Below are 57,671 nucleotides of genomic sequence, written 5' to 3' on the forward strand. Positions count from 1 at the left end.
CAACAAATTCGTTGGTATTTGGGTTACTGTAACGGCTGTAAATATTTCTCTCTTTTTCTTCGGCAAAAGAGGCTCTCATATCTTCGGCATCTTCAAAAACAAAGCTGGAGGTTAAATATAAAGGCACTGAATGTTCCAAATATTGTGTTCTTTCTAATTGATTGCGTATTGCTTGGGTTTCAAACCCGAATTCTTGATCGTTCATAAAAGTTCTATTATCCCCACCCCAGCCCTTCCGCCGCGGCGGAGAGGGAGCCTGGCTAGAGCATTATTATTTAAAAAATCAGCAATTATTTATAAGTTGCTTGTTCCCCCTTCGGGGGTTAGGGGGATTCCATTCAAAACTACTTTGTAATTTACTGTAGCTGTTGGCTCTAATGTTTTAGAAACGGAACAATACTTCTCAAAAGAAAGTTGTGCGGCTCTCGCTGCTTTTTCTGGATTAATTTCGCCTTCTAAATAAAAAACAACATGAATATCTTTAAAAGGTTTTGCCTCTCCTATTTGAACTCTTTCGCCATCAACCTCTGCTTTGAAAGAAGTAATTTCTTGACGTTGCTTTTTTAGAATCGAAATCATATCAATGGCGCTACATCCAGCTACTCCCATTAACACTAATTCCATAGGACTTGCTCCCATATCATTTCCTCCAAACTCAGGACGACTGTCTACGTTTACTATGTGTCCACGTTCGTTTTTTAATTCGAAATGGAAATTGTCATTTACTCTATTTAATGTTACTTTCATAATATCCCCTCCCCAACCCTCCCCGAAGGGGAGGGAGCCAAGACCGGAGGTATGTCCTTTTTATATTATTTATATTTTCTTTATTCCCCCTTCGGGGGTAAGGGGGATTTTACCCTTTATCCGACAATCTCAAAATATCTCCAAAAACTCCTCTTGCTGTTACCGCTGATCCAGCGCCCGCTCCTTGAATTACTATTGGTCGATCTCCGTAGGACTCTGTGTAAATCTCGAAGAAAGAATCAGAACCTTTCAATCCTCCTAGCGCAGTATCTGAAGGAACTGAAACTAATTTCACTTCTAGTATTCCTTTATCATGCTGCAAATCTCCAGACAATTCGCCTATATATCTTAAGACATGATTCGGTTTTTGGTCTGCTTTTATTTTGTCATAAATAGGATCAAATTCCTTAAGCTTTGTTAAAAAATCAGCAACATCACCTTCACGTAAATGTTCTGGAATAAGATTTTGAATCTTAATTTCTTCAAATTCATTTTGCAAATCTAGTTCTCTTGCTAAAATCAATAATTTTCTTCCTACGTCATTACCGCACAAATCTTCTCTTGGATCTGGCTCCGTGTAACCGTTGTCAATTGCTTCTTTTAGAATTTCGCTAAAAGGCGCATCTTTTGCAGAGAAATTATTGAATAAATAGCTCAAAGTTCCAGAGAAAACCCCTTTAATTTTAGTAATATTTTCTCCTGAAAGATGCAGTAATTTTATCGTATCAATCAATGGTAATCCAGCACCTACATTGGTTTCATACAAATAGTTCTTTTGGTTATCTGCTAATGATTTTCTTAAGTCTTTATAAAAACCATAACTTAATGTGTTTGCTACTTTATTTGAAGAAATTAAATCGAAGCTGCTTTCCACCAGCGGAATATAGTTTTCAACAAATGCAGCACTCGCTGTATTATCGATGGCAATTAAATTTTCTAAATGATGTTCGTTTGCATAAGCAATAACGTCTTCCATCGTATAAGGAATTCCTTGATCTTGAATTTGATTTTTCCACTGTAAAGAAACTCCGTTTTTATCTAAAAGAATTTTTTTAGAATTGGCAATGGCAAAAACATTTAGTTTAATATGTTTTCTTTTATCAATTGCTTCAGCAGACTCTAAAATTTGATTAATCAAAGTTCCTCCCACTAGCCCATGTCCAAAAACAGCAATGTTGATTTTTTTTGAAACTCCAAAAATCTCACCGTGAATGACATTTAAGGCTTTATAAAGTTCGGTTTTTTTAACCACTAAACTCACGTTTTTACCCGTAACCGTATTATTAAAAAGTATAGGAATAATTTTATTTTTAATTAAAGCAGTATACGGTTTATGAAACGTACTTAAATCTTGGCCAATAATTGAAATTACCGAAACATTATCAGTCACCGTAATTTTATTCACATCTTTAGAATAGAAATCATTTTCAAATTCTTTTTCTAATTCGATCATTGCTCTTGTGGCTTTATCAGCTGCAACCACTAATCCAATTCCTCTTTCTGATGAACCTTGTGAAATGATACTTACACTGATATCATTATCGCCCATTACTTTAAAAATACGAGCATCTACACCTGTTTTTCCTAACAGTCCTCTTCCTTCAAGATTCACTAAAGCTACATTCTCTAAAACGGAAAGTGTTTTTATTCCCGCTCCTGCAGCATTAGCCGTAATGAGTGTTCCTTTATTTTCGTGATTAAACGTATTTAATATACGAAGCGGAATATTTTTTTCTAATAAAGGAATGATAGTTTTAGCATGCAGAATAGTTGCGCCAAAATTAGCCAACTCATTTGCTTCATTAAAAGTCAAGTGATCTATTTTTTTGGCATCCAGTACTAAATCTGGATTGGCAGTGTATATTCCGTCAACATGTGTGAAGTTCTGAAGTTCTTCCGCATTAATGAAATTTGCTATTAGTGAAGCTGTGTAATTACTTCCATTTCTACCTAAAGTAGTAGTTTCATTTTTGGTGTTCGCACCAATAAAACCTGTAATTACTAAAACGGCGTCTTCATTTTCTTTAAAAATCTGGATGATATTCTTTTTCGATGCCCCTTCTATAGGTTGAGCATCGCCAAAATTCGAGTCTGTAACTATCAATTCACGGGTATCGGCAAATTTTGCAAGAATACCTCTTTCGTTTAGTAAGAAGACGAGTAATTTAGCCGAAAGCACTTCACCTTGTGCCAAAATTTGATCTTGAATTTTAGTACTGTAATCGCCTATCAAACTCACTCCTTCAAAAAGTTTGTCTAATTTTTCAAATTCAACAGAGAAATCAATTGATTCAAATCCATCTTTTTGATATTTTTTAAAACTCTCTAAAAGTGGTTTGTAATTACCATTTTTCACCGCAATTGTTAAAATATCATCGAGTTCATCAGTGGCTTTTCCTCTTGCGGATACAACAACAGCAACTTTTTCTTCTTGCTTTATTTTACTTTCAATAATATTTAGAACCGTATTAATCCCTTCACCATTTGCTAAAGATTTTCCGCCAAATTTCAGTACTTTCATTTGTTTTTTATTTTTGAAGACTACTTCTAATAAATTGTCTAATTGTTCATATTCTATCAAGAAAGCATCATGTCCGTGATGCGAGTCAATCTCGCTATAGAATACATTGTTTTTAAATTTTTTGATATCGTTGTATGTTTCTTTATTCTCCTTTGCCGTAAAAAACAAGTCAGAGTTGATTCCTACTATATAAATATTGGCATCAACTTTAGAAATAAGAGATTCAAAAGATTCTCTATTCCGAGTGATATCAATGGTTTTTAATAATTGATTCATCATCTTGTAGGCCGATAACTGAAATCTTTTTTCCAATTTTTCTCCGTGATAATTCAACCAACTCTCCACTTGAAAAGTTTCGAGTTGCACATTGATATCTCGATTAAATTTTTCCTTAAAGGATTCAGGAGTTCGGTAACACAACATTGCGTGAATGCGTGCATCTTCTATAGGTTTTTTAGAATTATTTAAGATTTGCTCTTGCAAATAACAGTTAGCAATCAACCAATCGGTAGCCTTCCAATCGGTAGCAATGGGAATGAAATTTTGAGTTAATTTAGGCTCTAAGGCCAAAATTTCCCAACCTATTCCTCCACCTATTGATCCACCGATAAGCGCAAAAAGTTGATCAACTTTTAGCACACGAAGTCCTTCCAGAAAAATTTTAGCAATATCTCTTGCAATAAAATCCTTGTAATTGTCGATGGTAGCTGAATTAAAACCATTGCCTGGAACATCAAAAGCGATGATGGTATATTTTCGGGTATCAATTGTTTTATCAACGCCTACTATTTCGTTCCACCAACCAGCTTCACCAATAACTTGTGAGTTTCCAGTTAAAGCATGATTAATTAAAATTATGGGAGCAGAATGCAAATCGGCGCCAAAAATCTGATAGCTTAAATTTAGGGTAGCATAGAAAGCACCATTATGAGTGGTGAAATCTTGTAATTTAATTAATGAAGGTTTATTTTCCAATTTCAAATCTTTTATGATTTTTGATTTGTGTCTGGAAATATTAGAAAGAAAGCTAGAATATTGGGTATCTAGACGAATTCTTAGTGTTATCTTTCCTAGCAACTGAAACAAATTCAGTTCAAGGTAGAATGCAGCACCTTCTCCGATAAATCGAAGGGTTGCTAAGGCTTCATCGGGTCTAATCCCTCTGCCTTTCTTTATAACATTTCAATACAAGTGTGAACTTAAAGCAGCAAATTAACTGCTATTATTTTTAAAAACCAAATTTTCGTGTCTTTTGATTTTTATAAGAAAAATAAAAGCAAAGTGTTAAACTTATAAATTAAAAGTAAAACTATACTATATCAGAGTAACACTTTGCATTTTTTTGTATCATCAGATAATGGAAATTACTTTCCCATTTCCTAAATAAACAACGCTTCATTCTCTTTTGAATACATTAAAAAAAGTAATGAATCTGTCACTTTATTTTGTGGCAAAGCATCATTTTTTGAAAATTCAAATCTCGAATCGATTAGTTCATTGATAAAGTCGTTCCCCTTTACTGTTTTATTTCTGAAATTAATACTTTTTAATAACTGAAATGTTTTTGCAAAATACTTAGTTGCACTCATAATTTAATAATTGTTTAGGTTTATAAAATTCTTTTTTGTTCTTATTGTTGTTATACTATCTTAGTTTTCAAATACTACTAAAAAAACAAAAACCCTTTTAGATGACTATCCAAAAGGGTTTTAAGTTATATATCAAACTTATACTTTTGGAATCAACAGTCATGCATGCATAAAATGGTAAACACCACAACTACATTGGTGACTTTTACGGTATTTATTGTCTTGATTATTAGTTTTTTCATCTATTTCCGATTCTATTATAAATCAATTTAATTTTGGATGCTCATAAAAAAAGCCTCCCTATCATGGGAAGCTTATTTCTTATAATTTTAATTTAAAATTATGCAATAAACTACCCTCAGGAAATATCCTGACCGACTTTAAACATAGTGTAAATTGTATATTTCATCTTTATTTTTTTCAAAATCAAATATGCAACTTTTAATTCATATTTCCAAATAAAAAGACTGGATTTCTAATATTAAATAATCGTTAACAACCTTCTATTGTTTTCATATTCATCAGTCTTTCAATTTGTTGATCATTCAAACGATTGTATTTGTAGGCCCTGCTGATTTGCTTTTTAAAAAATTGCCATTTCTGCTGCATATAAGGATATAATGATAATGAATTCATATTCCCCTCGTTTGACTTTTTGTAATGCTTTTTATATTCTTTAAAATAATTACAATAATCATCTAAATATTTATCCCATTTTAAATCTCCTGTTTTGTTACTTGTTTTCGATGCTTTTTGCTCCGCTACTAGTATTTCTCGTGACTCCATAATGAGATTGTTATTTTATTTTAATTTGATTTCTACTTCCAGCTAAAAAACACATCAACATATTGCTTTTCTTTGTTTTTAACTCGAAGCAAATCTACTGCGTTAATCTGCTAATTATCTTACACAATAAGGATTAATACTTATATAACTTTTTTGTATTCTCACTTCAAAAAATATAAAAGCTTTATAGAAACTTCGATTTTTTTCATTGAAACAAAATCTTACTAGAACTCTATCGTTATTCTTCAAAAAAAGATTTAGTTAGAAATATAATTTTTCACAATTAAAAAACCAAATTTTAATAAAGTTCTTTAATTGTGAAATTACTATTGAATTATGATCATTTTTTAAACTGATTAAAATCATAATCTTTAAACCAATTCGGATTGTTTTATACTTTTGAAAGCCACTTTTAAATCGGTAATTAAATCCTGAATATCTTCTAATCCTACAGACAATCGTATTAAGTCATTAGGAACTCCTGCTGCAGCTTTTTGTTCATCGGATAATTGCTGATGAGTAGTACTAGCAGGATGAATTATTAATGATTTAGTGTCGCCAATATTAGCTAATAGCGAAAATAATTTAGTTTGATCTGCTACTGTTTTTGCTGCTTCAAATCCTCCTTTTAACCCAAAAGTCACTACTCCACTTTGCCCTTTTGGTAAATACTGCTGAGCTAAATTATAGTATTTACTGGATTTCAACCCTGGATAATTTACCCAAGCCACTTCTGGTTGCTCTTCTAACCATTGCGCTAATGCCAAAGCATTTTCACTGTGGCGTTGTACACGAATAGGCAAAGTCTCCAATCCTTGTATAATCTGGAAGGCATTAAACGGACTCAAAGCGGCTCCAAAATCACGCAGACCTTCAATTCTAACCTTAGCAATAAAAGCTGCTTTTCCTAAAGCTTGATTGTAAATTAATCCGTGATAACCTGCTGAAGGCTCTGTGAATTCAGGAAATTTCCCATTAGTCCAATCAAAGTTTCCAGCATCAATAATCACACCTCCAAGAGAAGTTCCGTTTCCACTGATGTATTTTGTTAAAGAATGCACTACGATATCCGCTCCAAAATCTATAGGATTCAACAAATAAGGGGATGCAACTGTATTATCAACTATAAAAGGGACTTTTGCGGCTCTTGCTTCTTTAGAAATACCTTCCAAATCTAAAACATCTAATTTTGGATTCCCAAAGGATTCTACAAAAAAGGCTCTCGTATTTTCTTGAACAGCGTTCTTAAAGTTTTTTATATCCGATGGATCTACAAATGTTGTGGTGATACCAAGTCTTGGTAATGTCACATTAAATAAATTGAAAGTGCCACCGTATAAACTATTGGAAGCTACAATGTGATCTCCCGCTTTTAGCAAAACTAACAATGCAGTAGTAATGGCAGCTGTACCAGAGGCTGTAACTACCGCTCCTATTCCCTTTTCTAGAATAGCCAATCGCTGCTCTAGAATATCGTTTGTTGGATTATTAAGTCGTGTATAAATAAATCCTGGCTCTTCTAATCCAAAAACTTTGGCGGCGTGTTCCGAATCATTAAAAACGTACGAACTTGTTTGATAAATTGGAACCGCTCTTGTTCCTGCAGTTTTAGTAACATCATGTCCTGCATGTAATGCATTTGTCTCAAATTTTTGTGTACTCATAATCTTCAAATTTAAATTAGTTGGTTTGTTATTAATTGCTTCTTTTTTTTATTTCTGATCTTAAAAAATAATACTCATTTACTGGTTTTCTTGATTTAATTCCAAAAAAAAAGACCCCTGCTTTTCGCAGAGGTCTTAATTATATATTTTAAATTTTTAAAACTATACAATAGCGTGCTCTGCGGAAGGCTCCGGCATCATAACACACATATTGAAAGTTTTAATTGTCATTTTTCTTTATTTTATTTTACAAATCTGCAAACTATATTTGAATAAAACAAATAAAAAATAAATTATTTACTAATCCTATAGATTTAATAGGTTTTGTTAAATTGTCTTAAATTATATTAAAAAAACAAAAGATTAATTTACAATTCAAAATGGTTTCATACATTTGCACCCTAATACAAGAGGAAAAATTTGAACTGATTGCAACCTCTTCATAATGAAACAAATTCATTGTGAATACTGAAAATTTTTCAGTAGAAAAAATGCTAAAGCAGAAACGCTCCTTTAGTCCTTTTCAGCAATTATTTTTTCTCATTTAATTTTAAAAATAATAATTATTATGGCCTATTTATTTACGTCAGAATCTGTAAGCGAGGGACACCCAGACAAAGTTGCAGATCAAATTTCAGATGCATTAATCGATAATTTTTTAGCATTTGATGCTGATTCAAAAGTAGCTTGTGAAACTTTAGTAACTACTGGTCAAGTAATACTTGCTGGTGAAGTAAAATCAAACACTTATTTAGACGTTCAACAAATTGCTCGTGATGTAATCAGAAAAATTGGTTATACGAAAAGCGAATACATGTTCGAAGCTAATTCTTGCGGTATTCTTTCTGCTATACACGAACAATCTGCTGATATTAATCAAGGTGTTGATAGAGCAAATCCTGAAGAGCAAGGTGCTGGTGACCAAGGAATGATGTTTGGTTACGCAACTAACGAAACAGAAAATTACATGCCATTGGCGCTTGACTTATCTCATAAATTATTGCAAGAATTAGCAATTTTAAGAAGAGAGAATAAAGAAATTACCTACTTGCGCCCTGATGCAAAATCTCAGGTAACATTAGAATATAGCGATGACAATAAACCAACTCGTATTGATGCAATTGTAATCTCTACACAACACGATGATTTTGATGAAGAAGCAGTTATGCTTGCAAAAATCAAAAAAGACATTGTGGAGATATTAATTCCAAGAATTATTGCAAAAAACCCAACGCACGCACATTTATTTAATGATACAATCCAATACCATATCAATCCAACTGGGAAATTCGTAATTGGAGGACCACACGGAGATACTGGACTTACTGGAAGAAAAATTATTGTAGATACTTACGGTGGAAAAGGGGCTCACGGTGGTGGAGCATTTTCTGGAAAAGATCCAAGTAAAGTAGATAGAAGTGCTGCTTATGCAACGCGTCATATCGCTAAAAACTTGGTTGCTGCGGGAATTGCTGATGAAATTTTAGTTCAGGTTTCTTACGCAATTGGTGTTGCAAAGCCAATGGGTATTTTTATTGATACTTACGGAACGTCAAAAGTAAACTTGACCAATGGTGAAATCGCAAAGAAGGTAGAAGCTATTTTTGACATGCGTCCTTACTTTATTGAGCAACGCTTAAAATTGAGAAATCCTATTTATAGCGAAACGGCTGCATACGGACACATGGGACGTACACCTGAAACTGTCACAAAGACTTTTACAGCTCCCGGAGGTTTAACAAAAACGGTAGAAGTAGAATTATTCACTTGGGAAAAATTAGATTTTGTTGACCAAGTTAAAACAGCATTTGGACTATAAATCATTTTCTTATCTACTATTATAATTAGAAACAGAAAAAAACGGTCTTCTATACAAAAAAACCGCAATTAAAAAGAATTGCGGTTTTTTTATTTTAATTCTTTTAGCAAAATTGTAAATAATTCTTTCAAAGAAAATTATTTACAGTACATCAAAAAGCAATTAATAATAAAAAAAACCGTTGCTTTATAGAAACGACGGTTTTTTTTTATTTTCAAGAATCTAAAATTAGAATTTGTATGTAATTCCAAGTTTAGCACCACTTACTACATTACCACCACCTAACTGAAGATTTACTCCAAAGTTATCACTGAAGAAATAACGACCACCTACTTGTAGACCGATACCAAAATTTTCAGCACCATTATAACCACTAAGTTTTTCTCCGTCATATTTTGTAGTCCAACTATAGTAATTTAAGTTAGCTCCAGCATAAAAATCCCATTCACTAGGAATACTCAACAATTCATTAAAATGATAGTTTCCGTTTCCTTGAATCCCTAAGATAGAACTTTTTACTTTACCATTTCCATAACCATAATTTTCATTGTAAGATTGGTAAGAAAGTTCTGCTCCAAGAGTCCAGTTTGTTGCAATACCGTAATCAAGACCTACATAAACAGGTGTTCCCCATCCAGATGTTCCAACTCCAGCATTTAATTGAACTCCTCCTTCTTCTAAAGGAGCCTGAGCATTTGCAAAACTAAAAGCGAATACAGCTAATAAAAGAGCGATTTTTTTCATGTTTAAATTTTTAAATTAATTTGATTATTGTGTAAATAACATCTGTAAAAGTAGTATTTTTCTATTGAATAAACAAAAAATCCGAATTTCGTTGGTGATTTTATTACAAAAAACAAACGATTATTCTATTTCTTAAGGGTCTAGAATGTATTGTAGGAATAAAATTAAAATCATATTCAGGTATTTTTAATAGATTCTATTTCTTGATCCTTTTTAATTTTGAAAAAAATATAGTTTTATTCAATACCATTAAAGTTCCTGAAAAATCTAATTAGGTAAAAAATTTTTTTCATCAAGTTATTTAAATTAATAAAAAAGCGATCGTTTTTTGTAATGGTTAAATCGTAAATTCGTCTTCATGAAAAAAATTATATTTTTATTTATCATCACCTTTTATACCGCTGTTTCCAGTCAAAACATTGAAATAATAGGCTCTAAAACGAATACGCTTGTTTTTGATGGAGATGATTTTTTGGGATATGACAATTTGGGTTTTTATTATTTTATAAAAAATAATGTTTTTTATAAACAGAACAATCAAAACAATCTCGAGTATAAAAACATTAGTCTTGGAAAAATTACGAAAATCGACATACAAAACCCTTTTAAAATAATTGTGTTTTATGAAAACTTCAATACAATAATTCTGCTAGACAATCAATTGAATGAAATTCAAAGCATTAATTTTTCAGAGGACAACACCCCTATTATAGCTACAGCTGTTGGTCTTGCATCTCAGAATCAGTTCTGGATTTACAACACTATGAATCAGCAAATAGGTCTTTACGATTATTTAAAAAAAGAATACCGAGCGATCGCTGTTCCATTTATTGACACAATAAAATACTACCAATCCGACTTTAATTCCTTTTCCTGGATAGATCAAAAAAATAATTGGTACAGTTGCGATATTTTCGGAAAAATAGTTTTGAGAGGAATATTGACAAATTCAGATTACACATTGATTATAAATAAAAATCAAATTATGTACGCTAAGTCTGGAATTATAACTCTTGAAGATGCCGAGAAACAGAAAAAATATGAAATAAAAATTCCCGAAAAAACCTTTAATAAATTCTATTACAAGGACCAAATTTTATCTATTTTTACATCAGAAGGAATTACAAATTATAAAATCATAATACCGTAATGCACATAGCAATAGCAGGAAATATAGGTTCAGGAAAAACTACTCTAACGCGTTTATTAGCCAAACACTTTAAATGGGAACCCCATTTTGAGAATGTAGTTGACAATCCATACTTAGATGATTTTTACCATCAAATGGAACGTTGGTCTTTTAATTTACAAATTTATTTTCTCAACAGTCGTTTTCGACAAGTGATGCAAATTAGAGAAAGTGGCAAAAAGATCATACAAGACCGAACTATTTATGAAGATGCACATATTTTTGCTCCCAATCTTTATGCAATGGGATTAATGACAAGTCGTGATTTTCAGAATTACTCCTCTCTTTTTGAATTAATGGAATCAACTGTGAAACCACCAGATTTGTTAATCTATTTGAGAAGTTCGATTCCGAATCTAGTAGGACAAATTCACAAAAGAGGAAGAGAGTATGAGAACTCTATTTCGATTGATTATTTAAGCCGATTAAATGAACGTTATGAGGGTTGGATACAAACCTATGATAAAGGAAAATTAATGATCATAGATGTTGATAATATTAATTTTGTTGACAGTCAGGAAGATTTAGGAAATATTATCAATAGAATAGATGCCGAACTAAACGGATTATTCTAAAATACGCTCCAATATTCTCACCATAAGAAAGGGAGAAACAATAAAATTAATAAAAACTAAATATAAAAATGCCTCACTCCTAATTTTTAGAGTGAGGCATTTTTTGTAAAACTTTGTCAAATTTTTAAGCTTTCACAAAGATGATTCAATCTTTATTTCAAAGCATCTATTTTAGCTTGAACTTCGGCGTCGGTTCCTTCAAATTTTTGAATTTCTTCTTTTCCGTCTATCGTTGTTTTAATGATCGCAGTTACTTTTCCATCAATGTTTGACTTTTCGATAGACACTTCTTTTGAAGAAGAGAAATGCGTAGCGACTGATTTCGCATTCATAAATTTACAACTTGAACTTGTACAACCCTTAGCTAAACACTCTTCTTTAGACATTGAAGTACACATTTCTGAAGTAGCGCAACATGCTGGTTTATCCAGAACAGTATGACTACCGTTGCCTAAAATTGGAGCGATTACTAAACCAATCAAACAAGTCAATTTAATTAAAATATTCATCGATGGTCCAGATGTATCTTTAAACGGATCTCCAACAGTATCACCAGTTACCGCTGCTTTATGAGCATCAGAACCTTTATAAGTCATCTCACCATTTATCAAAACTCCGGCTTCAAAAGATTTTTTAGCATTATCCCAAGCTCCACCAGCATTATTTTGAAAAACTGCCCAAAGCACACCAGAAACAGTAACTCCAGCCATATAACCACCGAGCATTTCGGCTACTAATTGGTTATTACTACTATAAACTAACTTACCCAAAAGTACAATTGCAATAGGGAAACCAATAGTAAGAATTCCTGGCAACATCATTTCACGTAGTGCTGCTTTCGTAGAAATATCAACACATTTTGCGTATTCTGGTTTCCCAGTTCCTTCCATAATTCCAGGAATTTCTCTAAACTGACGACGTACTTCGTACACCATATCCATCGCTGCTTTTCCAACAGAGTTCATTGCCAAAGCAGAGAAAACTACAGGAATCATTCCGCCCACAAATAGCATAGCTAAAACAGGAGCTTTAAAAATATTAATTCCGTCAATTCCTGTAAAAGTAACATAGGCTGCAAATAAAGCCAATGAAGTTAATGCTGCCGAAGCAATTGCAAATCCCTTTCCAGTTGCTGCTGTTGTATTTCCTACAGAATCTAATATATCAGTTCTCGTACGTACTTCTTTAGGCAACTCGCTCATTTCAGCAATTCCACCTGCATTGTCTGATATTGGTCCAAAAGCATCAATAGCCAATTGCATTGCCGTAGTTGCCATCATCGCTGAGGCGGCTAAAGCAACTCCATAAAATCCTGCCAAAGCATAGGTTGACCATATAGCTGCTGCAAATAATAAAACAGTCGGAAAAGTAGAAATCATTCCAGTTGCCAATCCAGCAATTACATTAGTTCCTGCACCCGTTGATGATTTTTGTACAATGGCCATAACTGGTTTTGTACCTAATCCAGTATAATATTCTGTAACTGATGAAATAGCACCACCAACAAATAAGCCAATTAGTGATGCATAGAAAACTCTCATGGAAGAAATATCTTGTAAGCCTTCGCCAAAGAAATTCATTTTCATAGTTTGAGGTAACATCCACTGAATTAAAAAGAAACAAGCGATAGCTGTAAGTACAATAGAAACCCAGTTTCCAATGTTTAGTGCTTTTTGAACTTGTGGCTCTTTAGCGTTATCGTCTGTAATTTTGACTAATAGAGTTCCGACGATAGAAAATAAGATTCCGAAACCAGCAATTGCCATAGGTAATAGTATTGGACCAATTCCGCCAAAACCATTTTCTACTATATTCCCTCCCATATCTTTGATTACATAGTTTCCTAATACCATTGCTGCTAAAACGGTAGCAACATAAGAACCAAATAAATCCGCACCCATGCCCGCAACATCACCAACATTGTCCCCAACATTATCAGCAATAGTCGCTGGATTACGTGGATCATCCTCTGGAATACCCGCTTCTACCTTACCAACTAAATCAGCTCCTACATCAGCGGCTTTGGTATAGATACCACCTCCAACTCGAGCAAATAATGCAATAGATTCAGCTCCTAACGAGAAACCAGCCAATGTTTCTAGTACAATTGTCATTGTCTCTGTGTCTTTCCAAACACCTCCAGAAAGTATCTGAAATAAAATTATAAAGAAAGTTGTTAATCCTAAAACTGCTAGACCTGCAACTCCCAAACCCATAACAGTACCACCACCAAAAGAAACTTTTAGTGCTTGTGGTAAACTCGTACGTGCAGCTTGGGTGGTTCGAACATTGGTTTTAGTAGCGATTTTCATTCCCATATTTCCTGCCCAAGCTGAAAATATAGCTCCAAAAATAAAAGCAACTACTATTAGCAAATGTGTTTTTACACCTGGAATAAAAGTAATTCCGGCTAAAACAATGCTTGCTCCTATAACAAAGAAAGTCAACAACCTATATTCTGCTTTTAAAAAAGCTAAAGCTCCTTCATAGATGTAGTCTGAAATCTCTTTCATTTTTCCATCTCCTGGATCTTGTTTTAAAACCCAGGCTCTTTTATACATCATAAAAAGAAGGCCAACTATTGCCATAATTATTGGCACATAAATCATTATTGAATCCATAATTTTTGTTTGGTTTTTGGTTAAATTAACAATGTAACTTAACGAAAATAAACAAAAAAGCAATACTCTTAACGGAGTATTGCTTTTTTTATAAAAATCACAAATTAATTATTTAATGCTAAATAATCCTTTTGGTTTGTTTTCAATCTGATTGAAACGGTCTGTACATTGTTTGATGATAGAATAAGCTTCCTTAACATCTCCCCAACCACCTACATCAACACTTTTGTTTTCAAGATCTTTATATACTTGAAAAAAGTGCTCGATTTCTTTTAATAAGTGTGGATTCATATCTGATAAATCATTCAATGAATTCCAAATTGGATCTGAAACAGGAACGCAAATTACTTTTTCATCTGGTCCTTTATCGTCTGCCATATGGAAAACACCGATTGGTTTTACTTCCATAACACATCCAGGAAAAGTTGGCTCATTTACTAATACCAAAACATCTAATGGATCTCCGTCTAAAGCTAAAGTTTCAGGAATAAATCCGTAATCAGCAGGATACATCATTGAAGAAAATAACATTCTGTCAAAACGCATTCTTTTTATTTCGAAATCATATTCGTATTTATTTCTACTTCCTCTTGGTATTTCGATTAATACATCGAAAGTTGTTAATTTGTCTGCAGTCATTTTAATTTTTCTTATCTATAATTATGGGTGCAAAAGTAAGGAATCTAACTCTTTTTTACAATAAAAATAAATACACTTTCAATTGATTGTGTTTTAAAAGTGAACACGTTAATAAACAACTCTTCGATTTCGCTTTTTTAAATAATGATGCCATAAAAGATACGTCGCAAAGGAGCGATAAGGACTCCATTTTTCAGCGTACTTTTCCATAGCCTCTTTATCGTGAATATCCAGTAATTCTTTTATAGTATTTACAACCGCAATATCTCCTAATGGTAATAAATCAGGCACTTGCAAACAAAACATCAGGTAAATATCAATAGTCCAATTGCCTATTCCTTTAATTTTTATAAGTTCCTGCCGAACTTCTTGCGCAGTTTTGTTTGGCAAACTTTCTAAATCAATTTCTTTATTTAAAATAGCTAACGCTAAAGCTTTTATATAACTCGTTTTTTGACGACTTACTCCAAAATTCCTAAAAACTTCATCCGAAACAACCGATAAAACTTCTGGAGTTATTGTTTTTTGACTGTCTTTTATTTTTAGAAATGTAGCTTTGGCCGAATCAATAGAAACTTGTTGCTCTAAAATTAGCAACACTAAAGTTTCAAATCCTTGCGGTCTTTTTGGAATTAAAGGCAATCCAAATTGATCAATAATTATCCTGAAAATCCGATCTTTTTCTGCGAGATAATCAAATGCTTCTTGCATAATCTGATTTTTTTTTTAAAATCATCTTAAATTTAAATAGCCTACATCCAATTCTTTTAGGTTTGGATGTAAGGCTAAAAATATCTGTATTAAAAATTAAATCCAAATGCGGCTTTAACTGTAAATCGATTGGTATCGGGAGTGTTGAGATAATTACCTCGCCAAGAAAAATCAACTCGGAATAATTTAAAAATATTCCCAACTCCAGCACTATATTCCCAATATCCCTTTTCTGGTGCATTATAGGATAATCCAGAAGCATTTATGGCTCTATTATCATCAGAAATACTACCATATACTCCTTTTACCGAAATTATTTCTCTCCAATTCAATTTACGCATAAACGGAATTCTAGAAAAAATCCTCCCTCCAAAATTATGGTTCCATTGTACAGTAGCATATTGATCTGAAATAAATTCATAATAATTTAAATTACTGAACGTATTTTCGATACTGAAAAAAGTTTGATTTCCTGGAATAACACTCATTAATCCTAAAGGAACAGTTCCAAAAGTTTTACCCAATTCCATAATAATATTAGAGCGTCCTAATGGACCAATAATAATTGGTTGTTTAAAATACAATTGCAATTTATCATATTGAAAGTCACTATCTAGCAAGCCTTTAAAACCATGACTGTAATTTACAAAAAATCGGCTGTAAGGACTATCTACAATTTCACGTTCTACCGCGTATCCAATGGTTCTCCTTTTGGGAGTATATTCAATTTGAAAACTAACTTCTGATTGTTTTACATCACTTTTAACAACACCATTAACTCTATCGGTATAATAATCTAAACTAAATGTAGGAGAAGCAGACTCCAAGGTACGGTACGAAAAACCTGTTTGAAAAGTTAAGTTTTTCACAGGCTCCATTTCTACTGCTATATTACTTAAATTAATATTGGTTAGTTTTCCATTATTTCCTGATGAGAATACAGAGGAAGAAGCACCGCTCCTACCCAAAATATCATAAGTCGCAGTCAAACTCGCACCGATTTGCTCGATGTCACGTCTATTTCCTCCTGATAAAATAAATCTATTTTTCTTATCGACCATCCATTTTCCAGAAAATCCGTATTTAAATTTATCATCTTTAAAACCATAAGCCGTATATCCTTGTATACGCCAAGTGTCATTAGTTCCAAAATAGGTTCTTCCTCCTGCTCGCAATCTTGCTCCTTCTACTTCATTGTAGCCAAATGTGGAAAAAATAGGACCGTAATCGAAATTACCAAATTGTACAAATCCGCTAGCAAGTACTTGAACAGAACTGTAAATTTGTTTGAATTTTTTAACGGTCTGCAAAGTATCAAGCATTTTATAGACCCCTAATTCATCTTTATTTAAATTTTCGAAACGATTTTCCTCCCAGTATTCATCCGACTTATTATAGACTTCAGGATCCTTATAATTTACCTCCTCTTTATAAAAAGCAATTGGTTTGACATTATTGAATTTATGATCTCTGAAATAGGTTGTTCTTTTTCCGTAAATCCCTTTAGACTTTTCTTTTTTGTTTAAAGCAAAGTCGGACATTAAATAATCTTTGGTTAACAAGAAAACTGAATCACTAACAACCTCAAATTCCTGCTCTAGATAGATATCTTTTACCCAGTTGATGTTGGCACTTTTGGTAACAGCCATATTGATTTTCTTGATCGCAAAAGTGGTATCGTTTACCCAAAAATCACCTTTAAAAGTTAATTCATTTTTACGTCTTGGATAAAATATAATATTATAACACCATTTGTTATCAATATAAGTACTGTCTTTTAGGATATAATTATAAACATCGATACCTGTTTTAGAAAGCGGGCTTGTAAAACTTTTGTCAAAAAAAGTTAAATAGTTATTATAGATATTATAATCAGAATACAAATCTTTTACAAAATTTAAAATTTGCTGATTTCCATTAAAACCTGATGTCTTGCTGGCTTTTAGTTTTTCTTTTATTTTTTTTAATTTTAAATCACCATAAACATCAGACAAGGCCTCGTTTACAAAAATGGGTAAATAGGTTTTTCCTGTAACTTTTGAAGTATCCATTTGATTAAAAATAAACTCCATTCCTTTAAAAAGCTTATTTTTCATAAAAGCACTGTCTATAGAATTCATATCAAATTCTATTTTTTCGTACTTCTCCATTTGATACTGATTGAACATGTACAATCCGTTTTGGCGTTTCTTTTCCCAAATTTTACGCAGTATATCAAGAGCAGGATTATTCTTTTTAGAAGTTTTACCAGTAAAAACAACTACTTCATTTAAACTCTCCGCTTCATTGAGCTGAATTCTCATATTATAATTAACCGCTTTAGGCAACACAATTTCCTTTTCAGAAAAACCTACAGAGGAAATCACTAAAGCCGAATACGTTTTTGGAGATTCTAAATAAAACAACCCATCTTCATTAGCAACAATTCCTTCACTAGAATTCTTAAATACTATATTAGCAAAGGGTATGGGCTGATTCATCTTGTCTAAAACAACGCCACCAGCTTTGGTCTGTGCAAAAACAGCACTTACCGAAACAAATAAAAACAACAGTATTACAATATTTTTTTTCATAATCGTTCCAAAAAAAAACTTCATCAAATAAATAATTGATGAAGTTTCAAATATAGTGAATTACAGCACTTAAATAATCAGAATTTAATGTTTCAATTATTAAATTTCAATCAAATTCAAATCTTTCAGTAGCTGTTATTTTTTATACATTACTTTCTTAACTGCTTTTATAACATCTTCTGAATTAGGCAACCATTCTTTCAATAATACTGGAGAATATGGCGCTGGAGTATCTGCAGTTGTGATACGTTGTATTGGTGCGTCAAGAAAGTCGAAAGCACGCTCTTGAACAATATAAGTAATCTCTGAAGCGACACTTGCAAAAGGCCAAGCTTCTTCAAGAACTACCAATCTATTTGTTTTTCTTACTGATGTTAAAATCGTTTCATAATCCATAGGACGAACCGTTCTTAAATCAATTATTTCACATGAAATTCCTTCTTTAGCCAATTCATCAGCAGCAATATGAGCTTCTTTTATAATTTTTCCAAAAGAAACGATTGTTACATCTGTTCCTTCACGCTTAATATCAGCAACCCCTAGAGGAATTGTATATTCGCCATCAGGAACTTCCCCTTTATCACCATACATTTGTTCCGATTCCATGAAAATTACTGGATCGTTATCACGAATAGCAGCTTTTAATAATCCTTTAGCATCATAAACCGTAGATGGAACTACAACTTTAAGCCCAGGAGTATTGGCAAACCAATTTTCTAAAGCTTGAGAGTGTGTTGCTCCCAATTGTCCTGCAGAAGCAGTTGGACCACGAAAAACAATAGGAACATTAAATTGACCACCTGTCATTTGACGCATTTTGGCAGCATTATTAATAATTTGATCAATACCAACCAAACAAAAGTTAAAAGTCATGTATTCTACGATAGGACGACATCCATTCATAGCAGATCCAACTGCAATACCGGTAAAACCTAGCTCAGCAATTGGAGTATCAATAACTCTTTTTGCACCAAATTCAGCAAGCATTCCTTTAGAAGCTTTGTAAGCACCATTATATTCTGCAACTTCTTCACCCATTAAGTATATGGACTCATCGTGACGCATTTCCTCACTCATCGCTTCGCAAATAGCCTCTCTAAATTGTATCGTTCTCATATTATTATGTTGTATGTGTCTATATTTTTCGAACAGCAAAAATAAATATTTTATATCACTTTAATGCATAAAAAATCCTAAATTAATTTTAGAACATTAGTTCTCCTTTTAAGATCTAATTGAAAACTCATAAAGCCTATAAACTACTTAAATTAAGAGGCACATTTAGCTCATTATAACCAACTGTCTAACATACAATAATAAGCCTACAAAGACTCTTTCAATATTAATGCTCCGAAAACGTAATAGTTAACAAAAAATATTATGCACGCATAGTATATTATTCAAATTAATATTTTAAATTTGTAAAAGAAATTAAAGAATAACTAAATATATACTTATGAAAATATTAGTTTGCATCAGTCACGTTCCTGATACTACTTCAAAAATTAACTTTGTCAATGGTGATTCTGAATTTGACACTAATGGAGTTCAATATGTAATTAATCCTAATGATGAATTTGGATTAACACGTGCCATTTGGTTTCAAGAACAACAAGGAGCAACGGTAACAGTTGTAAATGTAGGAGGACCAGACACGGAACCAACTTTAAGAAAAGCTTTAGCAATTGGCGCAAACGAAGCAATTCGTATAAACGCTACTCCTACGGATGGTTTTTTTGTGGCTAAGCAGTTAGCCGAAGTAATTAAAAACGGAGGATATGACATCGTAATTGCAGGAAAAGAATCTTTAGATTACAATGGAGGAATGGTTCCAGGTATGATAGCAGGAATTCTTGGATATAACTTCCTAAATTCATGTACAAACTTAACAGTTGACGGAACTAACGTAAAAGCAGTTCGTGAAATTGATGGTGGTAAAGAAACTGTAGCTACAACTTTGCCATTAATTATTGGTGGTCAAAAAGGATTAGTAGAGGAAAAAGACTTGCGTATTCCGAACATGAGAGGAATTATGACAGCAAGAACTAAAGCCTTAACAATACTTGAGCCAGTAGAGGCTACTGTAAATACTAAAGCGGTGAAATTTGAAAAACCAGCTCCAAAATCTGCGGTAAAATTAATTGCTGCTGATAATTTAGACGAATTAATCAATCTATTACACAACGAAGCAAAAGTGATCTAGATATTGGATTACAGAATTAGGACAAACGATTTTTGATTGCTAATGGCAAAAAAAATGTAAATTCCTTATTCAAATTCCTGAAATCTAAAATTACAATTCAAAAATCTAAAATCTAAAATCATCATGTCTATATTAATATATGCAGAATATGCAGAAGGAAAATTCAAGAAAGTAGCTTTCGAATTAGCCTCATATGCAAAAAAAGTAGCTGAAACATTAGGAACAACTGTTACAGCAGTAACTGTTAATGCTGGAGATGTTTCGGAATTATCAAAATACGGTGTGGATAAAGTTTTAAAAGTAAACAATGATAAATTATCTGGATTTACTGCAAAGGCATATGCTGATGTAATTAAACAAGCCGCACAAAAAGAAAATGTAAAGCTAGTATTACTATCTTCAACAACTGATAGTGTTTATTTATCTTCTCTTGTTTCCGTAGCGCTAGAAGCAGGTTACGCTTCAAACGTTGTTGGATTACCTGTATCAACTTCACCATTTCAAGTAAAAAGAAATGCTTTTTCTAATAAAGCGTTTATGATTACTGACATCACAACTGATGTTAAAGTTCTTGGATTAGCTAAAAATTCTTATGGGATTTTTGAAAATGCATCTACTTTGACAGAAGAAGATTTCAACCCAACCATTGGAGAAAATGATTTTGGTGTAAAAGTAGAATCTGTTGAAAAAGTTACTGGAAAAGTATCTATCGCAGATGCAGAAGTTGTAGTTTCAGCAGGACGTGGATTAAAAGGTCCTGAGAACTGGGGAATGATAGAAGAATTAGCTACTGTTCTTGGAGCAGCAACAGCTTGTTCTAAACCAGTATCTGATTTGGGTTGGAGACCTCACGGAGAACACGTAGGACAAACAGGAAAGCCTGTTGCAGCAAACTTATATATAGCGATTGGTATTTCAGGAGCTATTCAACACATTGCAGGAATCAACTCTTCTAAAGTAAAAGTTGTTATCAATAGCGACCCAGAAGCACCTTTCTTTAAAGTTGCAGACTACGGAATTGTAGGAGATGCATTTGAAATCGTACCTCAATTAATTGAAAAATTAAAGGCTTTTAAAGCGCATAACTAGTCGTTACAATAAAACAGTTTTAATGCTATCTAAAAATAAGATATTTGTATCTTTGCGTTTAGATAGCATTTTTTTTGCAATCTGTTTTTTTAAAGTATTCGGTAATTACCATTACAACATCTATGAGCTTAGTTAAATTATCTATAAAAGGAATTTCTTACAGTCAGACTCAAAACGGAGCCTATGCTTTGATATTGAATGAAGTTGACGGCGAACGTAAGTTACCAATCGTTATCGGCGCTTTTGAAGCACAATCTATTGCAATTGCCTTAGAAAAAGAGATAAAGCCACCACGCCCACTAACGCATGATCTTTTTAAAAATTTTGCAGAGCGGTTTGATATTGTTGTAAAACAAGTGATCATTCATAAATTAGTTGATGGAGTTTTTTACTCGAGTATAATTTGCGAAAGAGATAAAATAGAAGAGATCATTGATGCTCGTACATCCGATGCGATAGCTTTAGCATTACGCTTTAACGCTCCTATTTTTACCTACAAAAACATTCTTGACAAAGCTGGGATTTACTTAAAAACTAATCCTTTAGACCCAAACAAAGACACTCAAGAATTAGATGATGTTCTTTCCAATCCAGACACTTTTGGTCGTGAAGAAGAAAGCAATCAATCTGGACATACGTATTCTAAACATACGCTGCAGGAATTAAATGAATTATTGGATCAAGCTGTTTCACATGAGGATTATGAAAAGGCCGCCAAAATTAGAGACGAAATTTCTAAAAGAGAACTTTAATGGCTTTTTTTTAGTTTAAAAAAAGCAATATATAAAGCGATTTTTCAATAGATATCAAATTAAATACTACTACGTACCTACCAATAATATGAAACAATATTTAGATTTAGTACAGCATGTAATGGACAATGGTTGTCAAAAAGGAGACCGAACGGGCACGGGAACAAAAAGTGTTTTTGGTTACCAAATGCGTTTTGACTTGAGCAAAGGATTTCCGATGGTTACCACTAAAAAATTACATCTAAAATCTATTATTTATGAATTGCTTTGGTTCCTTAAAGGAGATACCAATATTAAATATCTTCAAGAAAATGGAGTGAAAATTTGGGATGCTTGGGCTGATGCCAATGGAGATTTAGGACCAGTTTATGGTCATCAATGGCGCAATTGGAATAGCGAAGAAATTGATCAAATCTCTGACTTAATTACAGAGTTAAAAAACAATCCTAACAGTCGTAGAATGTTAGTTTCAGCTTGGAATCCTTCTGTTTTACCAGACACTACTAAGTCTTTTGAAGAAAATGTAGCCAATAACAAAGCAGCTTTACCTCCTTGTCATGCGTTTTTTCAATTTTATGTTTCTGAAGGAAAATTATCCTGCCAATTATACCAACGAAGTGCTGACATTTTTTTAGGAGTTCCTTTCAACATTGCATCTTATGCGTTATTAACTATGATGATCGCTCAGGTTTGCGACTTACAACCCGGAGAATTTATTCATACTTTTGGCGATGCACACATTTACAACAATCATTTTGAACAGCTAGAATTGCAATTGTCTCGTGAGCCAAAACCATTACCTAAAATGATTTTGAACCCAGAGATAAAAAATATTTTCGATTTTGATTTCGAAGACTTTACTCTAGAAGGCTATGATCCTCACCCAGCTATAAAAGGAAATGTAGCCGTATAAAGTATTTTTTGTACAAAAAATTACTTTTCATTATTTTGAATTTTCAAAACATTTTCAATCCATTTTTGAAAATGAGTTTCTATTATTTATTAAATAAATAGAATAATGTAATGCAATAAAGTAAAAATTCAGTTTTTTGGTTGATAAATATAAAATCCTTAGTTCTATTAAAACCAATTATAGGCTTATCAATCCAAATTAAATAATCTTAAATCATTTCTGCAACTTCCCAAAATAAATTTTATCTTTATAAACTAAAATCAAATCGATGGAAAAAGAAGTACATGAACAATATGAATATGCCCGAAGAAGGATAAAGCAAAAAAAGAGATTATATTTCCATTTTGTCGTTTTCGTTTTAGGAAGTTTATTATTATTTCTTGGACATCAATTCTTAAATAGTAATGTAGTCTCTGACTGGTACCAATGGATAATTGCTGTATGGCTGTTTTTATTCCTTCTTCATTTTATAAAAATATTTATAACTGATCGATTCATGAATAAATACTGGGAAAGAGATCAAATTGATAGATTAGTAGCTTTACAACAAAAGAAAATAGAGCAATTAAAGTTAAAAATAGAGAGTGACGAACCTAATAATAGCATCTAATTATGATTACAATGATTGCGGCGGCGGGCGAAAATAATGCTTTAGGAAAAGATGGTAAAATAGTTTGGCACTTGCCCAATGATTATAAAAGATTTAGGAGACTTACAACTGGACATCATATTATAATGGGTCGTAAAACTTACGAGAGTCTTCAAAAACCATTACCTAATAGAAAGCATATCATAATTACAAGACAAAAAGACTATAAAGCAGAAGATTGCATTGTGGTTGACACGATTGAAAAAGCTTTAGAAGCATGTCCAAAAGAGGAAGATTCATTTATAATAGGAGGTGGAGAAATTTATACAATTGGAATTTCTTATGCTGACAAAATCGAACTAACTAGAGTTCATGGCAGTTTTGAAGCAGATGCTTATTTTCCTGAAATTGACAAAACAGAATGGAAATTAGAAAAATCTGAATTCAATAAAAAAGATGATTTTCATAAATATGAATACACCTATGAAACTTATCTTAGAGAATAAAACAAAAAAACATCCTTTGCAGGATGTTTTTTTTGACCAATGATTTAAGATACGAGTTACTCTTGAAAGTTAATTTGATAAAATAACATAAATATCACAAACACTAATAGCACTCCAGAAATGAAGGTTATCAGGTTTGCAACTCTTTGAGAGTACATCTCAAAAAAGCCTTTAATACCAAATACCACGAAGGTACTAAAGACGAAAAAAATTAAAATTTCCAAAAACAAATTTAATCCTAAGAACGTGTGTTGCGTTGTAAATAAAATACTGGGATGTAACACAGTATTCTCAAAAAAACTCACAAGAATAAATGAGATAATTAACGCTAAAACTATCCATTTAATTTGGCTCATTGTTTCTTTTTTAATCATTTAAAAGGTCTACTATTATTGTCACAAATGTGGATATTATAATTTGGAGTTACAATACCCACTTTTAGTGATATTTCTAACAATACCCCTTCATCCTGTTTAAATTATTTATTTTGAACCTATAAAAAAGTAAATCTCAACCCAAATTATTCTTCATTCTATTTCCTGAAACTCATTTTAAGTTTATGAAGATTACCTATATTTGTACAAATAAAAAAAATGTCTGAAAAAATAACTCCGTATAAAGATTCAGCCTTAGGCAAAAAAGAGCAAGTTGCACAAATGTTTGATACCATTTCTGGAAATTATGACAATTTAAATCGTGTCATTTCTTTTGGAATTGATTTGAAATGGCGCAAAAAAGTTTTGAATATAGTAAGCAAATCCAATCCCAAACAAATTTTAGATATTGCTACTGGAACAGGTGATTTAGCTATATTGATGGCACAAACTAATGCTGAAAAAATCATTGGTCTAGACATCTCCGCAGGAATGCTTGACGTTGGCAAGAAAAAAATTGCTTCAAAAAATCTTTCTAATACAATTGATATGGTTTTAGGCGATTCTGAAAACATGCCTTTTGATGACAATTATTTCGACGCTATAACAGTTGCTTTTGGGGTAAGAAACTTTGAAAACTTAGAAAAGGGTTTAAGCGAGATTTTAAGAGTTTTAAAACCAAATGGAGTTTTTGTAATTTTAGAAACCTCTGTTCCTGAAAAAACCCCTTATAAACAAGGATATAATTTTTACAGCAAAAATATTCTGCCAATAATAGGAAAATTATTTTCTAAGGACGATGTTGCTTATGGCTATTTATCCGAATCTGCAGCTGCATTTCCTTATGGCGAAGCACTGAACAATATTTTAAGAAAAATTGGGTTTATAGATGTAGTTGCGTTACCACAAACTTTTGGCGTTGCTACAATTTATTCAGCTTCTAAAAAATAATATGAAAAAAACATTTGCAATACTTTTTTTTCTGCTCCTTCTAAACGGATATGCTCAAGGTTCGAAAAACATCTTTAGCAAAGATCCTATCATAAATTTGGAAAACTTTCAACAAAAGAAAATCTATTATGGTTTTTATTTAGGATTCAATTCTTATGATTTTAAAATTGACTATAAAACAGAAACACCTGATATATTAGTCAAAAAAACAACGGGTTTTAATGTAGGAATTATTGCTGATGTAAAACTTCAAGAATACATAAATTTACGATTTGAACCCGGATTGTATTATACTAAAAGAGAATTGAACTTTCCTGCAAATCCTAATTTTACTAAAAACAGTGACGCGCTTAGAGAAGTTAACAGCACTTATATACACTTTCCTTTGTTGCTAAAATTTTCTTCTTTAAGAACCGGAAACATTCGGCCTTATGCTTTAGGAGGAGTTTCTGCTACGCTAAACTTATCTAGTAATGCAAAAATACTTGATGACAATTTAGAGCAACGTTTTAGAGTAAAATCCTGGACTCCTAATTATGAATTGGGATTTGGTATTGATCTCTTTTCAGAATATTTTATATTTTCGCCTTCTATTAGAGGTGTTTTTGGATTAAATGACGAACTTATTCGAGATAAAGATCCCAATAGTCCTTGGACTGGCAACATAGATTCGATGAAAACTCGTGCTATTTTCATCAATTTTACTTTCCACTAAAAATTATTAAGAATACTTTCAGTTAATTTCCTCGACTAAATTCACTCAAAATTATTGCCGTTGCTGTGGCAACATTCAAACTTTCTGTTTTTTGAAGACTTCCAAAACGTGGTATTGTAAGTCGGTTTTGAACTAATTTTTCGAGTGTCTCAGAAATCCCATTAGCTTCATTACCCATAATAATTATTCCTTGCTGTGGCAAAATAGACTTGTATATATTTTGACCGTTCATAAAAGTTCCAAAAATAGGCAATTGAGTCTGTTGCAAATAACTATTCAAATCCGTATAATTTACATTAACTCTAGCTATAGAACCCATAGTAGCCTGCACAACTTTAGGATTAAAGTAATCAACGGTCTCGTTTGAGCATACAATTTGCTGAATACCAAACCAATCACACAAACGCATTATGGTTCCTAAATTACCCGGATCCCGAATAGAATCGAGTACAACAATTAAACCTGTAGCAATAATTGATTTCTCTAAAGGCATCTTAAAAACTGCTAAACACGAATTTGGTGTTGCTAATGCACTGATCTTTTTTAAATCATTTTCGTCTATAATAGATTTATTATTATTAGAAACTTCTGGAAAATCATTTTGTGTAGAATACAAATGCTCCAATTCAAAATTAGAATCCAATAATTCTTGAATCCCTTTTACACCTTCGGCAAAAAATAATTTATTGGCATATCTATATTTTTTTTGCTGTAAACTCGTTATAAGTTTTATTTGGTTTTTACTAACCATAAAATAATGTACTTTTGAATTAAATATTTTAGAACACTTGAAAAAAACTTCCACAAAAATAACTGCATTTATTGTAATTGCAATACTAATTTCTGCATGTAACGCTGTAAAAAGAGTTCCAGCAGATAAATTATTGCTCACCAAGAATGAAATTAGTGTAAATAACAAAGCAATAAAGGAGGAAATTGTTTTTAATCAGCTGTATCAAAAACCCAATACAACTTTACTTGGCTATCGCCTGCGTCTAAATCTTTATAATTTAGCCAATTTAAACCCGGATTCAACATATCAGGCCAAGTTTAAAAATAATCCAGAAAAATACAAACGGTTATCTAAATGGTTATCTGAAAAACAAGTGAATCGTTTGGGACAATCTTTTTGGTATCACGGAATTCATGATTTTTTGATAAAAACGGGCGAGCCACCAGTTATTGTAGATAAAGAAAAGTCGAACAAATCCTTATTAAGGCTTAAATATTATTATTTTAACAATGGTTTTTTTAACGTAAAAGCAGCTTATCAAATTGATACTATAAACATTCAAAAAGCAAAATTAAAATACGATATTACATTAGGAAACGCTTTCTTTTTAGACACTATCAAAACTTCTATTACAACTCCAGTTTTAGATTCTTTGTACCAACGCAATAAATTCAATACTTTTTTAAAATCTGGAAATCAATATAAAACAGATGATTTTGAGAATGAAAGAAACCGTATAACAACGAACTTTAGAAATAATGGCGCTTATTATTTTCAGCCAAATTATGTGACTTTTAATATTGACACGATCAAAAAAGTAAATCAGGCCAACATCACTTTGATGATAAATAATTATTCCTATCAGGAAAAAGATTCCACTAAAACAGAACCATTTAAGCTATACAAAATAAGCGATGTAAATATTTACACTGATTATTCACCAAATAATAGCGGATTGAATATTAATGATAGCGTTTCCTATAAAAACTTTAATTTATACAGTCAGAAAAAATTAAAATACAAACCAAAAGCTATAACAGATGCTATTTTTATTTATAAAGGTGGAATGTATGCAGATTTCAGGACGGTATTAACAACACGTTATCTAAACAATCTAAAGATTTTTAATTATCCTTCTATTCAATATGAAGTAGACAAAAGAGATAGTACCGCCCAGTCATTAATCGCTAAAGTATATTTGACTCCGAGAAAAAAATATAGTTTTGGAACTACATTAGATGTAACCCATTCTAACATTCAAGACTTTGGTATTGGACTAAGTGTTTCTGAGACGATAAGAAATGTATTTAATGGAGCGGAAACACTTGAACTTGCAGCACGCGGAAACATTGGCTCCTCTAAAGATTTAGCCAATCCAAAAAACAATTTCTTTAATGTATCAGAATATGGAGTAGATTTAAAATTAAATATCCCAAGGATTCTTATGCCCTTTAACACGGATAAAATTATTCCTAAAAGTATGATTCCTTCTACTCTGATTACGGTTGGTTTTGCAAAACAAAGAAATATAGGTCTTGACAAAGAAAATTTTACAGGAGGATTATCATACAATTGGACTCCAAAAATAAATCATACCGCAAGATTTGATCTCTTAAACACACAATTTGTGCGAAATTTAAATCCTAGAAATTATTTTAATGTTTATAGTTCCTCTTATAGTGCTCTAAATAAAATTAGCAAGGCTTACAATACAAATCCTTCCTATTATGACGATGCAGTAAACAGGGATTTACTTATTGAGCAGGGAACTCGCGGATTTACAAACGATGTCCTTTCTGGTAGTGGTATTTTTTTAAAACCTTTGGAACCTGCTGATTATGAATCTGTAAAAAGTATTGAAGAAAGAAGACTTAGACTAACGGAAAATGATTTCATCTTAGCGACAAGTTTCACTTTTTCAAAAACGACAAAGAAGGATTTAAAAGATAACGATTTTTATCTTTTCAAAACTAAGATCGAATCTGCTGGAACCATCTTATCCGCTTTTGCAAATGTTACCAATCAAAAGAAAAATACGAATGGCAACTATGATATTTTTAATTTAGAATATTCAGAATATGTAAAAACAGAATTTGATTATATTAAGCATTGGGATTTATCCAAAGAAAATATTATTGCTTTCCGTTCCTTTTTTGGTATTGCAATTCCGTTTGGAAACTCCAATTACATTCCGTTTTCTAGAAGTTATTTTTCTGGAGGATCAAATGACAATAGAGCTTGGCAGCCTTATAGTTTAGGTCCAGGAAGCAGCGGTGGTCTTGATGATTTTAATGAAGCTAATATGAAAATTGCTTTAAGCGGAGAATATAGGTTTAAAATTGCTGGAAGTCTAAAAGGCGCTATTTTTGCTGATGCAGGTAACATTTGGAACGTGTTAGATAATGTAAAAGACGAAAAGTCAGTTTTTAAAAATTTTAGCAGTTTAAAAGATATTGCTGTAGGTTCTGGTTTTGGATTGCGCTACGATTTAAGTTTTTTCGTGATTCGATTTGATTTAGGATTTAAAACGTATAATCCAGGCAAAGAAATGAACGAAAGATGGTTTAAAGAATATAACTTTTCTAAAGCCGTTTTAAATTTTGGAATAAATTATCCATTCTAGTCCTAATTAATTCTTATTTTTGCAAGACTAAAAACTAAACAAACTAAAACAAGTACAATGGCACACAACATTAAACCAGGCGTAGCTACCGGAGATCAAGTACAGGAAATTTTTAATTATGCAAAAGAAAAAGGATTTGCACTACCAGCTGTAAATGTTACTGGCTCAAGTACTGTAAATTGTGTTCTTGAAACTGCTGCAAAACTAAATGCTCCTGTTATCATTCAATTTTCTAACGGAGGAGCGCAATTTAATGCTGGAAAAGGACTTTCAAATAAAGACGAAAAATCAGCAATCGCTGGTGGTGTAGCAGGTGCACTTCACATTCATGCTTTAGCAGAAGCCTATGGTGCAACTGTCATATTACATACGGATCATTGTGCAAAAAAATTATTACCTTGGATTGATGGATTGTTAGATGCTTCTGAAGCCCATTTTGCTAAAACTGGAAAACCATTGTATTCTTCACACATGATTGACCTTTCTGAAGAGCCAATCGAAGAAAATATAGAAATCTGTAAAACCTATTTAGCAAGAATGAGCAAAATGGGAATGACACTAGAAATCGAACTTGGTATTACAGGCGGTGAAGAAGACGGTGTTGATAATTCTGATGTTGATAGTTCAAAATTATATACACAACCCGAAGAAGTAGCCTATGCTTACGAAGAGCTTTCTAAAATAAGTCCAAGATTTACTATTGCGGCTGCTTTTGGAAACGTTCACGGTGTTTACAAACCAGGAAACGTAAAATTGACACCTAAAATTTTAAAAAATTCTCAAGATTTCGTTCAAAATAAATTCAACACTAAAAATAATCCAGTTGATTTCGTTTTTCATGGTGGATCAGGTTCTACATTGGAAGAAATCAGAGAAGGAATTAGCTACGGAGTTATAAAAATGAATATCGATACTGATATGCAATTTGCATATACAGAAGGAGTTCGCGATTATATAACAAAGAATATCGATTATTTACATACTCAAATTGGAAATCCAGAAGGAGACGATGTACCTAACAAAAAATATTACGATCCAAGAAAATGGATTCGTGAAAGCGAAATCACGTTCAATACAAGACTTGAACAAGCATTTGCAGACTTAAATAATGTAAATACACTATAAAAAAAGTAGGCAGCGTTCTGTTTATTATTAATCATTTATTAAAAAAATGATTATACAATACTGAAAAACTGAATACTAAACATTGGATTACTGAACACTGAATACTAGAAAAATGGCTTGGTTTAAAAGAAAAGAAAAAGGGATTACTACTGCGACTGAAGACAAAATGGATATTCCAAAAGGACTTTGGTACAAATCTCCTACTGGAAAAATTATTGATGCCGATGAACTTGCTCGCAATTTATTTGTAAGTCCAGAAGATGGTTTTCACGTTAGAATTGGAAGCGCTGAATATTTCCAAATTTTATTTGACAATAATGAGTTTGTTGAATTAGACAAAAACATGACTTCTAAGGACCCTTTGAATTTTGTTGACACTAAAAAATATGGTGATCGACTTAAAGAGGTAATGGAAAAAACAAAATTAAAAGACGCAGTACGTACAGCCGTTGGTAAATCTAAAGGAAAAGATTTAGTGATTTGCTGTATGGATTTTGCTTTTATTGGAGGTTCTATGGGAGCTGTAGTGGGTGAAAAAATTGTAAGAGGAATAGATCATGCTATTAAGCACAAATTACCTTTTGTAATGATTTCAAAATCCGGTGGAGCACGTATGATGGAAGCTGCTTATTCGCTAATGCAATTAGCAAAAACTTCTGTAAAACTGGCGCAATTAGCTGATGCCAAACTTCCTTATATATCTCTATGTACAGATCCTACAACAGGAGGAACTACTGCATCGTACGCAATGTTGGGAGATATTAATATTTCTGAACCAGGAGCTTTAATAGGATTCGCAGGACCAAGAGTAGTAAGAGACACCACTGGAAAAGATTTACCAGAAGGTTTTCAAACCGCAGAATTTTTATTAGAACACGGTTTTCTAGATTTTATTACTCCTAGAAAAGAACTTAAAGACAACATTAATTTATATATTGATTTGATTCAAAACAATGATATAAGATAATCAAAACATAATCTTTTAAACAAAAAAAATCTCGATAATTCGAGATTTTTTTGTTTAAAAGATATAATGTATTTTAAAAATCAGGATCAAGAAACTATTTACTTTTTAAAAAAAGAAATCATGATATCTTGTTTTACCTTTTTTTGTTCTTTTCGAACCACTATAAAAATGATATAAGTACAAAATGCTGTAACAAATGCTAGTATGTAATTAAAAGTCCAATTGGTATTATAATCATAATTTTGCACAATTGTCAATCCTGTTTTAGAACTAAATACATGAGCAAAACCATAACTCATTTGAAAAGTCGACATAAATAAACCTTCTAAGTTTTTATGACTTCTGTTCATCACAAAACTACTTGCAAAAGCAAAGGTTAACATATTACCAAAAGACATTAAAAACATAAAGACCCAAAACACCCACGGTTGATGAACTAAATAGAGCAAAAGATAGGAAGCTCCTATTAATAACAATCCTAGCATTATAGCAACCAAATCGGTAATTTTATTTTTTTGCACAAAATTAACTACAGCAAGTTCAAAGAGTATAAATACAACACCACTAAAACCTAAGAACATTCCTGTATCAAACTCCGTTAAATTATAAGCTTCTTTATGATAAATTGGAACAATAGAGAAAACTTGAAAATAAAGATACCCTGTGATTAACGCAATAATCCAATTCATTACAAAAGGAACATCTTTGAAAGGTGCAAATTTATCTTTTATTACATCATTTAATTCCAGTTTATAAAGTAACTTTTTCTCTCTAACAAAAATTAAAAAAAACACTACAGAGATAATAGAGGTTAAACCATCAACAATAAATAAAGTGTTGTATTCTGAATTCATGATTAAAATACCTCCTAATACGGGTCCTACGATAAGTCCCACATTAGTAGCCATTCTTAATAAAGACAAAGCTCTCACTCTAGATTCACTAGTTACATAATCGTTTATACTTACCATCATTGCAGGTCGATACATATCAGCAACTGCAGTCAAAAGGAAAACAGAAATACACAATAATTCAAAAGTAATTGCAAATTGAAGCGAAAGTAATACTACACCACTAGCAAACAAGCTAAAAGCCATTACTTTATACGCACCAAAAACATCAGATAACTTTCCGCTTAAAAAAGTACCGACAAGAGATCCAACTCCAAAGCAAACCATAATCCACCCTATTTGTGAATAACTTAAGTTTAGCTCCTCTTTAAAGTATTTGGACAAAAAAGGAACAACTACAGCGCCAATTCTATTGACAAGTGTAATTAAAGCAAGAATCCATATTTCTTTTGGAAAATTTTTAAAATTTCCTAAATAACGGTTAAGCATTTTTTAAATATATTTAAAAGGCGTGTACTTATTAAAATTTTATAACTGTATTAGTTACCAAAGAATCTTCCGAAAAAACTTTTTTTAGTTTCTTCAACTTCTTCAGTAGTAGATTCTAACTCCACTTGTTGATTTAAATCATCCATCATTAATTTTGTAATTAATTCTACATAATCAAGATTATGATCTTCTAGATAACCAATTAAGTATTTTTCGCTCCCTTCTATTCCGCTTACTTCTTCAATTTTATATAGTTTTTTATAAAGCTCATCCACTTTTTTTACCACACCCGGAGAAACGGCTTTACGACGGGCTACGTATTTTAAAATTTTTGCATCATCACTTACAACATAATCAAAATCAGTAATTACCCAGTAATATTTTCCTGATTTGGCTAAGTTTTTAATAACACCATGAAATTTTTTACGTTTTGAAATATTATCCCACAAGACTTTAAAAATTACTTTGGGCATATCTGGATGACGGATAATATTATGAGGTTGCCCTATTAGTTCTGATTCATCATATCCAGAAACTGATGCAAAAGTCTCATTTACATATTCTAAGCTTCCGAATAAATCGGCTTTACTAACAATAGTTTGAGTTTCATCCCACTTAACAGGTTGATCAATTGGTGTTGGACGTTTTTTATCCATAATATATTTTTTAGTATTAAAATTTTAAAAATTAGAAATTTATAGGGAATTTATTCACTATAAAAAGTAGAATATTGTTTAATAGATTTTCTTTACTTTAGTAGAAAGATCCGTTATATAAGATATCAACCATGCAATTTGACCTTCTTTAGCAAAATATAATTTTTTACTATTAATATCTGGTATGGCTTCTAAACACACCAATAATATATTACTACCAGAAATTAAATATTTTTGAGAATAGGTCTTTAAAACTTTATCAACATCTTCATCAGTTTTAGCTAGGTCTTCAAATTTGCGGAAGTTATTTTTTAAAATAGCATCATAATTTATCACATCTTCTAACTTAAATTGACTGAACGCTTCTTTAGTAACCCCTTTGTATAGCGTGTAAAAAGCCCAAACGGCACCTCCAGACAGGTATACTTTTTCTTTGCGTAAAGCTTGAGGTTTAGATTTATACATAGCATCAACTTGTTCCCTTAATATCGGCAAAAAGCTGAATGACCTAGAATTATATTCCCCAATATCTGTACTATTCGTTTTTTTAATAATACTTTCTGTAAGGGTTACACTTCCATAATTAAGACTTAATGGAAAAAATATAAAAGCATTATTATTAAGTACATCGATATAACCACCTTTAGTATTACCTCCTCCTATATCAAGGATCATAGAGTTTTTATAATCTACTGGAGGAACACATCCTTTTAAGAGCATTTTGCCTTCCATTTGAGCATCGATAAATTCAAGATCTTTGCCTGTGGCAGCTTTAACCTTATCAATAAGTATTTGGGTATTATTAGCCATAGCCACACCAGAAGATCCTACTATAAAAATATTTGCCTCTGGAACCTTCATCTCTATCATAATTTTCCTGTAATTATCAGAAATAATTTCAATAGCTTTATTCATGTTTTCCTCAGTCATATTCCCTTCAGTAGAAATACCTTTTGCTATAGCTACATTTTCTGTCCAATAGGATTTAACATTAATATTTCCTTTTTTAATATTGAACACGTCTATAACAGACATTTTGATTCCTTTACTTCCAATTTCAATTCCAGCAAAAATATTTTCTTGTGAAAAAAGGAGCGCAGGCAGAAGTAACACTAAAAAAAGTGTGAAGTTGAGTTTAAAAATTTTCATTTTTTAAGTTTTATTTTATCAAGAATTATTCAATTTTTGAATTTAATTATCTTGAATTTGACAAATAAAACACTTTGACTTTTGAGATTAAAAGAGAGCGATTTTCGTAAATTTAAAGCAAATTATTACTGTAGGTTAGCAACGAAATCACTAGTGTTTTGGGGCCGCAAAAGTACAAAAAAAACCAATAATTTCGCCCTATAAGCATTAAAAGAAATAATAGCAAATTAGCCAACACTTCAATCATTTCATAAGCAATCTATTAAGCGAAATTATTTTTAACAATTAACCCAAAAAACAACTAAACCTTATAGCAAAAAAACCGCTATTCAAATAAATTAATAAGAATTTATTTATTCGCTAAAGAAATATAAACGATTTATTTAAAAGATATTTTTGAATAAAATTCATTAAAATGATTCCAACTAATAGACTTTTTAATTATTTTGAAGTTTCAAAAAAAACTTCAAAATAATTAAAAAGAGTTACAGTAGTATTTGAATCATAAAAAAATTAAATTTGCTACTTAAACTTTTTATAGATGTCAGATTTTTTAAAATTATTTGGAGAAAATATTTCAAAGGAAATGCCTGGATTTGTTGCATTAAGTGTTGTAGATGTAAAAAGCGGTAATCTTTATTACTCAAAAAGAAACGACAACAAATTTGATATAGAAAGTGCTTCAAAATTTGCATTAGAAATGATTAGAGCACAATTGAACGCCAATGACTTTTTAAAGCAAAAACAGAATATTGATGACATTACTATTACATTGACAAATCAATTTCAGTTTTTAAAAATTTCACAAAACAATAGTTACTTTATCTATCTAATTGCAGATTCCTCTAAGGCAAATTTAACTTTCACAAAAGCTATTCTAAACAAGCAAGTAGCTCAAATTTCGAGCATATTTCACATTTAATGAAATAAAAATTAGGGTTTAAAAAAAAATGATTGGCAACATCTCTAAAGAGTACTTTTTTATAAAAATTACATTCCGGTTCTAATAGCTTCTACTGGATCTAGTTTAGACGCTGTAATAGCAGGCAAAATTCCAGATATCAATCCTATAGCTGCAGCTAATCCAGTTCCTAGAACTACATTTCCCATACCAAGAACAAATTCAAAATCCAAAACATTGGTCAAAATCAGAGAAATAATCCAAACTAATAATAGCCCGATTACACCACCAATTACAGATAAAATAATAGCTTCAAATAAAAACTGAAATAAGATAAATTTATTTTTGGCTCCTAATGATTTTTGAATTCCAATTAGATTGGTTCTCTCTTTTACAGAAACAAACATAATATTAGCAATACCAAAACCACCTACCAAAAGAGAAAAACCACTAATAATCCATCCAACCACATTCATTTGACCTAAAATACCGTCGATAAGGTCTGTAAAACCTGAAAAAACATTGATGAAAAAATTATCTATTTCACCAGCTTTCAAACCTCTATAGCTTCTTAATTTTTGTGACATTTCGCCTTTGTAAGCCTCCATATCTACCCCTTTTTGGGGTTTAAAAATAATAACATTCGTTAAGGAAGTATTGTTGTCGCCATACAACTGTCTCACAAAATTCACAGGTATGTAGGCAGCGGTATCATTACTATCACCGAACAATCCTGAACCTTCCTTTTTTATCACGCCAATTACTGTAAAACGTTTTCCATACAAACGCACATTTTTCCCTATAGGATCAAAATCATCAAATAAAGATTTAGCAATTTCATTTCCAAGAACAATAACCGTAGCTCCAGAATTAGCTTCTGATTCATTGTAAAAACGACCTTTTTCAAATTCTAATCCTTGAATATCAATAAATTCATGAGAAACAGGAATAATTTTTACATCACTTACTGTTTTAGAATCATATTTTATAGACTCACTTCTAGTAAAAATTTGATACGCCATTTGATCCGTATTGGTCATCGCCCCTTTCATGTAAGTATATTCATCATACTTTACATTAGGAAATTGCTCTCTTTTCCATTGAGGAATATCCGATGGACCAAAAGAAAACTTCATCAAATAGATTGTGTTTTTATCTAAACTACTTAAGTCTTTTGTTATTTTCCTGTCTAAAGAATCTACTGCAGCCAATACTGCTATAATCGAAAAAATACCAATAGTCACTCCTAACAAAGAAAGTAAGGTCCTTAATTTATTATTTTTTAATGCATTCATTGCAAAACCGAAACTCTCACTTAATAATCTAAGGTAAACTAGCATACAATCTGTTTTGTGTTAAAGTAAAATTCCATAAATATTAATCAAAATCCTAATGAATAATCAATTCGTTAAAGTCCCAATCCATTATTTTAGTACTCCTTATATAATAGCTGTAAAAAAATACAATTATCTCGTTTTCAAATGGCTTAATTTTAACATTAAAAAACTATTTTTGCACTTGATAACAATAACTACATAATGAACACTACTAAAACAATTCAATCAGCATTAATCTCTGTATTTTCTAAAGAAGGATTAGAACCTATAGTTAGACAACTAAACAGTCAAAATGTTACACTTTATTCAACTGGAGGAACCGAAAATTTTATCAAAAATCTAGGAATTCCTGTCATTCCTGTTGAAGATGTTACGTCTTATCCCTCTATTTTGGGTGGTCGTGTTAAAACATTACATCCAAAAGTTTTTGGCGGAATATTAAATCGTCAAGATAATGAAAGCGATGTACAACAAATGCAAGAGTTTAATATTCCTCAAATTGACTTGGTCATAGTTGACTTATATCCTTTTGAAAAGACAGTAGCTTCTGGAGCAAGTGAGGCAGATATTATTGAAAAAATTGATATTGGTGGGATTTCATTAATTCGTGCTGCAGCAAAAAACTTTAAAGATACCGTAATTGTTTCCTCTGTTGATCAATATGCTTTACTATTGGATTTAATTACAACGCAAAATGGCGCCACAACATTAGAAAATAGAAAATTGTTAGCTACAAAAGCATTTCATGTATCCTCTCATTACGACGGAGCTATTTTTAATTATTTCAACACTGATGAAACCATTTACAAAGAAAGTATTGCTGACGGTCAAGTTTTAAGATATGGAGAAAACCCACATCAAAAAGGATTTTTCTTTGGTGATTTTGAAGCGATGTTCAAAAAAGTTCATGGAAAAGAATTGTCTTATAACAATTTATTAGATGTTGATGCAGCAGTGAATTTGATCAATGAATTTAAAAATGACGGACCTACTTTTGCCATTTTAAAACATAATAACGCTTGTGGTTTAGCTACAAGAAAAACAATTAGTGAAGCATACAATGCAGCTTTAGCTTGTGATCCTACTTCCGCTTTTGGAGGTGTCTTGATTTCTAACACTAAAATAGATGTTGCTACTGCTACAGAAATAAACAAACTTTTTTGTGAAGTGGTAATTGCTCCAGAGTATGATGAGGAAGCAAAAACCATCTTAGAAGAAAAGAAAAACAGAATAATCTTAATACAAAATACTGTTGAATTACCTAACAAACAAGTTAGAACTTGCTTAAACGGACTTTTAATTCAAGAAAGAAATAACATTACTGACAATAAAGAAGCTCTAAAAACCGTTACAGTAACAACTCCTACGGAACAAGAGATTCAAGATTTGATATTTGCGTCTAAAATATGTAAAAACACAAAATCTAATACGATTGTTTTTGCAAAAAACGGAACACTTATATCATCAGGAACTGGACAAACTTCAAGAGTAGATGCATTGCTTCAAGCAATAGAAAAGGCAAATAACTTCGGATTTGATTTACATGGTGCCTCGATGGCTAGTGATGCTTTTTTTCCTTTTCCGGATTGTGTAGAATTGGCTAAAAAAGCAGGAATTACAGCTGTAATTCAGCCTGGAGGTTCGATTAAAGATGAATTAAGTATTAATTATTGCAATGAAAATAAACTTGCAATGGTATTTACAGGAACGCGTCATTTCAAACATTAATTTGTTTAACTTTGCATGCTATTATTTATTATAACTTTTAACCCTTAAAAAACTTATGGGATTTTTTGATTTCATGACCGAGGATATTGCGATAGACCTTGGTACCGCTAATACTTTAATCATACATAATGATAAAGTTGTAATTGACAGCCCCTCTATAGTTGCTCGCGATAGGGTTTCGGGTAAAATCATTGCTGTAGGTAAAGAAGCCAACATGATGCAAGGTAAAACACATGAAAACATTAAGACCATAAGGCCTTTGAAAGATGGTGTAATTGCTGACTTTGATGCTTCAGAAAAAATGATAAGTATGTTTATAAAAAGCATACCTGCATTAAAGAAAAGAATGTTTACACCTGCGTTACGAATGATAGTTTGCATCCCTTCTGGAATTACAGAAGTAGAAATGCGTGCTGTAAAAGAATCGTGCGAACGCGTAAATGGTAAAGAAGTATATTTGATTCACGAACCTATGGCTGCGGCCATTGGTATTGGTATTGATATTATGCAACCTAAAGGAAACATGATTGTTGATATCGGTGGTGGAACAACTGAAATAGCGGTAATTGCTTTAGGTGGAATTGTATGTGACAAATCAGTTAAGATTGCTGGTGATGTTTTTACAAATGACATAGTATATTATATGCGTACGCAACACAACCTTTTTGTTGGAGAAAGTACTGCTGAGAAAATAAAAATACAAATTGGTGCTGCTATAGAAGATTTAGAAACTCCACCAGAAGACATGTCTGTTCAAGGTAGAGATTTACTTACCGGTAAACCTAAACAAGTTGAAGTTTCATATAGAGAAATTGCAAAAGCATTAGACAAATCTATTCAGCGTATTGAAGATGCCGTAATGGAAACTTTATCTCAGACTCCACCAGAATTAGCTGCTGATATTTACAATACTGGTATTTATCTTGCAGGAGGTGGATCAATGCTAAGAGGTCTTGACAAAAGAATTTCTCAAAAAACAGATTTACCAGTTTACATTGCCGAAGATCCTTTAAGAGCAGTAGTTCGAGGAACTGGAATGGCACTTAAAAATGTAAACAAATTTAAAAGCATTCTTATAAAATAACAAATAAATTCTAAATTCTAAAACTTGTTTAAAGTCTTTAGAATTTAGCATTCAATTTTAAATTTATTTAAATATTCAAATTTAGACAATGCAGCAAATATTTAATTTTATTTTAAAAAACAGTAACAAAATACTGTTTTTGCTGCTTTTAGGTACATCGTTAACTCTAACGATTCAGTCTCATTCCTTTCACAGAAGCAAAATAATAAGTTCCGCTAATTTTTTAAGCGGAGGCGTTTATGAAAAAGTAAATAATCTAAATGAGTATTTAAACTTAAAAACTCAAAATGATGAACTTGCTCTTGAAAATGCTAAATTAAAAAGCATATTATTTAATAAAAAAGACACTGCTACTGCAAAAGCTTTAGACAGTCTAAAAGGAGTAAAACTAGATGATATAATTGTATCTAAGGTAATTCACAATTCCTATAATGTTTACGAAAATTACTTAACACTAAACTCAGGTGAACGAGATGGTGTAAAGCCTGACATGGGTGTTATTAATAGTTTAGGAATCGTAGGAATCATAGAAAACACTTCGACTAATTATTCTACCGTTATAAGTATTTTAAATAAAAGAACACAGATTAATGCTAAAATCAAAAAATCAGATCATTTTGGTTCTCTAAACTGGAATGGTAAAAGTACTGGTTTTGTGCAACTAACAGATCTTCCAAGATTAGCTCTCATAAAAATAGGAGATACAATCGTAACGGGAGGGCAATCTGTCATTTTCCCTGAAAATATTAATATTGGAACAATTGCTAAAATTTATAGAGATACACAAACTAACTTTTATACGTTAGATATTAAACTTTTTAATGACATGACGAACTTAGGACATGTTTATATCCTAAAAAGTAAAAACCGTCAAGAAGTTATTAATTTAGAAAAAAGAGAAAAAGATGAATAGTACGCTGTTGGTCAATATTTTCCGTTTTGTACTTTTGCTAGCCCTTCAGATCATCATATTCAACAATATGAATTTTTTGGGATATATAAGTCCATTCCCTTATATTCTATTTATCATTTTATACCCTGTAAACGGTAATAAATCAGCGTTAATAGCCTCTAGTTTTTTATTAGGAATTATAATGGATCTTTTTAGTAATTCTGGAGGAACTCATGCAACTGCTTGTTTAGTTTTAGCTTATTTTAGACCATCTATTTTTAAGTTTGCATTTGGTTTGAGCTACGAGTATCAAACTATAAAATTAAATGATGTTATTACACCACAACGATTTTCGTTTATTTTGCTTTCTGTAGTAATACACCATTTTACTTTATTTTTACTAGAAGCATTTCAATTGACCTATATATTAGATACTTTAATAACGACTTTATTAAGTACTGTATTCACCATTATAATCTGTATTATAATCATATATCTTATTAAGCCAAATAAAAGATGAGAAAAGTCTTGTTGCCTTCTTTAATTATTATTGCGACCTCTTTACTTTTAATTCGTATTTTTTATTTACAAGTTATTGATGACACTTTAAAATTAAAGTCAGAAAATAATGCAATTAAAAAAAAATATGAATATCCAGAGAGAGGCTATATCTATGATAGAAAAGGAAAACTTCTCGTAGCCAATCAAGCTTCATATGACATCATGGTAATTCCACGTGAAGTAAAGAAATTAGACACCTTAGAATTTTGTCAGTTACTTCACATGACCAAAGAGGACTTTATTAAAAAAATGGAGAAATCTAAAGTATATAGTCCAAGATTACCATCTGTATTTCTATCTCAATTAAACAAAAGTGAGTTTGCTGCTTTTCAGGAGAAAATACGAAAATATGAAGGTTTTTATTTCCAAAAAAGATCGCTTCGTGATTATGAAGTGAATTTTGGCGCTAATATTTTTGGTTTTATCACTCAAGTGAATGAAAAATTGGTTTCGAAAAATCCTTACTACAATAGCGGTGATTTGATTGGAAGACAAGGGGTAGAAGAAAGCTATGAAAATCTTTTGCGAGGTGTAAAAGGGATTAAATATTTCCAGAAAGACAAATTTAATCGCGAAATAGGATCCTATAAAGATGGTAAATACGATACAATTGCCGTGCAAGGGGAAGATATTAATCTCTCTATAGATGCGCAGCTTCAAAAGTATGGGGAAGAATTAATGATTAATAAAAGAGGTGGAATTGTTGCTATTGAGCCTAGTTCTGGCGAAATATTAGCATTAGTCACAGCACCTTCATTTGACCCTGGTATTCTAGTGGGAAGACAACGCTCTAAAAACTATACCGCTTTGTATCACGATTCTATTGCTAAACCACTTTATGATAGAGGATTACTGGCTGAGTATCCTCCAGGTTCACCATTTAAAATTTTAACAGGCCTTATTGGCTTGCAAGAAGGTGTAATTAACGAAAATACAACTTTCTTTTGCAATAATGGATTCAGTTATGGAAGGGGACGATTTATGAAATGCCATCCACATAGTCCTAGCCAACAATTACATAATGGTATTTACAATTCTTGCAACACTTATTTTGCTCAAACCTATATGTTAACGATTAACAAATATAACAATCCAGCAAAAGCAGTTGATATTTGGAGTAACCATTTAAAAAGTTTTGGATTAGGCCAGTTTATGGGTTATGACTTACCAACAGGAAAAAAAGGGAAAATTCCTGATTCTAAAACCTATAAAAGAATGTATCCAAACGGTGGCTGGAGAAGCACCACAATAGTATCAAACGCAATAGGTCAAGGAGAAGTTGTAATGACTCCTATACAACTTGCTAATATGATGGCAACCATTGCTAATGAAGGATATTATTACACGCCTCATATCATAAAAAAAATAGAAGGACATGCTATTGACAAAAGTTTTACAACCAAACATGTAACTACTATTGATAAAAAATATTTCAAGCCCGTAATAAGCGGACTTTTTGATGTGTATAATGTTGGTACAGCCAGATCGCTTAGAGTTGAAGGAATTGATATTTGTGGTAAAACAGGAACCGCAGAAAATTTTGCGAAAATTGGTGGAGTCAGAGTAAAACTAGAAGATCACTCGATCTTTGTAGCTTTTGCTCCAAAAGACAATCCAAAAATAGCGATAGCCGTTATGGTTGAAAATGGAGGTTATGGTGCAGCAATTGCAGGACCTATTGCGAGTTTGATGATAGAAAAATACCTTAGACAAAAAATAACAAGAACTGACTTGGAGACAAGAATCCTTGCTACAAGTTTACAAAGTAGGTATGCAAAATTAGGTGGACTTTCTGATAAAGTAAAATCTCAGTTAAGAGTTAGCGATTCGATTTTGAAAAGCAAAACCATTATTCCCACTTTTAAAGTAAAAATAGATTCAACTAAGGAGCAAAAACCAGTTATATAATTCAGATGAAAAATCAAAGTGTATCAAATAATATTGACTGGATAAGTATAATAATATATACTTTACTCGTTATTTTAGGTTGGCTAAACATCTATTCGTCATCATTATCTTCTATGGAAGATACTTACCAAAAACAGCTTATTTTCATTATACTGACAATCCCATTAATATTTATTGTTCTTTCTGTAGATGGAAAATTTTATGAAAAATACGCAAGTATTATATTTGGAGTTTCACTACTGACATTAGCCGGTTTGTTTTTATTTGGAAAAACGATTGCAGGCCAACGCTGTTGGTATGCCATAGGAAGTTTTACAATACAACCTTCAGAATTTGCAAAAGCAGCAACCTCATTAGCGCTAGCAAAATTTTTGAGTGATACCCAAATCAATTTAAAAGACACCAATAGACAGATACAAGCGCTCGCCATAATATTTTTGCCGGTATTACTTATATTGCCCCAGCCAGATCCTGGAAGTGCTTTGATATATAGCATTTTTATAATTGTTCTATACCGCGAAGGACTTCCTAGTTGGTATGTTTGGACGGGATTTATCACCATCCTTTTATTTGTACTTACACTTGTTTTAGAGCCCCAATATGTAATCTTAATTGCATTAGGAATAATAATAATTGTTCATTTAAAATCAAGACTTGCAGATCGAAATATTATTATGAGTACAATTTTATTTCTATTAATTTCTGGTTTTGTACTCTCTGTAGATTATGTATTTGACAATGTATTTAAGCAACACCATAGAGACCGTTTTAATATCCTGTTGGGAAAAACAGTAGATATGAAAGGAATTGGATACAATACAAACCAATCCGAAATAGCTATAGGATCAGGTGGATGGATTGGTAAAGGATTTCTGGAAGGAACTCAAACTAAAGGAGGATTTGTACCCGAGCAACATACAGATTACATTTTTACCACAGTGGGTGAAGAATGGGGATTTGTAGGCTCATTAGTAGTCATAGCTCTATTTGCGGGTCTGTTTCTCAGAATAATCTATTTGGCGGAACGACAAAAAACAAAATTCAGTAGAGTCTATGGTTATTGCGTAGCAGGAATTTTATTTACACACTTTTTTGTAAATATCGCAATGGTAGTTGGAATCTTTCCAACCATCGGAGTTCCATTGCCGTTCTTTTCTTATGGTGGATCAGGACTTTGGGGATTTACTATTCTTCTATTTATATTTATAAAAATGGATGCTAATAAAGTAAACGAATGGTAACTGTATATTAGTTAAAACTCCACGCTTTATAATCATTGCTGCTTTCTAATTTTTCTTCTATTTTATCATCTAATTTAGGAAAGAAGTCTATGCCTGTCATTTTCTCAATTTGATCAACTGACACGACGAAATCATACAAAGGTTTTTCACTGGCTTCATTTGGGATAAGAAAAGCAATCAGTTTTATTTTGCCATCTGATTTTGATAATAGAACTTTATAAAAATAATTAGGAACCGATACCTTTTCTTTTCCAATTGTTTGTAAGGAACTCTCTAATACGCCTCCAGTAATAACATAAAGACCATCATATTTCACTGCCCAATAGCGTACTTTTTGCTCTAATCTATTCCAAACTCCATCGTTAAATTTGTGTTTTTGTGGAGAAATATTTGAGGTATAAAACGTGTCATTGTAAGCATTTTCATCAAAAGACATATCTCCTGCAGGACACAAGTGACCTTTATCGTATCCTGAGTTTTTATAGTTTTTCCAATCAGCAGATCTAGTAGTTACTTTAGGATCTTCTATAAAAAAAGGTCTCTGAAAATGTTTATTTAATATGTACTTTTTTTTCAGTTCGTAGGCTACCCATTCTGCTTGTTCAAATTTCTCATTATATGAAAGAGAAAAGTAATCATGATTTACGATCTGATTAGTTGTTGAAGTAGGATAAAAATCAAAAGTAACATCAATTTTATCTGTTGGCTTTGTATTGATTTCTATAAAATCTGCCTCTCTATTCTTAGTATTGTTGCCGTAGGAATTTCCTATTGAAGCTTCTTTACCATTACAACAAATCAAAAAAAAAGTTATAAATAGGACTGGTATAAAATTGATTATAATTTTTATCATTGTAATTTAGAATAATATCATTGATTGTTTATAATTTATTAAAGATATAAAACTATTATTATTAAATTTTATTCTTTTATTTTAAATAAAAAACGCTCCATAAAAATATGAAGCGTTTATAACTATAAAACAGTGATTGTATATTATGACTTCACTAAATTATCTTTTTTTAACTTAGTAGACATATTGGTCTTAGAAATAGATTTAGTTTGTAAATCGTCTAAAACATTTAATGCTTCTTCTACATAAATATCTTTTGACAACGCTTCATGCCATCTGTCTCTTTTTTCTTTTAAAGTAACATCATTATTCATTATCACTTTTTCATAAGGTAATGATGTGAATATTAAATTATTTTTGTAATCAGAAAGAGGCTTGTATTTTTTAGCTTTTTCTTCTATTTCAGCTTGTGCGCTTTTAAATTTATTAATATTTAAATTGTACACATTTTCTTTACTTCTATTATCAATCCACTTTGCATTTTCCTCAATCAGTTGAAATTGAGAATTACTTAAAATTCTATTCTTGCTATTAACAATTGCTTGACTAAAGTTATTATTATTAGACCATTCATTGTAATCTGCTTTGTCTATTTTATCCCATGGCATAGCATTGTCAATATCACGCTCTCCCATTTTTAAATAAGCATATCGGTCTGGCATAACAATATCACTTCTTACACCTTCTATTTGTGTTGAACCACCGTTTATTCTGTAAAACTTTTGAGTTGTCGTTTTGATTGCACCTAGATCACCTACTGAACTACTGCGAACAAATTCATTCAAATCAAAAACATTTTGAACAGTACCTTTACCATAAGTTTGCTTGCTTCCTATGATAATTCCTCTTTTATAATCTTGAATTGCAGCAGCTAAAATTTCTGAAGCAGAAGCAGAAAAACCATTTACCATAATGACCAATGGACCGTCCCATTCTATCTTAGGGTCTCTATCATACAAGACTTCTTTTTTTCTACCAGCAGATTTTATTTGTACGATAGGCCCTTGTTCTATAAACAAACCAGCGATATCAACTACTGTAGATAACGATCCTCCTCCATCATCACGTACGTCTAAAACGATACCGTTTACTCCTGCTTTTTTTAATCTATCAACTTCTAGAGCGATGTCTTTACCAGCGTCACGTCCATTTTTATTTACAAAATCGATATAAAATTTCGGAAGATAAATAACACCATATTTTAATCCATTTTTATTAACGATACTAGATTTTGCATAAGTTTCTTCGATTTCTACAATATCCCTAACAATTGAAATCACCTTAATAGTGCCATCAACTTTTTTAACTGTTAATCGAACTTCAGAACCTTTTGGTCCTTTTATTTTTTTAACAACATCATCAAGGCGCATTCCAATAACTTCAACCGCTTCTTTATTTCCTTGACCTACTTTCATGATCAAATCACCAGCTTCTAGTAATTTTCCTCTCCAAGCAGGACCTCCTGAGATAAGTTCTGTAATTTCAGTAAAATCATTTTTCTTTTGAAGACGAGCTCCAATTCCTTCTAATTTACCACTTATACTTACATCAAAACGTTCCTTTTCTTCTGGTGCAAAATAATTCGTGTGAGGATCAAAACGAGCTGTAATTGAATTTATGTAAACAGAAAACCAATCATTTCTATTTAAATCCTTTATAAATCCAAAGTATTCATCTAGTGATTTCCCAGAAATATCTCTGGTTTCTTTTTCAAGAACATCATACGATTTCACTTTATAACTTGGATCATTTTTCTTTTTATCTTGTTCGATTTTTTGCTTATCAACAAGTGATGAAAGTGTAGACAACTTTATTTGTTTCCTCCATTTATCATTTAATTCAGCAGCATCTTTAGGATATGGAGCCTTTTCATAATCTATGTTAATAGTTTCATCAGTTGTATAATCAAAAGGTTTGCTTAAAATTGATTTGTAAATCTTAGTACTCTCATTCATTCTTTGAACCAAGCGAGCATAAGTCAAATTAAAGAAAGTCAAATCTTTATTGATCAATTGATCATCTAATTGATATTCATATTTTGAAAATTCATTTATATCCGATTGCAAAAAGAATCTCTTAGACGGGTCTAGCGCTTCTATATAATCTTTGTAAATTCCTTTCGAAAAATTATCATCAATCGCTGCTGGATTGTAATGCCCTTTTTCAATAACAAAAGTCAATAACTCAAGTAGCAATTTGTCTTTTTCTGGGTCATTATCTTTCGAGCCATTCATTTTAAAGGCAAATAATGTCACCGATATACAAACGACAACAAGAATAATTTTATAATTTCTTTTCATAAAGTTAATAATAGTATTCATGAATTTTTTAATGTAAAGTACAATAGAACTTCACCATAATCAGTGTGTTCTCAATAATTTTGGTTAAAGATATAAAAATGTTTTTTCAAACTGAAGTAAATAAACCAAGATAACATTTTTTTATCTTTTGTTCAAAAATTAACGCAATCAGTGACTACATTTGCCATTTATATCATAAAATATTTTATATTTTAACATATCAGCAATGAAAAAAAATAAACCATTAATTCTGATTACAAATGATGATGGTGTATCGGCACCAGGTATCAGAGCTTTAATTTCAGTCATGTCAGAATTGGGAGAGGTAATAGTTGTCGCGCCAGACTCGCCACAAAGCGCTATGGGACACGCAATTACAACCAATAGCACTTTGTATTTAAACAAAATCTCTAATGTTAATGATCCAATACAAGAGTATAGCTGCTCTGGAACTCCAGTTGATTGTGTGAAATTAGCTGTAAATGAAATTTTGAAAAGAAAGCCAGATTTATGCGTTTCCGGTATCAATCATGGCTCAAATTCATCTATAAATGTGATCTATTCTGGCACAATGAGTGCTGCAGTAGAAGCAGGAATAGAGGGAATTCCTGCAATTGGCTTCTCATTGATGGACTTTAACTGGAATGCAAATTTTGAACCCATTAAAAACTTTGTAAGAAAAATAGCTTTAGAGGTTTTAAAAAATGGATTACCTGATGGAGTAGTTCTAAATGTGAATTTTCCAAAATTAGAAGAAAAAGAAATTAAAGGAATTAGAATTTGTCGTCAAGCAAAAGCACGTTGGATGGAAAAATTTGATAAAAGAAAAACTCCCCAAGGAAGAGATTACTACTGGCTTGCTGGAGAATTTGTAAATCAAGATAAAGGAGAAGACACAGACGAATGGGCTTTAGAGAATAATTATATTTCTGTAGTTCCGGTACACTTTGACTTGACTGCACACTACACAATACAACAACTTAACACTTGGAAATGGGATGAATAAAAGAGACTTACTATTGGGATTTTTAATCGGTTTAGCAACTACATTACTGGGATCTTATATCTTTATAACTTTTTTTACGGATTTTAAATTTATAGCTGGAATTCAAATACTTAAAACACAAGGCAGTCTGGGCAAAATAATAACTTTAGGTTCTATTATGACTCTTATTGCTTTTGGTTTATTTTTAAAATTAAATAAAGAAATGATGGCCAGAGGAGTACTTCTTGCCGTAATTGTACTGGCAATACTTACTTTATTTATATAACAAATCATATTAACCTATCTTTGCTATTCAGAAAAAGTTGAAAAAAATCGAAAATTACTATCGTTCGATTTGTAAATTATTAATCGAAATACAACATGAAATATTATATAATTGCTGGAGAAGCTTCAGGTGATTTGCATGGCTCAAATTTAATGAAACAAATTTACGAGCAAGATCCTAGTGCAGATATTCGATTTTGGGGAGGCGACTTAATGACTTCCGTTGGAGGAACTTTAGTTAAACACTATCGCGATTTAGCTTTTATGGGATTTGTTGAAGTGATTTTTAATTTAAAAACAATACTTGGCAATATTAAAATTTGCAAGAAAGACATCACTAAATTTCAACCTGATGTACTTATTTTCATTGATTATCCTGGCTTTAATTTGAGAATAGCAAAATGGGCAAAAACATTAAATATAAAAACACATTATTATATTTCTCCTCAGATTTGGGCCTGGAAAGAAAGCAGAATCACAGAAATCAAGAGAGATATCGACAAAATGTATGTTATCCTTCCTTTTGAGAAAAAATTCTATGAGCAGAAACATGATTTCCCAGTAGAATTTGTAGGTCATCCTTTGATAGATGCTATACACAATCAGCCTCAAATAGATTCAACACTTTTTAGAAGCGAGAATCAATTGAGCAACAAACCTATCATTGCTATTTTACCAGGTAGTAGAAAACAAGAGATTAAAAAAATGCTTTCTGTAATGCTAAGTGTTGTTGCTGATTTTCCTGATTATCAATTTGTAATTGCGGGTGCTCCAAGCCAAGAGTTTTCTTTTTACAAACAATTTATTACGCAAGACAACATAAAATTCATTTCGAACAAAACATATAATTTATTGCAAAATGCAACTGCGGCTTTAGTTACATCTGGAACTGCAACGCTCGAAACAGCACTTTTTAAGGTGCCAGAAGTTGTTTGCTATAAAGGAAGTTGGGGTTCTTATCAAATTGCCAAACGAATTATTACACTAAAATACATCTCATTGGTCAATTTAATAATGGATGAAGAAGTTGTAACTGAATTAATTCAGGACCAATGCAACACCAAGCGAATTAAAGAGGAACTTGAAAAAATATTAAATAGCACTTATAGAAATACATTATTAGAAAAGTATGCGTTATTAGAAAAACAATTAGGAGGCGTTGGAGCTAGCAAAAAAACGGCGGCACTGATTATCAATAGTTTAAAATAAATTAACATCTTACAATTTAAACATTCAAAAAATCGCCTTTTGAAACATTTTATTACACTAGTAATACTAGCAAGTTTATTTGCCTCATGTAAAGCAAAATCACCTATTGTAACTTCTAGAAATGGAATTTCAAAGGAGAAGATAAGCCGTACAGAAAAAAGAAATTCAGAGAAATCAATTGATCATCTAATAGATTTAGCTACCGATAATGTAGGCGTAAAATACAAATATGGAGGAACCACTAAAGCTGGATATGATTGTTCCGGATTAATGTTTACTGTTTTTAGTTCAGAAAACATCATTCTACCAAGAAATTCTTATGAGCAATCAAAAATAGGCATTGTTTTAAATCAAAAAAAAGATCAAGTACAAAAAGGAGATTTAGTTTTTTTTAAAACCAATAAAAGCAGCCAGATAAATCATGTTGGAATTGTAATTGAGGTCTTTAACGAGGAAATAAAATTTATTCATTCCTCTACTTCAAAAGGCGTTATAATTTCCTCTACTAAAGAGCCCTACTACAAAAATAGTTTATTTCAAATTAATAGAATCCTATGATCTTGTAAAATTCTCGAATCAATTGCATTAACAAAAAAATACATACAAAAATAAATTTATTATATTGAAAATATGTACTTTAGAGTTATGAAAGTAATTCATTTCCCGTTAGCGAGAATAACGATAGCATTTGTTTTAGGCTTATTACTAGCTTATTACATAAAAATCCCTATTAGTATTGTTTTCAGCATTCTTATCCTGCTATCTATCTTACTTATTTTTATTTTTTATACTTATAAAAACAAACAAACTACTATTTTTAGTTTCCTAACTTATCTTGTTTCTTTTATAGTTGGTATTTCAAATCAAATCATACACACTGATTATTATCAAAAAAATAATTACATCCATGACTCCAGTTTATTTGAAAAAACCCATTCTATAAATATTACAATTAGAGAAAAATTAAAAAGTTCTTCTTTTAGCAATCGCTATATAGCGATTGTAAATGAAATCGATCAAAAAGCAAAATCAGGTAGAATCTTATTAAACATTCAAAAAGATAGTATTGATCACGATGTAGAAATTGGAAGTAATTTACTTCTAAAAGGAAAATTGAGTAGAAATAAATCTGCTGATAATCCTAATCAATTCGATTTCAGTAAATATCTAGAAAATAAACAAATTTACGCGCAGATTTACTCCCATGCTGACGATATAAAAAAGGGATCAAAAATCCAAAAAAGCATTTGGTACTACTCCTCAAAATTAAGAGCTCGGATTATAAAAAATCTACAAAAAAACAATTTTAATAAAACTGAATTAAATGTTGCTTTGGCATTAATAATGGGACAGCGGCAAGAAATTGCTCCAGAAATCCTTCGGGATTATCAGTATGCCGGCGCAATTCATATCTTGTCTGTCTCCGGATTGCATATAGGATTCGTACTTCTCTTTGTTAGCTTTATACTAAAGCCTTTTCCTAATACAAGAAAAGCATCCTTGATAAAGCTAATTATCATCATCATCTCTTTATCACTATTCGGAATAATTGCTGGTTTAGCACCTTCAGTTATTCGATCTGTTACTATGTTTTCTTTTGTTGCAATAGGAAATCATCTTAGAAGAAGTGTAAATATTTATCATACCTTATTGGTTTCGATCCTCTTAATATTGCTATTTCAACCTTCCTTTTTATTCGATGTAGGTTTCCAATTAAGTTACATCGCTGTATTTTTTATAGTATGGCTTCAGCCCCTTTTTTCTTCTTTATGGACACCTAAAAAAAGATTTTTTAAATATATGTGGTCTATCTTAACCGTTACGTTTGCAGCACAAATAGGAACACTACCAATAACCATTTATTACTTTCATCAATTTCCAGGTCTATTTTTCGTCACAAACTTGATCATAATACCTTTACTAAGTATTATAATGGTTTTAGGAATAGTTGTAATGATTTTAGCTGCTTTCAATAGCATTCCCCTATTTTTATCAAATTTACTTCAATGGAGCATATTTTGCCTAAACAAAATAATTAACACAATTGCTTCATTTGAGCAATTTATAATCAAAGACATTCCTTTACACTTTTACATGTTGGTAAGCGGATATCTATTTATTATTACCTTAATCATTTGGTTTAAGAAACCCAACTTTACCAGATTAGTTACAGTTATGCTTTCCATTATTATAATTCAACTTTGTTTTTTTAAAACACATTTAAATGCTATCAAAGAAAAAGAACTAATTGTATTCAGCGTAAAAAAAAGCACCTTAGTTGCAGAAACAATAGGCAACAAGACAACCATTTATACCAAAAAAGAGGGATTAATAAATGTATCCAACAATAACATTTTAAAATCTTATTGCAGTAGTAATTTTAGCTCTATAAAAAACAATAAAGAATTAAAGAACTTTCTTTATTTTAATAATAAAAGGATATTGATTTTAGATAGCACGAATTTATCAGCCCACAATACACATCCCGACTTACTATTATTAACACAATCACCTAAAATTAATTTGGATCGAATACTAATCAATAGCAAACCTAAAATGGTAATTGCTGATGGCTCTAATTTTAATACCGTACTAAAAAGATGGAAGGAAAGTTGTAGAAAACAAAAAATCCCTTTTCATTCGACAAATGAAAAGGGATTTTATATCTTAAAATAAATCTATTCTTCTTCTTCAGCTCTAAAATTTAAAATTTTAGTTGAAGCATCGATCCAAGATTTAACACCTCCAGGTTTATAGCCTATCTTGCCTAAAAGCCCGTAATTAATTTTATTTTTACGTATTGTAGCATTTGTATAGCATATTTGAGGCAACTCCTCTACACCGAAAGCTTTTTGTAAAGACTGATTGCGTTCAATATTCTCATTATTTGGACCTGGATTCAAATCTAATTTTACTAAAATCACATTGTCTCTAGACCACAAAGCAAAATCTAAAGTTTTTAAAATTTGCGAGTCTAAAAGTCTATCTGAATCGTTGTTGTTAGTGAACAAAATTAGTAAAGGTTTTTTTTGATCTTTACTAGCTGTTATTGCGTCATTAATGTCTGTATTCCAGTTTAAAACTTGAGCCTCAATACTTAAGGAAAGCAAAAGTGTCAACGATAAAAGTATTTTTTTACACATATATGTTATATTTATTTGATTAGTTTATTGTTTTGGAAGAAGTATACTAGATAAATTGTTAATAATTCTTTAAAATTAACAAAATTAATAGAATATCCAAATTAAAAATTATAATTTATGATTAATAATTTTATTAGCTACGTCTAACCAAGCTGTTGGCCCACCGGCAACATATCCAGTACTTCCTAAGCCTTCAAAATTTATCTTTCCGTCCTTTTTAGTACTATTAACCAGTACGATTGTTGGAAAGCCTTGAATACCAAAAACTTGCTGCAATTCGTTGTTTTGTTTTTTAATTTCAGGAGTCTGATTTGTTCTTCTTGGATAATCTAATTCAACTAAAACCACATTTTCCTTAGCCCACTTGGCAAACTCAGGTGTTTTTAAAACTTCATTTTGTAAACGAATGCACCAGCCACACCAGTCGCTTCCGGTAAAAAATAACAACAATGGTTTTTTTGTTTTATTAGAAACTTCCATTGCTTTACTAACATTGGTTTCCCAAATTAATTCTTGAGCTTCAGCGGCAAATGAACCCGCAAATAACAATAAAGCTATTATGATTTTCTTCATTTTATAATTTTAATTTTTATCATTTTCAAAAATGATGCCGAAACGAAATTTATTTTACTTCTTGCATTAATTTTTTAATCAATGGGGAAATAGCGATCAATAGGACACCCGCCACTAATGAATAAATTGCTAATTGATAATATCCATCTGTATAAGACTGTAATTTGGACATTAAAGTTGTTCCATTATTCGATTGAGAAATTGCAGCACCCAGCTTACCCGCCGCTAGTTGACCAAAAGCACTTGCTAAAAACCACAAACCCATCATCATTCCGAATAACTTTTTAGGAGACAATTTGGTAATGATAGACATTCCAATAGGACCAAGACAAAGTTCACCGATTGTAGTTACAAAATAAGCAAAAGCAAATAAGTTTAAAGAGGTAATCCCTTCAACATTTGCAAAAAATTTAGTGTAATAAAACAAGTAAAAGGAAGCAGAAAGGAATAAAAACCCTATTCCAAATTTTATTAAAGTATTCGGTTCAAGTTTCTTTTTTCCCAACCAAAGCCATAACATTCCGATAAGAGGACTTAGAATTACAACAAAAAAAGTATTCGAACTGTTATTTACCACATTAGGATCTATAGTAAAACCCAACAAATTACTATTCAAATTATCTTTTGCAAATAGTGATAGTGAACCACCACTTTGCTCATATATAGCATTAAATAAAAAATAGAAGAAAATAAATAGAAAGGCTGCAAATAATTTTTTCTGCAAGTTAACCTCACCCAATTTAAATAATTCATAAGCAAAATAAGCAACCGCTATTATTCCAATAGTATACATGAAATAATCCGTGTAATCCGTGTTTTTTACCATTATAAAAATTAACGGAATACTTAGTAAAGATCCTAAGTAAACCGCAATTTCACGAGTTTTTCTTTTAGTATCTGTTAAACCCAAAAGAGGAGAATCCCCTATTGGCCCCAAGTGTTTTTTTGTAAAAAGAAAAGTCACTAAACCTAGTACCATTACAATAGCTGCAGCAAGAAAACATAAAGTCCATGAATGGTATTTCCCTAGATAGATGCATAAAGCTCCACCTAAAAGCCCACCAATATTAATTCCTGCATAAAACATTCCAAAACCGGCATCACGTCTTGGATCATTTTCATGATACAACTCACCAACCATCGAAGAAATATTAGGTTTAAAAAAACCGGTACCAATAATAGAAAAGGCTATTCCGTAATAAAATAAAGTTTGAGGAGAAAAAGCGATCAATAAATTACCAATAATCATTACAATACCGCCAAAAAACAGGGACTTTTTGAATCCTAGAATTTTATCGGCAAAAATTCCACCAATAAATGTAAAAGCGTAAACAAACGCCTGAATTGCACCATATTGTAAATTAGCCGCTGCATCTTTTAGCAACAATTGATCTACCATAAAAAAAGTAAGAACACCGCGCATTCCATAAAAGCAAAAGCGCTCCCACATCTCCACTATAAACAAATACCAAAGTTGTTTAGGATATTTCCCTTCAAAATTCTGTATTTGTTCAATTGTTAAATTATTTTCCATACAATCTAATTTATACCGTGATCTTTCATCACTTTATTTAAGTTTTTAACCAAAGCAAACATCAAAACCGTTGCAAACATTAACAGACCGAAGTTGATCCAAAAGAAATTGGCTTTATCATCATAAGTGTCCCACATACTCGCCAAAACACCGCTTAATTTATTTCCTATTGAAGTAGATAGAAACCAACCACCCATCATTAATGCTGTGATGTTCTTTGGAGATAATTTTGACACAATAGACAATCCCATTGGACTCAGAAATAATTCTCCAACAGTTATAATTCCGTAATTTGCCACTAACCACCAAACAGATACTTTTTCTGTACCGTTACCACCAATATGTACCGCAGCAACCATTACCAATACCGACAAGGCCGAAATTAATAATCCAAATGCGATTTTAGTTGGTGTTGAAGGTTCTTTTTTTCTACTTCTTAAGAAAGTAAAAAATGCTACGATTAAAGGAGTCAAGATAATTACCCAACCTGGATTAATAGATTGGCTTAAATTGGTGGCCCAAATGGTAACTTTAGAACCTTCTGCAGGTTTCTCACTTGCTGCAACGTTTCTAAAATAAATTGGATAATCAACAGTTTTAACTACTTTCCCATTTTCTTTTTGAAGTCTAAAACTAGCATCATATAACTCGGTAGAGTCTTTTTTATAATCTACTTCTTTAGATAATTTAAGACCATTAAATACTGCTTTTGTATTTCCAGTAATTTCTCTGTCCGTATAACGATCCGCCCATGTTGTTAGTGCAGAACCATTCAATTTAAAAACAGCCCAGAATAAAATAACCACCGCAAAAATAGATAGTAACGCTCCTATTTGTCTTTTCTCTTCTACTTTAGCTTTAAAATATAAACTTCCGTAAAAATAAACAACAGGAATACAAGCAAAAATAAAAGCATCGGTGCTATCAGAACCAAAAATAGCACTATCTAAATTTGTAGCAGAAGCTACTCCTTTTAGCAACCAACCTATTACTCCAAAAATCACAGAAGGAACTAAAATATAAAGTACAATTTTCGAAAAAGGCATATCACCTTCTTGAATTCCTTTTTTCTCCGTTTTATCTCCATAATGTTTGGTTCCCATTAGGAAAACAATAACACCAATAAACATTCCTAGTCCGGCAGCCATAAAAGCAAAGTGCCAACCTAATAGAATCTGTAAAGCAGCACCAAAGAAGTTACAGATAAAAGCACCTACATTGATTCCCATGTAGAAAATATTGTAGCCTTCGTCTTTTTTGTCTTTAAATCTTTCTTCGTCATAGAAATTACCTAATAATGTAGAAATATTAGGTTTAAAAAATCCGTTACCAACAATAACCAATGTCATGGCTACATAAAGCATAGTCAAACTATGAATTCCCATCATAAAATAACCCAATCCCATCATCAAACCACCAAGAACTATCGATTTTTTATAACCTAAATAGCGGTCAGCAACCAAACCTCCAATAAAGGGAGTCAAAAATACTAATGCTATAAAAGTTCCATATAAATCGGATGCTTCTTTTTCGGTCATAGCAAATCCAGATTCTACATCTTTTAAATATAAAGTAAAAATTCCGATCATTAAATAATAACCGAAACGTTCCCACATTTCAGAAAGAAAGAGGAATGGCAATGCCTTTGGATGATTTTTCCACATAATTTAGAATAGGATTAAAATTAAAAATTACCTAGTCAAATAAATTGACTAGGTAATAAGATTTAAGGAATCAAATATTATCGCACACCGTGCATCATTTTCTTTAATACTGGCGTTAGAGCAAATAAAACTACTGCTGCCAGTCCGCAGAGAACTACGAATACCATAAAAAATTCGAAAAGATTATGAATTTCAAAGCCAGCAAAAATAGGATTAGAAGGACTTATTTGTGCTTTCTCTAAAATAACTAACTGTTCAGGAGAAGCTGTAAATGTCTTATTTAACAAACCTTCTAAATCTATACCTAATTCTTTTGCTTTCAAAAACTTGTCTCCTGTAGCAGGAAGAATAGAGCCTAAAGTTCCTGCCAATGCGTAACCTGCTGCATTGGACAAGAAAAACACACCAAATAATAAAGAAGAAAAGCGTTTTGGAGATAACTTACCTACTAAAGAGAGTCCTATTGGTGACAAACATAATTCAGCAAAAGTTTGAATTAAATACAGAAGAATAAGCCACTTAATAGCTAACAAACCGCTATTTCCTAAATCTTTTACATTATATGCTAAAATTAAATAACTTAAAGCGATTAATGCTAAACCTATTGCTT

General features: G+C 31.5%; 50 protein-coding genes and 1 riboswitch (2 of these 51 cut by a window edge). Of the genes, 26 read left to right on the forward strand and 24 right to left on the reverse strand.

All coding sequences use genetic code 11. From position 1 onward, the window contains the following. The 6 genes from J3S90_RS13610 to J3S90_RS13635 form a co-directional block, all read right to left on the reverse strand. Positions 1 to 205, reverse strand: the 5' end (the start) of a protein-coding gene (locus tag J3S90_RS13610) for a trans-sulfuration enzyme family protein (RefSeq protein WP_210646655.1). It extends 968 nt beyond the left edge of the window; the window shows 205 of its 1,173 coding nt (coding positions 1–205); the start codon lies at positions 203 to 205; its stop codon lies off the left edge, out of view. 89 nt (positions 206 to 294) lie between these two features. Then, entirely contained in the window at positions 295 to 747 is a 453-nt protein-coding gene (locus J3S90_RS13615; protein ID WP_188051330.1) for an OsmC family protein, read from the reverse strand. Positions 748 to 856: 109 nt separating this feature from the next. Then, entirely contained in the window at positions 857 to 4,243 is a 3,387-nt protein-coding gene (thrA, locus tag J3S90_RS13620; protein ID WP_210646656.1) for a bifunctional aspartate kinase/homoserine dehydrogenase I, read from the reverse strand. A gap of 83 nt (positions 4,244 to 4,326) precedes the next feature. After that, a riboswitch (SAM riboswitch) is annotated at positions 4,327 to 4,449 on the reverse strand. A gap of 198 nt (positions 4,450 to 4,647) precedes the next feature. Further along, positions 4,648 to 4,857, reverse strand: a complete 210-nt coding sequence (locus J3S90_RS13625) for a hypothetical protein (protein WP_188051456.1) — start codon at positions 4,855 to 4,857, stop codon at positions 4,648 to 4,650. Positions 4,858 to 5,349: 492 nt separating this feature from the next. Continuing rightward, positions 5,350 to 5,643 (reverse strand): hypothetical protein, encoded by a 294-nt coding sequence (locus tag J3S90_RS13630; RefSeq protein WP_188051332.1) that lies wholly within the window; start codon positions 5,641 to 5,643, stop codon positions 5,350 to 5,352. A gap of 371 nt (positions 5,644 to 6,014) precedes the next feature. Further along, positions 6,015 to 7,307, reverse strand: a complete 1,293-nt coding sequence (locus tag J3S90_RS13635) for an O-acetylhomoserine aminocarboxypropyltransferase/cysteine synthase family protein (RefSeq protein WP_210646657.1) — start codon at positions 7,305 to 7,307, stop codon at positions 6,015 to 6,017. A gap of 568 nt (positions 7,308 to 7,875) precedes the next feature. Here J3S90_RS13635 and metK point away from each other — a divergent pair. Next, positions 7,876 to 9,126: a methionine adenosyltransferase gene (gene metK / locus J3S90_RS13640; RefSeq protein ID WP_210646658.1), complete on the forward strand. Its 1,251-nt coding sequence runs from the start codon at positions 7,876 to 7,878 to the stop codon at positions 9,124 to 9,126. Positions 9,127 to 9,354: 228 nt separating this feature from the next. On the opposite strand, the gene J3S90_RS13645 is transcribed toward metK, so the two are convergent. Next, positions 9,355 to 9,870 carry an outer membrane beta-barrel protein gene (locus tag J3S90_RS13645; protein WP_188051335.1) on the reverse strand — a complete coding sequence of 172 codons (516 nt, stop codon included), beginning with the start codon at positions 9,868 to 9,870 and terminating at the stop codon, positions 9,355 to 9,357. Positions 9,871 to 10,228: 358 nt separating this feature from the next. Here J3S90_RS13645 and J3S90_RS13650 point away from each other — a divergent pair, with 358 nt between their 5' ends. Together J3S90_RS13650 and J3S90_RS13655 are read left to right on the forward strand one after the other, a co-directional pair. After that, complete coding sequence (locus J3S90_RS13650; RefSeq protein WP_210646659.1) at positions 10,229 to 11,020, forward strand: hypothetical protein; 792 nt, start codon at positions 10,229 to 10,231, stop codon at positions 11,018 to 11,020. Continuing rightward, positions 11,020 to 11,634 carry a deoxynucleoside kinase gene (locus tag J3S90_RS13655; protein WP_210646660.1) on the forward strand — a complete coding sequence of 205 codons (615 nt, stop codon included), beginning with the start codon at positions 11,020 to 11,022 and terminating at the stop codon, positions 11,632 to 11,634. The genes J3S90_RS13650 and J3S90_RS13655 overlap by 1 nt, the downstream gene beginning before the upstream one ends. A gap of 152 nt (positions 11,635 to 11,786) precedes the next feature. On the opposite strand, the gene J3S90_RS13660 is transcribed toward J3S90_RS13655, so the two are convergent. The 5 genes from J3S90_RS13660 to J3S90_RS13680 form a co-directional block, all read right to left on the reverse strand. Beyond that, entirely contained in the window at positions 11,787 to 14,255 is a 2,469-nt protein-coding gene (locus J3S90_RS13660) for a sodium-translocating pyrophosphatase (protein WP_210646661.1), read from the reverse strand. A gap of 108 nt (positions 14,256 to 14,363) precedes the next feature. Next, positions 14,364 to 14,894 carry an inorganic diphosphatase gene (locus tag J3S90_RS13665; protein WP_188051339.1) on the reverse strand — a complete coding sequence of 177 codons (531 nt, stop codon included), beginning with the start codon at positions 14,892 to 14,894 and terminating at the stop codon, positions 14,364 to 14,366. Between the two features lie 108 nt (positions 14,895 to 15,002). Next, positions 15,003 to 15,605, reverse strand: coding sequence for a DNA-3-methyladenine glycosylase family protein (locus J3S90_RS13670; protein ID WP_210646662.1), 603 nt, complete (start codon positions 15,603 to 15,605; stop codon positions 15,003 to 15,005). 89 nt (positions 15,606 to 15,694) lie between these two features. Beyond that, positions 15,695 to 18,178: a DUF5686 family protein gene (locus J3S90_RS13675; RefSeq protein ID WP_210646663.1), complete on the reverse strand. Its 2,484-nt coding sequence runs from the start codon at positions 18,176 to 18,178 to the stop codon at positions 15,695 to 15,697. Positions 18,179 to 18,313: 135 nt separating this feature from the next. Continuing rightward, positions 18,314 to 19,294 carry a pyruvate dehydrogenase complex E1 component subunit beta gene (locus J3S90_RS13680; protein WP_188051342.1) on the reverse strand — a complete coding sequence of 327 codons (981 nt, stop codon included), beginning with the start codon at positions 19,292 to 19,294 and terminating at the stop codon, positions 18,314 to 18,316. A 340-nt stretch (positions 19,295 to 19,634) separates the two neighbouring features. Between J3S90_RS13680 and J3S90_RS13685 the strand changes: the two genes are divergently transcribed. The 8 genes from J3S90_RS13685 (at position 19,635) to porT (ending at position 26,270) form a co-directional block, all read left to right on the forward strand. Further along, the gene (locus J3S90_RS13685; protein ID WP_210646664.1) at positions 19,635 to 20,381 is read left to right on the forward strand and encodes an electron transfer flavoprotein subunit beta/FixA family protein; all 747 of its coding nucleotides are present in this window, start codon (positions 19,635 to 19,637) and stop codon (positions 20,379 to 20,381) included. Between the two features lie 123 nt (positions 20,382 to 20,504). Next, on the forward strand, positions 20,505 to 21,470 hold the full coding sequence (locus tag J3S90_RS13690; protein ID WP_210646665.1) for an electron transfer flavoprotein subunit alpha/FixB family protein: 966 nt from the start codon (positions 20,505 to 20,507) through the stop codon (positions 21,468 to 21,470). 122 nt (positions 21,471 to 21,592) lie between these two features. Then, a complete protein-coding gene (locus J3S90_RS13695; protein ID WP_188051345.1) occupies positions 21,593 to 22,222 on the forward strand; it encodes a bifunctional nuclease family protein in 630 nt (209 codons plus the stop codon). Positions 22,223 to 22,310: 88 nt separating this feature from the next. Continuing rightward, the gene (locus J3S90_RS13700; protein WP_210646666.1) at positions 22,311 to 23,135 is read left to right on the forward strand and encodes a thymidylate synthase; all 825 of its coding nucleotides are present in this window, start codon (positions 22,311 to 22,313) and stop codon (positions 23,133 to 23,135) included. Between the two features lie 268 nt (positions 23,136 to 23,403). After that, entirely contained in the window at positions 23,404 to 23,745 is a 342-nt protein-coding gene (locus J3S90_RS13705; protein ID WP_210646667.1) for a 2TM domain-containing protein, read from the forward strand. Positions 23,746 to 23,747: 2 nt separating this feature from the next. Beyond that, positions 23,748 to 24,230, forward strand: coding sequence for a dihydrofolate reductase (locus J3S90_RS13710; RefSeq protein WP_210646668.1), 483 nt, complete (start codon positions 23,748 to 23,750; stop codon positions 24,228 to 24,230). Between the two features lie 593 nt (positions 24,231 to 24,823). Beyond that, complete coding sequence (ubiE, locus tag J3S90_RS13715) at positions 24,824 to 25,555, forward strand: bifunctional demethylmenaquinone methyltransferase/2-methoxy-6-polyprenyl-1,4-benzoquinol methylase UbiE (protein WP_188051349.1); 732 nt, start codon at positions 24,824 to 24,826, stop codon at positions 25,553 to 25,555. Between the two features lies 1 nt (position 25,556). Beyond that, positions 25,557 to 26,270: a type IX secretion/gliding motility protein PorT/SprT gene (gene porT / locus J3S90_RS13720; protein ID WP_188051350.1), complete on the forward strand. Its 714-nt coding sequence runs from the start codon at positions 25,557 to 25,559 to the stop codon at positions 26,268 to 26,270. A 22-nt stretch (positions 26,271 to 26,292) separates the two neighbouring features. On the opposite strand, the gene J3S90_RS13725 is transcribed toward porT, so the two are convergent. Then, positions 26,293 to 27,021 carry an RNA methyltransferase gene (locus tag J3S90_RS13725; protein ID WP_210646669.1) on the reverse strand — a complete coding sequence of 243 codons (729 nt, stop codon included), beginning with the start codon at positions 27,019 to 27,021 and terminating at the stop codon, positions 26,293 to 26,295. Positions 27,022 to 27,058: 37 nt separating this feature from the next. Here J3S90_RS13725 and tamL point away from each other — a divergent pair, with 37 nt between their 5' ends. From tamL to accD, 3 genes are all read left to right on the forward strand, one after another. Then, positions 27,059 to 29,626, forward strand: coding sequence for a translocation and assembly module lipoprotein TamL (gene tamL, locus J3S90_RS13730; protein ID WP_210646670.1), 2,568 nt, complete (start codon positions 27,059 to 27,061; stop codon positions 29,624 to 29,626). Between the two features lie 57 nt (positions 29,627 to 29,683). Further along, positions 29,684 to 30,751 (forward strand): class II fructose-bisphosphate aldolase, encoded by a 1,068-nt coding sequence (fbaA, locus tag J3S90_RS13735; protein ID WP_188051353.1) that lies wholly within the window; start codon positions 29,684 to 29,686, stop codon positions 30,749 to 30,751. A gap of 112 nt (positions 30,752 to 30,863) precedes the next feature. Beyond that, positions 30,864 to 31,718 carry an acetyl-CoA carboxylase, carboxyltransferase subunit beta gene (gene accD / locus J3S90_RS13740; protein WP_188051354.1) on the forward strand — a complete coding sequence of 285 codons (855 nt, stop codon included), beginning with the start codon at positions 30,864 to 30,866 and terminating at the stop codon, positions 31,716 to 31,718. A 98-nt stretch (positions 31,719 to 31,816) separates the two neighbouring features. Here the strand turns inward: accD and J3S90_RS13745 are convergent, their stop codons facing one another. The 3 genes from J3S90_RS13745 to J3S90_RS13755 form a co-directional block, all read right to left on the reverse strand. Continuing rightward, positions 31,817 to 33,058, reverse strand: a complete 1,242-nt coding sequence (locus J3S90_RS13745) for an MFS transporter (RefSeq protein WP_210646671.1) — start codon at positions 33,056 to 33,058, stop codon at positions 31,817 to 31,819. A 50-nt stretch (positions 33,059 to 33,108) separates the two neighbouring features. Continuing rightward, positions 33,109 to 33,714, reverse strand: a complete 606-nt coding sequence (locus J3S90_RS13750; protein ID WP_210646672.1) for a PAS domain-containing protein — start codon at positions 33,712 to 33,714, stop codon at positions 33,109 to 33,111. A gap of 78 nt (positions 33,715 to 33,792) precedes the next feature. Continuing rightward, positions 33,793 to 34,863, reverse strand: a complete 1,071-nt coding sequence (locus J3S90_RS13755; protein WP_210646673.1) for a Ppx/GppA phosphatase family protein — start codon at positions 34,861 to 34,863, stop codon at positions 33,793 to 33,795. 541 nt (positions 34,864 to 35,404) lie between these two features. Here J3S90_RS13755 and J3S90_RS13760 point away from each other — a divergent pair. Further along, complete coding sequence (locus tag J3S90_RS13760; protein ID WP_210646674.1) at positions 35,405 to 35,785, forward strand: hypothetical protein; 381 nt, start codon at positions 35,405 to 35,407, stop codon at positions 35,783 to 35,785. A gap of 68 nt (positions 35,786 to 35,853) precedes the next feature. Here J3S90_RS13760 and J3S90_RS13765 read toward each other — a convergent pair whose 3' ends face one another. Beyond that, positions 35,854 to 37,104 (reverse strand): ABC transporter permease, encoded by a 1,251-nt coding sequence (locus J3S90_RS13765; RefSeq protein WP_188051359.1) that lies wholly within the window; start codon positions 37,102 to 37,104, stop codon positions 35,854 to 35,856. 198 nt (positions 37,105 to 37,302) lie between these two features. Here J3S90_RS13765 and purH point away from each other — a divergent pair, with 198 nt between their 5' ends. The 6 genes from purH (at position 37,303) to rodA (ending at position 44,515) form a co-directional block, all read left to right on the forward strand. Continuing rightward, entirely contained in the window at positions 37,303 to 38,829 is a 1,527-nt protein-coding gene (gene purH / locus J3S90_RS13770; protein WP_210646675.1) for a bifunctional phosphoribosylaminoimidazolecarboxamide formyltransferase/IMP cyclohydrolase, read from the forward strand. Positions 38,830 to 38,884: 55 nt separating this feature from the next. After that, complete coding sequence (locus tag J3S90_RS13775) at positions 38,885 to 39,913, forward strand: rod shape-determining protein (protein WP_188051361.1); 1,029 nt, start codon at positions 38,885 to 38,887, stop codon at positions 39,911 to 39,913. Positions 39,914 to 40,001: 88 nt separating this feature from the next. Continuing rightward, positions 40,002 to 40,826 (forward strand): rod shape-determining protein MreC, encoded by an 825-nt coding sequence (gene mreC / locus J3S90_RS13780; RefSeq protein WP_210646676.1) that lies wholly within the window; start codon positions 40,002 to 40,004, stop codon positions 40,824 to 40,826. After that, positions 40,819 to 41,325 (forward strand): rod shape-determining protein MreD, encoded by a 507-nt coding sequence (mreD, locus tag J3S90_RS13785; RefSeq protein WP_188051363.1) that lies wholly within the window; start codon positions 40,819 to 40,821, stop codon positions 41,323 to 41,325. The genes mreC and mreD overlap by 8 nt, the downstream gene beginning before the upstream one ends. Then, entirely contained in the window at positions 41,322 to 43,274 is a 1,953-nt protein-coding gene (gene mrdA, locus J3S90_RS13790) for a penicillin-binding protein 2 (protein ID WP_210646677.1), read from the forward strand. The genes mreD and mrdA overlap by 4 nt, the downstream gene beginning before the upstream one ends. Before the next feature lie 5 nt (positions 43,275 to 43,279). After that, positions 43,280 to 44,515: a rod shape-determining protein RodA gene (gene rodA / locus J3S90_RS13795; RefSeq protein WP_188051365.1), complete on the forward strand. Its 1,236-nt coding sequence runs from the start codon at positions 43,280 to 43,282 to the stop codon at positions 44,513 to 44,515. 7 nt (positions 44,516 to 44,522) lie between these two features. Here rodA and J3S90_RS13800 read toward each other — a convergent pair whose 3' ends face one another. After that, positions 44,523 to 45,368 carry a DNA/RNA non-specific endonuclease gene (locus J3S90_RS13800; RefSeq protein ID WP_210646678.1) on the reverse strand — a complete coding sequence of 282 codons (846 nt, stop codon included), beginning with the start codon at positions 45,366 to 45,368 and terminating at the stop codon, positions 44,523 to 44,525. 143 nt (positions 45,369 to 45,511) lie between these two features. Continuing rightward, positions 45,512 to 47,689, reverse strand: a complete 2,178-nt coding sequence (locus J3S90_RS13805) for a carboxy terminal-processing peptidase (protein WP_210646679.1) — start codon at positions 47,687 to 47,689, stop codon at positions 45,512 to 45,514. A 205-nt stretch (positions 47,690 to 47,894) separates the two neighbouring features. Between J3S90_RS13805 and surE the strand changes: the two genes are divergently transcribed. From surE to J3S90_RS13830, 5 genes are all read left to right on the forward strand, one after another. Next, positions 47,895 to 48,674, forward strand: coding sequence for a 5'/3'-nucleotidase SurE (surE, locus tag J3S90_RS13810; protein ID WP_210646680.1), 780 nt, complete (start codon positions 47,895 to 47,897; stop codon positions 48,672 to 48,674). Beyond that, entirely contained in the window at positions 48,667 to 48,939 is a 273-nt protein-coding gene (locus J3S90_RS13815; protein WP_210646681.1) for a hypothetical protein, read from the forward strand. Before surE ends, J3S90_RS13815 begins: the two co-directional genes overlap by 8 nt. Before the next feature lie 95 nt (positions 48,940 to 49,034). Further along, the gene (lpxB, locus tag J3S90_RS13820; protein WP_210646682.1) at positions 49,035 to 50,147 is read left to right on the forward strand and encodes a lipid-A-disaccharide synthase; all 1,113 of its coding nucleotides are present in this window, start codon (positions 49,035 to 49,037) and stop codon (positions 50,145 to 50,147) included. A 39-nt stretch (positions 50,148 to 50,186) separates the two neighbouring features. Beyond that, positions 50,187 to 50,705 carry a C40 family peptidase gene (locus J3S90_RS13825; protein ID WP_210646683.1) on the forward strand — a complete coding sequence of 173 codons (519 nt, stop codon included), beginning with the start codon at positions 50,187 to 50,189 and terminating at the stop codon, positions 50,703 to 50,705. Between the two features lie 72 nt (positions 50,706 to 50,777). Further along, positions 50,778 to 52,823 carry a ComEC/Rec2 family competence protein gene (locus J3S90_RS13830; RefSeq protein ID WP_236023966.1) on the forward strand — a complete coding sequence of 682 codons (2,046 nt, stop codon included), beginning with the start codon at positions 50,778 to 50,780 and terminating at the stop codon, positions 52,821 to 52,823. A gap of 2 nt (positions 52,824 to 52,825) precedes the next feature. Here J3S90_RS13830 and J3S90_RS13835 read toward each other — a convergent pair whose 3' ends face one another. From J3S90_RS13835 to J3S90_RS13855, 5 genes are all read right to left on the reverse strand, one after another. After that, positions 52,826 to 53,290, reverse strand: a complete 465-nt coding sequence (locus tag J3S90_RS13835) for a thioredoxin family protein (protein ID WP_188051373.1) — start codon at positions 53,288 to 53,290, stop codon at positions 52,826 to 52,828. Between the two features lie 108 nt (positions 53,291 to 53,398). Beyond that, positions 53,399 to 53,863: a thioredoxin family protein gene (locus tag J3S90_RS13840; protein WP_188051374.1), complete on the reverse strand. Its 465-nt coding sequence runs from the start codon at positions 53,861 to 53,863 to the stop codon at positions 53,399 to 53,401. A gap of 49 nt (positions 53,864 to 53,912) precedes the next feature. Then, positions 53,913 to 55,397 (reverse strand): peptide MFS transporter, encoded by a 1,485-nt coding sequence (locus J3S90_RS13845; protein WP_188051375.1) that lies wholly within the window; start codon positions 55,395 to 55,397, stop codon positions 53,913 to 53,915. Between the two features lie 5 nt (positions 55,398 to 55,402). Next, complete coding sequence (locus J3S90_RS13850) at positions 55,403 to 57,061, reverse strand: peptide MFS transporter (RefSeq protein ID WP_188051376.1); 1,659 nt, start codon at positions 57,059 to 57,061, stop codon at positions 55,403 to 55,405. A gap of 77 nt (positions 57,062 to 57,138) precedes the next feature. Further along, positions 57,139 to 57,671, reverse strand: the 3' portion of a protein-coding gene (locus J3S90_RS13855; protein WP_188051377.1) for a peptide MFS transporter. 1,159 nt of this gene lie beyond the right edge of the window; only the last 533 of its 1,692 coding nucleotides appear in the window; its start codon lies beyond the right edge, outside the window; the stop codon is at positions 57,139 to 57,141.

The organism is Flavobacterium flabelliforme (genome assembly GCF_017948675.1).
Classification (GTDB): domain Bacteria; phylum Bacteroidota; class Bacteroidia; order Flavobacteriales; family Flavobacteriaceae; genus Flavobacterium; species Flavobacterium pygoscelis.

Coding starts and splice junctions, on each gene's coding strand:
- J3S90_RS13680 (WP_188051342.1), bottom strand. CDS start 19,294: ATGAGAACGATACAATTTAGAGAGGCTATTTGCGAAGCGATGAGTGAG.
- J3S90_RS13835 (WP_188051373.1), bottom strand. CDS start 53,290: ATGTGTAAAAAAATACTTTTATCGTTGACACTTTTGCTTTCCTTAAGT.
- J3S90_RS13645 (WP_188051335.1), bottom strand. CDS start 9,870: ATGAAAAAAATCGCTCTTTTATTAGCTGTATTCGCTTTTAGTTTTGCA.
- J3S90_RS13635 (WP_210646657.1), bottom strand. CDS start 7,307: ATGAGTACACAAAAATTTGAGACAAATGCATTACATGCAGGACATGAT.
- mreC (WP_210646676.1), top strand. CDS start 40,002: ATGCAGCAAATATTTAATTTTATTTTAAAAAACAGTAACAAAATACTG.
- J3S90_RS13705 (WP_210646667.1), top strand. CDS start 23,404: ATGGAAAAAGAAGTACATGAACAATATGAATATGCCCGAAGAAGGATA.
- rodA (WP_188051365.1), top strand. CDS start 43,280: ATGAAAAATCAAAGTGTATCAAATAATATTGACTGGATAAGTATAATA.
- J3S90_RS13630 (WP_188051332.1), bottom strand. CDS start 5,643: ATGGAGTCACGAGAAATACTAGTAGCGGAGCAAAAAGCATCGAAAACA.
- J3S90_RS13760 (WP_210646674.1), top strand. CDS start 35,405: ATGTCAGATTTTTTAAAATTATTTGGAGAAAATATTTCAAAGGAAATG.
- J3S90_RS13745 (WP_210646671.1), bottom strand. CDS start 33,058: ATGCTTAACCGTTATTTAGGAAATTTTAAAAATTTTCCAAAAGAAATA.
- purH (WP_210646675.1), top strand. CDS start 37,303: ATGAACACTACTAAAACAATTCAATCAGCATTAATCTCTGTATTTTCT.
- surE (WP_210646680.1), top strand. CDS start 47,895: ATGAAAAAAAATAAACCATTAATTCTGATTACAAATGATGATGGTGTA.
- J3S90_RS13850 (WP_188051376.1), bottom strand. CDS start 57,061: ATGTGGAAAAATCATCCAAAGGCATTGCCATTCCTCTTTCTTTCTGAA.
- J3S90_RS13800 (WP_210646678.1), bottom strand. CDS start 45,368: ATGATAAAAATTATAATCAATTTTATACCAGTCCTATTTATAACTTTT.
- accD (WP_188051354.1), top strand. CDS start 30,864: ATGGCTTGGTTTAAAAGAAAAGAAAAAGGGATTACTACTGCGACTGAA.
- J3S90_RS13755 (WP_210646673.1), bottom strand. CDS start 34,863: ATGAAAATTTTTAAACTCAACTTCACACTTTTTTTAGTGTTACTTCTG.
- J3S90_RS13725 (WP_210646669.1), bottom strand. CDS start 27,021: ATGGTTAGTAAAAACCAAATAAAACTTATAACGAGTTTACAGCAAAAA.
- J3S90_RS13840 (WP_188051374.1), bottom strand. CDS start 53,863: ATGAAGAAAATCATAATAGCTTTATTGTTATTTGCGGGTTCATTTGCC.
- J3S90_RS13665 (WP_188051339.1), bottom strand. CDS start 14,894: ATGACTGCAGACAAATTAACAACTTTCGATGTATTAATCGAAATACCA.
- J3S90_RS13805 (WP_210646679.1), bottom strand. CDS start 47,689: ATGAATACTATTATTAACTTTATGAAAAGAAATTATAAAATTATTCTT.
- J3S90_RS13815 (WP_210646681.1), top strand. CDS start 48,667: ATGAATAAAAGAGACTTACTATTGGGATTTTTAATCGGTTTAGCAACT.
- mrdA (WP_210646677.1), top strand. CDS start 41,322: ATGAGAAAAGTCTTGTTGCCTTCTTTAATTATTATTGCGACCTCTTTA.
- J3S90_RS13830 (WP_236023966.1), top strand. CDS start 50,778: ATGTACTTTAGAGTTATGAAAGTAATTCATTTCCCGTTAGCGAGAATA.
- lpxB (WP_210646682.1), top strand. CDS start 49,035: ATGAAATATTATATAATTGCTGGAGAAGCTTCAGGTGATTTGCATGGC.
- J3S90_RS13690 (WP_210646665.1), top strand. CDS start 20,505: ATGTCTATATTAATATATGCAGAATATGCAGAAGGAAAATTCAAGAAA.
- J3S90_RS13685 (WP_210646664.1), top strand. CDS start 19,635: ATGAAAATATTAGTTTGCATCAGTCACGTTCCTGATACTACTTCAAAA.
- J3S90_RS13660 (WP_210646661.1), bottom strand. CDS start 14,255: ATGGATTCAATAATGATTTATGTGCCAATAATTATGGCAATAGTTGGC.
- J3S90_RS13765 (WP_188051359.1), bottom strand. CDS start 37,104: ATGCTAGTTTACCTTAGATTATTAAGTGAGAGTTTCGGTTTTGCAATG.
- J3S90_RS13655 (WP_210646660.1), top strand. CDS start 11,020: ATGCACATAGCAATAGCAGGAAATATAGGTTCAGGAAAAACTACTCTA.
- porT (WP_188051350.1), top strand. CDS start 25,557: ATGAAAAAAACATTTGCAATACTTTTTTTTCTGCTCCTTCTAAACGGA.
- ubiE (WP_188051349.1), top strand. CDS start 24,824: ATGTCTGAAAAAATAACTCCGTATAAAGATTCAGCCTTAGGCAAAAAA.
- J3S90_RS13650 (WP_210646659.1), top strand. CDS start 10,229: ATGAAAAAAATTATATTTTTATTTATCATCACCTTTTATACCGCTGTT.
- J3S90_RS13775 (WP_188051361.1), top strand. CDS start 38,885: ATGGGATTTTTTGATTTCATGACCGAGGATATTGCGATAGACCTTGGT.
- J3S90_RS13615 (WP_188051330.1), bottom strand. CDS start 747: ATGAAAGTAACATTAAATAGAGTAAATGACAATTTCCATTTCGAATTA.
- fbaA (WP_188051353.1), top strand. CDS start 29,684: ATGGCACACAACATTAAACCAGGCGTAGCTACCGGAGATCAAGTACAG.
- J3S90_RS13625 (WP_188051456.1), bottom strand. CDS start 4,857: ATGAGTGCAACTAAGTATTTTGCAAAAACATTTCAGTTATTAAAAAGT.
- J3S90_RS13750 (WP_210646672.1), bottom strand. CDS start 33,714: ATGGATAAAAAACGTCCAACACCAATTGATCAACCTGTTAAGTGGGAT.
- metK (WP_210646658.1), top strand. CDS start 7,876: ATGGCCTATTTATTTACGTCAGAATCTGTAAGCGAGGGACACCCAGAC.
- J3S90_RS13670 (WP_210646662.1), bottom strand. CDS start 15,605: ATGCAAGAAGCATTTGATTATCTCGCAGAAAAAGATCGGATTTTCAGG.
- J3S90_RS13695 (WP_188051345.1), top strand. CDS start 21,593: ATGAGCTTAGTTAAATTATCTATAAAAGGAATTTCTTACAGTCAGACT.
- J3S90_RS13675 (WP_210646663.1), bottom strand. CDS start 18,178: ATGAAAAAAAATATTGTAATACTGTTGTTTTTATTTGTTTCGGTAAGT.
- J3S90_RS13710 (WP_210646668.1), top strand. CDS start 23,748: ATGATTACAATGATTGCGGCGGCGGGCGAAAATAATGCTTTAGGAAAA.
- mreD (WP_188051363.1), top strand. CDS start 40,819: ATGAATAGTACGCTGTTGGTCAATATTTTCCGTTTTGTACTTTTGCTA.
- J3S90_RS13845 (WP_188051375.1), bottom strand. CDS start 55,397: ATGGAAAATAATTTAACAATTGAACAAATACAGAATTTTGAAGGGAAA.
- J3S90_RS13700 (WP_210646666.1), top strand. CDS start 22,311: ATGAAACAATATTTAGATTTAGTACAGCATGTAATGGACAATGGTTGT.